Origin of the sequence: Leclercia adecarboxylata, assembly GCF_035787115.1 — a bacterium.
GTDB lineage: Bacteria > Pseudomonadota > Gammaproteobacteria > Enterobacterales > Enterobacteriaceae > Enterobacter > Enterobacter adecarboxylatus_E.
Window position 1 is genome coordinate 1,492,649 of record NZ_JALKTL010000001.1, and the last position, 57,671, is coordinate 1,550,319.

The 57,671-nt window shown below is 58.3% G+C and carries 49 protein-coding genes (2 of these 49 running past the window's edge); 12 read left to right on the top strand and 37 right to left on the bottom strand.

The annotated features are described in order from the left end of the window. Window positions 1-1,879 carry the 5' portion of a peptidoglycan glycosyltransferase PbpC gene (gene pbpC, locus MXM41_RS07050; protein ID WP_418936767.1) on the bottom strand. The gene continues 461 nt to the left of window position 1, outside the view, so only the first 1,879 of its 2,340 coding nucleotides appear in the window; the start codon lies at window positions 1,877-1,879; its stop codon lies off the left edge, out of view. Then, a complete protein-coding gene (locus MXM41_RS07055) occupies window positions 1,866-6,824 on the bottom strand; it encodes an alpha-2-macroglobulin (protein ID WP_325930729.1) in 4,959 nt (1,652 codons plus the stop codon). Before MXM41_RS07055 ends, pbpC begins: the two co-directional genes overlap by 14 nt. Window positions 6,825-7,109: 285 nt before the next feature. Here MXM41_RS07055 and MXM41_RS07060 point away from each other — a divergent pair, with 285 nt between their 5' ends. The 4 genes from MXM41_RS07060 (at window position 7,110) to MXM41_RS07075 (ending at window position 11,738) form a co-directional block, all read left to right on the top strand. Then, window positions 7,110-8,654: a PTS transporter subunit EIIC gene (locus MXM41_RS07060; RefSeq protein ID WP_325930730.1), complete on the top strand. Its 1,545-nt coding sequence runs from the start codon at window positions 7,110-7,112 to the stop codon at window positions 8,652-8,654. Between the two features lie 11 nt (window positions 8,655-8,665). Beyond that, on the top strand, window positions 8,666-10,033 hold the full coding sequence (locus MXM41_RS07065; RefSeq protein ID WP_325930732.1) for a 6-phospho-alpha-glucosidase: 1,368 nt from the start codon (window positions 8,666-8,668) through the stop codon (window positions 10,031-10,033). 89 nt (window positions 10,034-10,122) lie between these two features. Then, window positions 10,123-10,965, top strand: coding sequence for a 3-mercaptopyruvate sulfurtransferase (gene sseA / locus MXM41_RS07070; protein WP_325930733.1), 843 nt, complete (start codon window positions 10,123-10,125; stop codon window positions 10,963-10,965). Between the two features lie 2 nt (window positions 10,966-10,967). Beyond that, complete coding sequence (locus MXM41_RS07075) at window positions 10,968-11,738, top strand: MurR/RpiR family transcriptional regulator (protein WP_325930734.1); 771 nt, start codon at window positions 10,968-10,970, stop codon at window positions 11,736-11,738. A gap of 19 nt (window positions 11,739-11,757) precedes the next feature. Here MXM41_RS07075 and sseB read toward each other — a convergent pair whose 3' ends face one another. The 11 genes from sseB to trmJ form a co-directional block, all read right to left on the bottom strand. After that, on the bottom strand, window positions 11,758-12,534 hold the full coding sequence (gene sseB / locus MXM41_RS07080) for an enhanced serine sensitivity protein SseB (protein WP_325930736.1): 777 nt from the start codon (window positions 12,532-12,534) through the stop codon (window positions 11,758-11,760). 111 nt (window positions 12,535-12,645) lie between these two features. Beyond that, a complete protein-coding gene (gene pepB / locus MXM41_RS07085) occupies window positions 12,646-13,932 on the bottom strand; it encodes an aminopeptidase PepB (protein WP_325930737.1) in 1,287 nt (428 codons plus the stop codon). A gap of 59 nt (window positions 13,933-13,991) precedes the next feature. Beyond that, on the bottom strand, window positions 13,992-14,192 hold the full coding sequence (gene iscX / locus MXM41_RS07090) for a Fe-S cluster assembly protein IscX (protein WP_032613119.1): 201 nt from the start codon (window positions 14,190-14,192) through the stop codon (window positions 13,992-13,994). A gap of 1 nt (window position 14,193) precedes the next feature. Beyond that, on the bottom strand, window positions 14,194-14,529 hold the full coding sequence (fdx, locus tag MXM41_RS07095; protein WP_039029728.1) for an ISC system 2Fe-2S type ferredoxin: 336 nt from the start codon (window positions 14,527-14,529) through the stop codon (window positions 14,194-14,196). Window position 14,530: 1 nt separating this feature from the next. Continuing rightward, complete coding sequence (hscA, locus tag MXM41_RS07100; RefSeq protein WP_325930739.1) at window positions 14,531-16,381, bottom strand: Fe-S protein assembly chaperone HscA; 1,851 nt, start codon at window positions 16,379-16,381, stop codon at window positions 14,531-14,533. Between the two features lie 14 nt (window positions 16,382-16,395). Further along, window positions 16,396-16,911 carry a co-chaperone HscB gene (gene hscB, locus MXM41_RS07105; RefSeq protein ID WP_325930740.1) on the bottom strand — a complete coding sequence of 172 codons (516 nt, stop codon included), beginning with the start codon at window positions 16,909-16,911 and terminating at the stop codon, window positions 16,396-16,398. A gap of 77 nt (window positions 16,912-16,988) precedes the next feature. Then, window positions 16,989-17,312 carry an iron-sulfur cluster assembly protein IscA gene (iscA, locus tag MXM41_RS07110; RefSeq protein ID WP_039029731.1) on the bottom strand — a complete coding sequence of 108 codons (324 nt, stop codon included), beginning with the start codon at window positions 17,310-17,312 and terminating at the stop codon, window positions 16,989-16,991. Between the two features lie 15 nt (window positions 17,313-17,327). After that, on the bottom strand, window positions 17,328-17,714 hold the full coding sequence (gene iscU / locus MXM41_RS07115; protein ID WP_032613127.1) for a Fe-S cluster assembly scaffold IscU: 387 nt from the start codon (window positions 17,712-17,714) through the stop codon (window positions 17,328-17,330). 23 nt (window positions 17,715-17,737) lie between these two features. Next, entirely contained in the window at window positions 17,738-18,952 is a 1,215-nt protein-coding gene (locus MXM41_RS07120) for an IscS subfamily cysteine desulfurase (protein WP_325930742.1), read from the bottom strand. Between the two features lie 114 nt (window positions 18,953-19,066). Next, window positions 19,067-19,558 carry a Fe-S cluster assembly transcriptional regulator IscR gene (iscR, locus tag MXM41_RS07125; RefSeq protein ID WP_103180723.1) on the bottom strand — a complete coding sequence of 164 codons (492 nt, stop codon included), beginning with the start codon at window positions 19,556-19,558 and terminating at the stop codon, window positions 19,067-19,069. Window positions 19,559-19,799: 241 nt separating this feature from the next. Next, window positions 19,800-20,528 carry a tRNA (cytosine(32)/uridine(32)-2'-O)-methyltransferase TrmJ gene (gene trmJ, locus MXM41_RS07130; protein WP_325930744.1) on the bottom strand — a complete coding sequence of 243 codons (729 nt, stop codon included), beginning with the start codon at window positions 20,526-20,528 and terminating at the stop codon, window positions 19,800-19,802. 124 nt (window positions 20,529-20,652) lie between these two features. Here trmJ and suhB point away from each other — a divergent pair, with 124 nt between their 5' ends. Beyond that, window positions 20,653-21,459: an inositol-1-monophosphatase gene (gene suhB, locus MXM41_RS07135; protein WP_103824616.1), complete on the top strand. Its 807-nt coding sequence runs from the start codon at window positions 20,653-20,655 to the stop codon at window positions 21,457-21,459. A gap of 55 nt (window positions 21,460-21,514) precedes the next feature. Here suhB and MXM41_RS07140 read toward each other — a convergent pair whose 3' ends face one another. From MXM41_RS07140 to MXM41_RS07150, 3 genes are all read right to left on the bottom strand, one after another. After that, on the bottom strand, window positions 21,515-22,342 hold the full coding sequence (locus tag MXM41_RS07140; protein ID WP_325930746.1) for a hypothetical protein: 828 nt from the start codon (window positions 22,340-22,342) through the stop codon (window positions 21,515-21,517). Window positions 22,343-22,444: 102 nt separating this feature from the next. Continuing rightward, window positions 22,445-23,410 (bottom strand): nickel/cobalt transporter, encoded by a 966-nt coding sequence (locus MXM41_RS07145; protein WP_325930748.1) that lies wholly within the window; start codon window positions 23,408-23,410, stop codon window positions 22,445-22,447. After that, entirely contained in the window at window positions 23,401-24,039 is a 639-nt protein-coding gene (locus MXM41_RS07150) for a DUF1007 family protein (RefSeq protein ID WP_325930749.1), read from the bottom strand. Before MXM41_RS07150 ends, MXM41_RS07145 begins: the two co-directional genes overlap by 10 nt. Before the next feature lie 123 nt (window positions 24,040-24,162). Between MXM41_RS07150 and csiE the strand changes: the two genes are divergently transcribed. Continuing rightward, entirely contained in the window at window positions 24,163-25,440 is a 1,278-nt protein-coding gene (gene csiE / locus MXM41_RS07155) for a stationary phase inducible protein CsiE (RefSeq protein WP_325930750.1), read from the top strand. Here csiE and MXM41_RS07160 read toward each other — a convergent pair. From MXM41_RS07160 to MXM41_RS07175, 4 genes are all read right to left on the bottom strand, one after another. Further along, window positions 25,437-26,573, bottom strand: coding sequence for a 3-phenylpropionate MFS transporter (locus MXM41_RS07160; RefSeq protein ID WP_325930751.1), 1,137 nt, complete (start codon window positions 26,571-26,573; stop codon window positions 25,437-25,439). The two genes, csiE and MXM41_RS07160, sit on opposite strands and share 4 nt — an antisense overlap. 72 nt (window positions 26,574-26,645) lie before the next feature. Then, window positions 26,646-27,491: an aldose 1-epimerase gene (locus tag MXM41_RS07165; protein WP_325930878.1), complete on the bottom strand. Its 846-nt coding sequence runs from the start codon at window positions 27,489-27,491 to the stop codon at window positions 26,646-26,648. After that, entirely contained in the window at window positions 27,488-28,930 is a 1,443-nt protein-coding gene (locus MXM41_RS07170; protein ID WP_325930753.1) for a sugar porter family MFS transporter, read from the bottom strand. The genes MXM41_RS07165 and MXM41_RS07170 overlap by 4 nt, the downstream gene beginning before the upstream one ends. Window positions 28,931-29,000: 70 nt before the next feature. Continuing rightward, window positions 29,001-32,276 (bottom strand): DUF5107 domain-containing protein, encoded by a 3,276-nt coding sequence (locus MXM41_RS07175; RefSeq protein ID WP_325930755.1) that lies wholly within the window; start codon window positions 32,274-32,276, stop codon window positions 29,001-29,003. A 114-nt stretch (window positions 32,277-32,390) separates the two neighbouring features. On the opposite strand from MXM41_RS07175, the gene MXM41_RS07180 reads away from it, so the two are divergent. Further along, window positions 32,391-33,587, top strand: a complete 1,197-nt coding sequence (locus tag MXM41_RS07180; RefSeq protein ID WP_325930756.1) for an ROK family protein — start codon at window positions 32,391-32,393, stop codon at window positions 33,585-33,587. Window positions 33,588-33,714: 127 nt separating this feature from the next. Beyond that, entirely contained in the window at window positions 33,715-34,137 is a 423-nt protein-coding gene (locus MXM41_RS07185) for a DoxX family protein (protein WP_325930757.1), read from the top strand. Between the two features lie 47 nt (window positions 34,138-34,184). Here MXM41_RS07185 and glyA read toward each other — a convergent pair whose 3' ends face one another. Beyond that, window positions 34,185-35,438 carry a serine hydroxymethyltransferase gene (gene glyA / locus MXM41_RS07190; RefSeq protein WP_325930759.1) on the bottom strand — a complete coding sequence of 418 codons (1,254 nt, stop codon included), beginning with the start codon at window positions 35,436-35,438 and terminating at the stop codon, window positions 34,185-34,187. A gap of 304 nt (window positions 35,439-35,742) precedes the next feature. Between glyA and hmpA the strand changes: the two genes are divergently transcribed. Next, window positions 35,743-36,933 carry an NO-inducible flavohemoprotein gene (hmpA, locus tag MXM41_RS07195; protein ID WP_325930761.1) on the top strand — a complete coding sequence of 397 codons (1,191 nt, stop codon included), beginning with the start codon at window positions 35,743-35,745 and terminating at the stop codon, window positions 36,931-36,933. A gap of 87 nt (window positions 36,934-37,020) precedes the next feature. On the opposite strand, the gene glnB is transcribed toward hmpA, so the two are convergent. The 5 genes from glnB to purL form a co-directional block, all read right to left on the bottom strand. Then, a complete protein-coding gene (gene glnB / locus MXM41_RS07200) occupies window positions 37,021-37,359 on the bottom strand; it encodes a nitrogen regulatory protein P-II (protein WP_032613150.1) in 339 nt (112 codons plus the stop codon). A 79-nt stretch (window positions 37,360-37,438) separates the two neighbouring features. Continuing rightward, window positions 37,439-38,776, bottom strand: coding sequence for a two-component system response regulator GlrR (gene glrR / locus MXM41_RS07205; protein WP_325930764.1), 1,338 nt, complete (start codon window positions 38,774-38,776; stop codon window positions 37,439-37,441). Beyond that, entirely contained in the window at window positions 38,773-39,549 is a 777-nt protein-coding gene (gene qseG / locus MXM41_RS07210) for a two-component system QseEF-associated lipoprotein QseG (protein WP_325930766.1), read from the bottom strand. The genes glrR and qseG overlap by 4 nt, the downstream gene beginning before the upstream one ends. After that, window positions 39,546-40,979 carry a two component system sensor histidine kinase QseE/GlrK gene (qseE, locus tag MXM41_RS07215; protein ID WP_325930767.1) on the bottom strand — a complete coding sequence of 478 codons (1,434 nt, stop codon included), beginning with the start codon at window positions 40,977-40,979 and terminating at the stop codon, window positions 39,546-39,548. Before qseE ends, qseG begins: the two co-directional genes overlap by 4 nt. A gap of 579 nt (window positions 40,980-41,558) precedes the next feature. Continuing rightward, window positions 41,559-45,446 (bottom strand): phosphoribosylformylglycinamidine synthase, encoded by a 3,888-nt coding sequence (gene purL / locus MXM41_RS07220; RefSeq protein ID WP_325930769.1) that lies wholly within the window; start codon window positions 45,444-45,446, stop codon window positions 41,559-41,561. Between the two features lie 267 nt (window positions 45,447-45,713). On the opposite strand from purL, the gene mltF reads away from it, so the two are divergent. Next, the gene (mltF, locus tag MXM41_RS07225) at window positions 45,714-47,264 is read left to right on the top strand and encodes a membrane-bound lytic murein transglycosylase MltF (RefSeq protein WP_325930770.1); all 1,551 of its coding nucleotides are present in this window, start codon (window positions 45,714-45,716) and stop codon (window positions 47,262-47,264) included. Here the strand turns inward: mltF and tadA are convergent. From tadA to murQ, 4 genes are read right to left on the bottom strand one after another with little or no spacing between them, the layout of a single operon-like run. Further along, window positions 47,152-47,691 (bottom strand): tRNA adenosine(34) deaminase TadA, encoded by a 540-nt coding sequence (gene tadA, locus MXM41_RS07230; protein WP_325930772.1) that lies wholly within the window; start codon window positions 47,689-47,691, stop codon window positions 47,152-47,154. The genes mltF and tadA overlap by 113 nt on opposite strands. Window positions 47,692-47,721: 30 nt before the next feature. Beyond that, on the bottom strand, window positions 47,722-48,357 hold the full coding sequence (gene yfhb / locus MXM41_RS07235) for a phosphatidylglycerophosphatase C (protein WP_325930774.1): 636 nt from the start codon (window positions 48,355-48,357) through the stop codon (window positions 47,722-47,724). Between the two features lie 3 nt (window positions 48,358-48,360). Continuing rightward, window positions 48,361-49,713 carry a PTS transporter subunit EIIC gene (locus MXM41_RS07240; protein ID WP_325930775.1) on the bottom strand — a complete coding sequence of 451 codons (1,353 nt, stop codon included), beginning with the start codon at window positions 49,711-49,713 and terminating at the stop codon, window positions 48,361-48,363. Window positions 49,714-49,723: 10 nt separating this feature from the next. Continuing rightward, on the bottom strand, window positions 49,724-50,617 hold the full coding sequence (gene murQ / locus MXM41_RS07245) for an N-acetylmuramic acid 6-phosphate etherase (protein ID WP_325930777.1): 894 nt from the start codon (window positions 50,615-50,617) through the stop codon (window positions 49,724-49,726). 117 nt (window positions 50,618-50,734) lie between these two features. On the opposite strand from murQ, the gene MXM41_RS07250 reads away from it, so the two are divergent. Both MXM41_RS07250 and MXM41_RS07255 read left to right on the top strand, forming a co-directional pair. Beyond that, window positions 50,735-51,583, top strand: a complete 849-nt coding sequence (locus MXM41_RS07250; protein ID WP_325930779.1) for a MurR/RpiR family transcriptional regulator — start codon at window positions 50,735-50,737, stop codon at window positions 51,581-51,583. A 56-nt stretch (window positions 51,584-51,639) separates the two neighbouring features. Then, complete coding sequence (locus MXM41_RS07255) at window positions 51,640-51,900, top strand: YfhL family 4Fe-4S dicluster ferredoxin (protein WP_325930780.1); 261 nt, start codon at window positions 51,640-51,642, stop codon at window positions 51,898-51,900. On the opposite strand, the gene acpS is transcribed toward MXM41_RS07255, so the two are convergent. The 7 genes from acpS to lepA all read right to left on the bottom strand — a co-directional run. Beyond that, window positions 51,897-52,277, bottom strand: coding sequence for a holo-ACP synthase (gene acpS / locus MXM41_RS07260; protein ID WP_325930781.1), 381 nt, complete (start codon window positions 52,275-52,277; stop codon window positions 51,897-51,899). The genes MXM41_RS07255 and acpS overlap by 4 nt on opposite strands. Further along, on the bottom strand, window positions 52,277-53,008 hold the full coding sequence (gene pdxJ / locus MXM41_RS07265; protein WP_325930782.1) for a pyridoxine 5'-phosphate synthase: 732 nt from the start codon (window positions 53,006-53,008) through the stop codon (window positions 52,277-52,279). The genes acpS and pdxJ overlap by 1 nt, the downstream gene beginning before the upstream one ends. 62 nt (window positions 53,009-53,070) lie before the next feature. Then, on the bottom strand, window positions 53,071-53,778 hold the full coding sequence (gene recO, locus MXM41_RS07270) for a DNA repair protein RecO (RefSeq protein ID WP_325930879.1): 708 nt from the start codon (window positions 53,776-53,778) through the stop codon (window positions 53,071-53,073). A 132-nt stretch (window positions 53,779-53,910) separates the two neighbouring features. Further along, the gene (gene era / locus MXM41_RS07275; protein WP_325930783.1) at window positions 53,911-54,816 is read right to left on the bottom strand and encodes a GTPase Era; all 906 of its coding nucleotides are present in this window, start codon (window positions 54,814-54,816) and stop codon (window positions 53,911-53,913) included. After that, window positions 54,813-55,493, bottom strand: a complete 681-nt coding sequence (rnc, locus tag MXM41_RS07280; protein ID WP_039029762.1) for a ribonuclease III — start codon at window positions 55,491-55,493, stop codon at window positions 54,813-54,815. Before rnc ends, era begins: the two co-directional genes overlap by 4 nt. Before the next feature lie 223 nt (window positions 55,494-55,716). Continuing rightward, the gene (gene lepB, locus MXM41_RS07285) at window positions 55,717-56,691 is read right to left on the bottom strand and encodes a signal peptidase I (RefSeq protein ID WP_325930784.1); all 975 of its coding nucleotides are present in this window, start codon (window positions 56,689-56,691) and stop codon (window positions 55,717-55,719) included. Window positions 56,692-56,707: 16 nt separating this feature from the next. Then, window positions 56,708-57,671 carry the 3' portion of a translation elongation factor 4 gene (gene lepA, locus MXM41_RS07290; RefSeq protein WP_325930785.1) on the bottom strand. The gene runs 836 nt beyond the window's last position, so only the last 964 of its 1,800 coding nucleotides appear in the window; its start codon lies beyond the right edge, outside the window; its stop codon occupies window positions 56,708-56,710.

Below are 57,671 nucleotides of genomic sequence, written 5' to 3' on the forward strand. Positions count from 1 at the left end.
ACAGCGTCGGCGGCTGGCTTCCTTCAAGCAGCCACGTCGAGAGTCGACGGCGGCAGTTACTGTCTCCGTCAGGCAGCGACTGCCCACCCGGCCAACAGATGACGCCGCGACTCACCGAGGCGGGACGCGGATCGCGCGGCAGACGCGCCTCATCCAGCGCCGAGCGCGACTGCAGCAGATTGTTGACCTGATTTAACACCGGCACGGCGCTGGCAAAGCCAAACTGTCCGGCTACCGGGGTGCCGTCCGGCCTGCCGGTCCAGATCCCAATCACGTAGCGCGCGTTCAGCCCAATCGCCCAGGCATCGCGATAGCCATAGCTGGTACCGGTTTTTACCGCCAGTGGCACCACCTGCGCAAGGGCGCTGTCCGGCAGCGGCTGCGCCTCATTTGCCAGAATCCGCCGGATAATCCACGCGGCGCCGGGTGATAACAGGGGACGTTCGAGCAGTGGGTCGTCCGGTTTCAGGCGCAGTTTCCCGGCCCTACCCTGCCGGGCAAACGCGCTGTATGCCGCGGCGATATCTTCCAGCCGCGCCCCGGCGCCCCCCAGAATCAGGGACAGGTTCGGCTGAGCACCTGCGGGAAGAAGAAGCGGTAACCCGGCATTACGCAGCATCCCGGCAAACTTCTTCGGCCCGTAGGCCTCCAGCACCTGGACGGCGGGCAGATTCAACGATCGTACCAGCGCTTCGCTCATGCTGATCGGCCCGTGAAAACCGCTGTCGAAGTTGCCAGGCCGGTAATCGCCGGTGCGTCGCGGCACATCCTGCAGCAGCGATGCCGGGTGGATCAGCCCGTCATCCATCGCCAGGCCATAGACAAAGGGCTTCAGCACCGATCCCGGGGATCGGATCGCACCGATCATATCCACGTGGCTGAAACGGCTGTCGTCGTTAATGTCGACCGATCCCACCCAGCCGCGCACTTTCATGTCGGTATGATCCACGACGATCATCGCCAGCGAACTGCGGGGCGGCAGGCGGGATTTCCAGTTCAGCGCCAGCTCCTCCAGCTGGCGTTGCAGCGTAGCGTCCAGGGTAGTCACTATTTTGCTGTCGCGGCTTTTACCCAGCATCATGCGCGAGAACAGCGGCGCCAGCTGCGGCATCTGCCGGGGTGCCAGCCAGACGGGTTCTTCCTGCGACTCCCTGACCTGAGAGGCGGACCAGACGCCCTGGGAAGCCATTCGGTTGAGGACTTTGTTGCGTGCCGCCTCGGCGCGCTGCGGCCAGCGGTCCGGGCGCAAACGGCTCGGCGCCTGCGGCAATACGGCAAGCAGGGCGGCTTCGGAGTAGCTCAGTTGCGCAGGGGATTTTCCCAGATAGACCCAGCTTGCGGCTCCCACGCCCTGGAGGGTGCCTCCAAACGGGGCGCGATTGAGATAGAGCGTCAGTATTTCACGCTTTGAGAGGTGCCATTCCAGCTGGAACGCTCGCCAGAGCTGACGGACTTTACCTCCCAGGGTGCGTGGATGGGGATCCAGCAGGCGCGCCACCTGCATGGTCAGCGTACTGCCGCCCGAGATCACCTTACCGGCACTCAGATCCTGCCAGGCGGCGCGCAGCACCGAGAACGGATTGACGCCAGGGTGATCCCAGAACCAGCGATCTTCATACTGTATCAGCGCCTCGAGATAGCGCGGCGAAACCTCTTCAAGAGTGACCGGGTAGCGCCAGATCCCGTCGCGATCGGCAAATCGCCACAATGGGATGCCCTTCTCATCCACCACCACGCGGGCATGATTGACCTCGTGCAGCGGCAGCGGCCACAGACGATCGGCGGCAACGACGGCGCCCCATAGCAGAAGAATCGCCCCCACCAGCCGCAGCCAGCGGGAGCGTAACAGAGAGCGAACCCGCACGTTACGGAACGACAATCAGCGGGCCGCTGGCCGCACCCGTTGCCCGCCACTGCGGTACGTACATGGACTCCACCATCGGCACGGGCACCGCGTAGGTTCCCGGCGTGACGGCGCGCGCCAGATAGACCAGCGTCACCGGCTGGCCTTCATTCACCGGCACGGCAGCAACAAAGCGATCGTCGCGAAACTCCATATGCTGGATGTCCGCCTGCTGCATCTGGTTGAGCAGGTTTTGCACCTCGCTGCCGCTCTCCTGCAGGCTGGCGCTGCTGCTGGCGAGGTTCTGGTTTTCCAGCTCCAGTCCCGCAGGCAGCAGATCTACCACCAGTGCATCAGGCACGCTCTGGGTGGCGGTGACGTTCAGCCAGACCAGCACCAGCTCGCCGCTTTTCAGGGAGGAGAGTGACTTGCTGCTGCCATCGGTGGCCAGGAACTGCCGTTCAATTTTCAGCACGCTGGAGGCGGGCTGGGGGGCATACTGCGGATAGCCGCTGCTGTCCAGGCGCACCCACAGTGGCGCAGTGCCGGTGTTAGTCACCTGCAGCGCAGCCAGCCGATCGGCATTAAGGTTTTGCACCTGCGGTTTGTCACCCCGCATGCTGCCCTCTGCCAGCGAGGTGGCGGCCTGCCACTCTCCGGAGAGCGTTTGCAGAGAACGACCCGCCAGGAACAGGGCATTGCTCTCCTGGGTAGAGAGCCAGCGCTGGCTGAACGCCTGCTGAGACAGCACGTTCAGCAACGTGTTCTGAGTATCCGGCAGCAGTTTGTACTCTTCCAGCAGGCTGAGCATCATGGCGTTATCGCGAAGCGGGCTGCCGTAATCGGCCAGCCAGTTTTGCGTCTCGCTGCGCGGCGTTTTGACTGCCAGTTCCAGCGCCTGCTGGCTGCGCGGCGCATCGCCCATCAGCTTCAGGGCCAGTCCCAGCTGCATCAACGGCAGGCCAGATTTGGCCTGGGCATGGCGCTCCTGGATTTCACGCAGCGCGCCCAGCGGGGCTTTCTGCTGACGCGCCAGCACCAGCGCGGCATAGGCCTGCACCGCAAACTTGCTGGCAGCGGCGTCGTCACTGTAACGGACAGACATCATGCCCGGATCCTGCAGGTAACGCAGCAGGCGGTTGTTGGCATGAGTGATGGCATCAGACGGGACGCTGTACCCCTGCTCGCCCGCCCGCACCAGGAAATCGGTGACGTAGGCGGTGAGCCAGTACTCTTCCGGCCCGTTTTTATCCCACAGGGCAAAACCGCCGTCGTCACGCTGCATCTGCAACAGTCGTGAGATGCCGACCTCAATAGCTGCCCGGCGTTTCTCGTCGCTGTCGCCCTTAATGCCCAGCGCGCTCAGCTGCGCGGCACTGGTATAGAGCGACGGGAACAGGCCACTGGCGGTCTGCTCCAGACAGCCATACGGATAAGCCTGCAGCTCACGGATATAACGGGCAAGGTTAAGCGGCGGCTTGCCGCTTAGCAGAAGCTGCCCCTGTAACGTCAGCGGTGAGAAATCAGCCAGATGCCGGGCCGGGGCCTGCCAGCTTTCGCCCGGATTAAGCATGGTGCCGGTATTTACCGTCTGTGCCGGGAACGCCGGGCGCACGCCGATCTTCCAGCTCTTTTGCTGTGGCGCAAAGGTTTCGCCGGGCAGCGTCAGGCCGCTCACCTGGGCGGCAATTTCCCCCTCGCCGTAACCGTCCAGCGCCCGCACCGGAATAAACAGCGTCGAGCGTTCACCCGCGGCCAGCTGTACCGGCTGCGGCTGCGCCCCTTCCAGCGCCAGATTGCCGCCTGCGGTCAGGACGACGTTCAGGGTCTGTGGACGATCGGTGAGGTTGGTCAGATCCAGCGTCAGTCTTGCGGTATCGCCGCTGGCGAGGAAACGCGGCGTGTTAAGTTCAGTTATAACCGGTGCGGCAACAATGATTTTGCTCTCACTGCTGCCAAAATCGTCATCGGTCCAGGCCTGCGCCATCAGACGCAGCTCGCCGTTGAAGTCGCCAATGGGTAACGAGACGGTGCCCTCCCCGTTAGCATCCAGCTCTACCGGCTGCGCCTGCTGGGCGATAATGGTGACATGATTAACCGGTGGTTTGCCGCCGCGCTTGAGTTCATCGCCGTCGCCGCCAAAGCGCAACGACGCCAGACGCCCCTGGCCTTCAATCACCTGCCCGTAGATGTCGTAGATGTCCGCGCCATAGCGCTTCTGCCCAAAGAAAGCCTGCCACGGATCCGGGGTAACGTAATCGGTAATATTCAGTACGCCGCTGTCCACCGCCGAGACCAGCACATTGACCTTCTGTGGTGCAGCGCCCTTTTTAACACTGGCCTTCACTTTCACCGCCAGCGTCTGGTTCGGGCGCATTTTGGGCGGGTTCTCAAGGGCGATGCTCAGCCGACGGCTCTCATCCCCCATCGGCAGATGCAGCAAGCCTACCGCCCGTTTTGGCGTGGCCGATTTGGATTTATCGCCGGGGCGAACCACCAGCGTGGAGAGGTAGAGATCGTGGCGTTTCCAGGCCTTATCCACCGGGATGGTCATCTCCAGCCCCTCGGCGGGCACGTCGATCTCTTTCCACCACAGCGGCCCTTCGCTGGACTCAATCATCGCGTAGCCTTTACCCGCCGCCGGCGCGGCAATATGCAGCTTGATGGTATCTCCGGGCTGATACGCCGGTTTATCGAGCTTCATGGTGACGCGATCCGGGCGCGCCGCGCCGGAGCCATCGCTGTTGTCCTGCCAGCTGTAGCCAGCCCAGAAGCGCACGCTGCTCACCGCTTCATCCGGCGCTTTGACCTCAAGACGATAGGATCCCCACTCCACCGGGAAGCTCACTTTTCCTGTTTCGTCGGCGGCCAGATCCAGCGCCTGCTCGCCCTCGATCAGATCTTTTTGATCAAACTGCGACTGCCAGCCGTCGCTTTCGGACCAGTTCCATGAATAGTCGCGGCGCTCGCGGATCAGGCGAACCTGCAAACCGGAAACGGCTTTTTTCGCCCCGCTGGCATCGGCATAGACAATATCGAACCCGGCCTGACTGTTCTCCTCGACAATCGGCTGGTTGACGGTGGTATCGGTGCGGTAGTCATAGACCGCTTTGCTGGCAAACTGCGGACGGATGCCCGGCAGCGTTGCCGCAGGCCAGACGGCCTGTTCCGCCCGGCGGGTCACCGGACGCCCACCGGACTCCAGCAGGCTGGCCTGCAAAATAACCTGCAGCGGTGAGTGGGTCTCTTTCCACTGGCTTTCGCTGGTCACCTGCCCGCGCCCCTGTTCGTTCAGGGTCAGCTGCACTTCATCAAGGCTACGGCTCAGGTTCTCTTCGGCGATATCGCCAAACTGGAAGCCCGGTAGCGCGGCCACGGCGTCACGCAGCGGACGTAAAAAGAGCTGCCCCTGCAGGCTGTTACCGTTGGCGGGCGCGCCGTACAGGTAATACCCCGTCACGTTAAACGCGACCTCATCCTGCGGCGCAACCGGCGCTTTTTGCCCGGCGATATTCAGCGCCATACGCTCTGGCATAAAGTCTTCGACGTGGAAATCCCACAGCCGCTGCTGGTTATCCCCGGTGCTGGCGCGTACATGCCACATCCCGGTTTGCGCCCCACTATCAAGCGGGTAGGTAAAGCGATAGAGACCATTTTCAGGCTGACTGACCACCGTGCGAGCCACCTGGCCATCCGGGCGTAACACCTCCAGCTTTACGGGCTGAGCGGGCAGCGGTTTACCGTCGCTGTCACGCAGCAGACCGTTGAGAATCAGCGTTTCCCCCGGTCGGTAGAGATCGCGCGGACCAAACATAAAGAACTGTTTACTGAAGCCAGGCGCGCCGGAGATGGCAAACTCCGCCAGATCCAGCGCCGGGAGGGTTAAATCCAGCAGCGTGGTCTGTCCGTCTTTACGGGCCAGGAGTAGCGCGGTCTCTTTGTCGGTTTGCAACGTGGCGTGGCCGTCGGCGTCGCTGGTGGCCTGCGCCAGGGTCTGCCCTTTATCGTTAAGCAGTAATACCTCAATGGCCGACTGCGCCGCGCCGTTTTCCAGGCTCTGGGTAAAGATATCCAGCCGGTTATGGTAGCGGTGGGCGGAAAGGCCAATATCGCTGAGGGTAAAGAGCGTGGCGGCGTTACTGTAGTTGTAATGCCCGGCCTGATTCATCACCGCGAGGTAGACCCCTGCCTGCTGTAATGGTTTGATATCCGCCAGCGGCAGCAGCAGTTTTTCGCGCGTATTACGCGCCGGATTAAGGTCGAAGCGACCGGTATAGACCAGCTCCGCCATCTTCAGCAGATTGTCGGATTCCCAGTTAGTCAGTGAGCTGCGGTATTCCCACTGGCTGACGAAGGCGGCCAGTGATTCTGGTTTGATGCGGTAAAAATTCACATCAACGTTATTCACGTTCAGCGCCATCACCGGCAGCCCTTCCACCACCTTACCCGGCAGCAACGAGCCGCGGCTGGCGAAGCCCACGCTCGGCTCAATATCGCGGGTGGTAAGGGTTTTTTCGATGTCGCTGCCCAGGGTGGCTTTATTCAGCCCCAGCAGCGCGCCCTCGACGGTGACCACCAGGTTGCGATTCGGCTCCAGGTGACGCAGGCGCAGCTCCTTCAGATTAGACGCCAGCTCCCATGCCCCATCCACTTTGCCGCTTTTTTTGTCGACCACGTGCACTGTACGGGTGAAATCCTGGCCGGGATCGAGGGGGACAGAGAAGGTCAGCACCAGGGCGGCGGCACCGTCCAGCTGGATTTCAGACGCATCCAGCAGGGTCAGCGCCTTGCCCTGGCTTTGCGCTGCCAGTTTCTCCAGCGCGGCGTCGTCAGGCTTCGCCGGGACAGTCGGTTGTGTGGTGGAAGCAGCCGCCGCAGCGGGCGCCTGCGGTTTGGGCCTGTCGTCACTGTTGTCACAGCCGACAAGCGCCAGTGAAGTGAGCAGCGCTAAAGAAAGTGCGGCGAAACGAAACGGTTTCATCCTTTATCCCTGGCCTCGCGGGCCTGTTGGTCGTCGTCGGGTTAAGTATTATCCGCAAGTTTCATTAATACAAAAGCACTCAATCCAATTATGGATAGCGCCTCGCAAAGTGATTGTCTGCGCTGGACATTGCGCTGCTACAGCGATCACAGCGAATAAGGTTACATGTAACCTTTAACGTCATTTGTTTTTAAAACAAGAAGATATCTGGATAAACAAGCGCTTGCACTGCTAGCTTTATTATCAGACGCACCCTGAGTGCGCGGTTCAATAAGAGAGAACGTTATGAAACGAGCCGTGAACGCCCTACAAAATTTCGGAAAATCATTATACGGACCGGTACTCATCCTGCCGATTGTCGGTCTGTTTATTGCCTTTGGAAATGTGCTGGGTAACGGTGCCCTTGCCGGGTATCTGCCGTTCCTTGGTCATCCGCTGATTCAGAGTATCGGCCAGCTGATCGCCAAATCCGCCGTCTCGGTGCTGGTTAACCTGGCGCTGGTGTTCGCCGTGGGGATCCCCATAGGGCTTGCGACACGTGACAAAGGCTACGCGGCGCTGATTGGTCTGGTGACGTTTGTGGTGTTTATCAACGCCATGAACGTCACGATGCAGCTGCAGGGGGCGCTTGCGCCAGCGGACCAGATGAAAGCCGCTGGACAGAGCATGGTGCTGGGCGTGCAGGTGCTGGAGATGGGCGTGTTTGCCGGGATCCTCACCGGGGCGCTGTCAGGTTATCTGTATAACAAATACTCCGGGGTGCAGTTTAACGGCGCCATGGCGATCTACTCCGGTCACTGCTTCGTCGCCATCATTATGCTTCCGGTCTCAATGCTGCTGGGTGTGGTAATGAGCGAGCTGTGGCCGTTCGCACAGGACGGCATCACCGCCGCAGCCTTGGCCATTAAAGGATCCGGGCCGTTCGGGGTGGCGATTTACGGCTTCCTGGAGCGCATTCTGGTCCCCACTGGCCTGCATCACCTGGTCTATACCCCGTTCCTCTATACCGAGCTGGGCGGTACCCAGGAGGTATGCGGTGCTACTTACCAGGGCGCGCGTAATATCTACTTTGCCGAGATGGCCTGTCCGGAGGTGAAGCAGCTCAGCAGCACCGTCGTCTGGGATGCCCGCGGTATCAGTAAAATGTTTGGCCTGCCTGCCGCCGCGCTGGCGATGTACGTGACCGCAAAACCGGAGCGTAAAGCGGTGGCAAAAGCGATCCTTATCCCGGCGGCGCTGACCTCGTTCCTGGTGGGTGTTACCGAGCCCATTGAGTTCTCTTTCCTGTTCGTTGCGCCGCTGCTGTTCGTGGTGCACGCGGTGCTGACCGGGATCGGCATGATGCTCTTCTCTCTGCTTGGCGTTCATGCCATCGGCGCCAACGGCATTATCGATTTCATTCTCTATAACCTGCCGCTGGGTACGGAAAAATCCAACTGGCCGATGTACATCCTGGTCGGGCTGATCATGTTCAGCCTCTACTTCCTTGTCTTCCGCTTCCTGATCCTGCATTTCGACATGAAAACGCCAGGGCGCGAAGAGGAGGATCAGGAGACCCGTCTGTACAGCAAGCAGGAGTATCAGGCGAAAGGCAGCAACGACGGCTTAGGCGAGGCGATCATCGTCGGCCTCGGCGGGCGCGACAATATTGATGTGGTGGATAACTGCTACACCCGTCTGCGCGTCACGGTTAAGGATGTCGCCATCATCGACGAGCCGCGGCTTAAGGCGACGGGCGCGAAAGGCGTCATCAAGCAGGGCAATAACGTTCAGGTGGTCTACGGGCTGCATGTCAAAAAAATGCGAGAAGCGGTCGAGACGATTCTCTGAAGGAGACAACTATGTTTACACCCCCATTTATACTCTCTATCGCCGGTGGCGGCAGCACCTATACGCCAGGGATTGTAAAAAGCCTGATGGTGCGGCTGGAAGATTTCCCGCTGGCGGAAATTCGCCTCTATGACATTGATGCAGCCCGGCAGCACACTATTGCGCCGGTGGTTGAGAAGGTGATTCGCGATCACAGCCAGAGCATCAAATTCACCGTCACCAGCGATCCGGAAGTGGCGTTCAGCGGCGCCCATTTTGTCTTCGCCCAGATGCGCGTGGGCCAGTACAAAATGCGCGAGCAGGATGAGAAGATCCCGCTGCGTCACGGCGTTGTCGGCCAGGAGACCTGCGGCCCGGGCGGGCTGGCGTATGGCTTGCGTACCATCCTGCCGATGGTCGAGTTGATCGACATGGTTGACCGTTACGCTCACGAAAAAGCGTGGATCGTTAACTACTCCAACCCGGCGGCGATTGTCGCAGAAGGGGTGCGCCGCCTGCGTCCGGACGCCCGGGTGCTGAACATCTGCGATATGCCGGTGGCGGCGATGCGTAACATGGGCGCCATTCTTGGCGTGGATCGCCACACGCTGGAGGTGGACTACTTCGGCCTCAACCACTTCGGCTGGTTTACCCGCGTGCTGGTGGACGGCGAGGACAAACTGCCTGAGCTGCGTCGTCATATCGCCAGATTTGGCCTGCTGACGGAAGATGCGGCCAAAACCGATCCGCAGCACTCCGACCCGTCATGGGTTAAAACCTGGCGCAATATTAAGCCGATTATGGATAATTTCCCGGAATATCTGCCGAACCCGTATTTACAGTACTACCTGATGCCCAATCAGATCGTGGAGCATCAGAACCCGGACTATACCCGTGCCAATGAAGTGATGAACGGGCGCGAGAAAAAGCTGTTTGCCGCCGCCGAAGAGTACAAGCGTACCGGGATCCTGCCGGATGCCTTCCACGTGGGGGTGCACGGCGAGTTTATCGTGGATGTGGCCCGCTCGCTGGCGTTTAACCTGCGTCAGCGCCATCTGGTGATGGTGGAAAACCAGGGAGCCATCGTCAACCTGCCCTACGATGCGATGGTGGAAGTGCCAGCTTATATCACAAGCGAAGGCCCAGAACCGATCCGCATCGGCCGGGTGCCGCTGTTCCATCAGACTCTGCTGCAACAGCAGCTGGCCTCGGAACAGTTACTGGTGGAAGCCACCATCGAAGGCAGCTACGAAAAAGCGTTACAGGCGTTTACCCTCAACCGTACCGTGCCGACCATGGAGCACGCCAAAGCCATTCTTGATGAGATGATCGAGGCTAACCGTGAATACTGGCCTGCGCTGCATAAAGCGTGGCAGGACGGAGAAGCGGTGAAAAAATAAGGGCTTGCTCGCGAGTTGAACGTGGTTCGCTTGTCGGTGTCAGAAAAAACACCGACAATCCATTAATGGATTCATTTATGGAGGCAACCATGTCCACTTCATATTTTGTTGCAGCCGACTGGCTGATTGAGCACCGTGACGACCCTGAAGTGCAGATCCTGGATGCGCGGATGGCGCCGCCAGGCCAGGAGCATCGTGACGTTCCCGCGGAATACCGCGCCGGGCATCTGCCGGGGGCGGTATTTTTTGATATCGAAGCCCTCTCCGATCACACCTCCCCCCTGCCGCACATGATGCCGCGTCCGGAAGCCTTTGCTGTGGCCATGCGCGAGCTGGGCGTCAGCCGGGATAAACATCTGGTGGTGTACGATGAAGGCAACCTCTTCTCCGCCCCGCGCGCCTGGTGGATGCTGAAAACCTTTGGCGTGGAAAAGGTGTCGATCCTGGCAGGCGGCCTTGCAGGCTGGCAGCGGGCTGAGTTGCCGCTCCAGCAGGGCGATGTCTCCCTGCCAGACGGCGATTTTGACGCCACCTTTGCTGCCGGGGCGATCAAGCGCGTGACCGACGTGCTGCTGGCCAGCCACGAACAGACCGCGCAGATTGTTGATGCCCGCCCTGCCCCACGCTTTAACGCCGAGGCCGACGAGCCGCGCCCTGGTCTTAAGCGCGGCCATATTCCCAATTCGCGTAACGTGCCCTGGGGCGATCTGGTGTTTGAGGGCGAGCTGAAAACCACCGACGAACTGCGGGAGATTTTCGCCCGTCAGGGGGTTGATCTGCATCAGCCAGTTGTTGCCAGCTGCGGCTCGGGCGTTACCGCCTGCGTGGTGATCCTGGCCCTTGCGACCCTCGGCAAAACCGACGTGACGCTCTACGACGGGGCCTGGAGTGAATGGGGCGCCCGGGACGATCTGCCGGTTGAACCTGCGTAACAATGGATAACCGTCTGGCGACGTTGTTATCGCGCGGGGAGTCACTCACCCGCGCGGAGTATCGCGTGCTGGCCCACCTCACCGGGCATCCGCTGCTGGTGGGCCACATCACGGTGCGGGAGCTGGCGCAGGCGACCTTCGTCTCCACAGCTACTATCATGCGGTTGTGCCGCAAGCTGGGGTTCAGCGGTTTTAGCGAATTCGTCTGGCACTGCAAGCAGCTGCTGAGCGACACCCCGCACATTGCCGCCGAAACTCGCCAGCCCGCGGAGATGCCCGCGCTTTTTACGCAGTTTATCGCCAACTATCAGCAGACCTTTCAGTGGGCGACGGCGGATAAACGCCGCCATTTTGCCGAACTGCTACGGGAAAAAGAGAGCTTTTTTCTCTACGGCGCGGGCTTTTCCTATCTGTTCGCCGAGTACCTGACCAAAAAACTGCAGGTGCTGGGCAAAACGGCCTTTATCTCCGGCCCTGGCGACAGCCGCAATATTTTTCTCAGCAATGCCTCGCGCTATCAGGTGTTCATCGCGGTGTCGCGCAGCGGTGAGACCGAGCAGGTGCTGGATAAGGCGCGCATTGCGCAGAATGTCGGGATGACGGTGGTGGCCTTTACCCGCGCGTCGGCGAATACGCTGGCGGGGATGGCGGATCTGCATTTTGCGTTATACGACGAAGCGGTGCATTTCGCCGCCGAGGCCGCAGGAGTGACGTCATTTGAGTCGAATCTGGTGCTGCTGATGGATTTACTGCTGCTGGAAGCGACGGGGTGAGGCCTCACCCCGTGCGGGCTCAGATAATACGGTTGTTTTTGAAATCGCGCAGGAAGCCACCCCAGCGGCGCTCATAGAACGGCGTGATGTGCTCGGTGATAAAGTGGCTGATGCCCTTCTCCCCTTTCACCACCCGGCAGATATCAATCGGCTCGTCCCCCGGCAGGGTGTCGGTCGCCACGCTGCCTGCGGCCTGAATGATGCCGTCGATCTCGCCATCCGCCTCAATGCCAATCAGCAATACCGGCTGTTCGTCGGCCTGCTCTTTGATTGAGCAAAGAAACGCGCGCTTGACCGGCTTGAGGGTCTGGAAAAGCGTGGTCAGGGAGTCGATCATCTGCGCCGGTGGCTCGGCCACCTCCGACAACAGCAGCGACTCGCCGCCCTCCAGCACCTCCTGAGTGCTGAGCGGATTACCCTCTTCGCCGATCAGATGGCTGATTTCGCGCGGGGTGAACTCTTTTCCGGTCGGCAGTTTGGCGTTCAGAAACAGGGTTTCGCCCAGCGTCATCTCAAACAGGGTGCGCACAGGCATCACCACGAACGCCTGTTCATCTTCAACCGCTTCCTGTAAAGCCTCCAGCGAGGAGAAGAACGGGATCACCGAGGTGCCGTCGTCCTTTTCCCAGTGCAGCAGGTCCAGCGCGCTGTCTTCGACAACCTGCTCACCTTCCGCCGCAGTGCCCGGCACCCAGACGGTGGATTCCAGCAGCGTGCGGAAAAATGCCGGACGATGGGCGGGCTCGGTGGCCGCTTTCTCCAGCAGGGTTTCTAATTCGTTTTTGGTTTCTGACATAGGTATTCCAGATGTTGCATTTTCCCCTCACCCTGACCCTATCCCCATAGGGGATAGGGGAATCAGACACCCTCTCCCCTATGGGGAGAGGGCTGGGGTGAGGGGAAACAATTACTCTGCGGTTAACAGGTTCGCAATGGTACGCACGCCCAGACCGGTGGCGCCTGCGGACCACTGCTCTACCGCGGCCTTACGGTAGGTGGCGGAGCAGTCGATATGCAGCCAGCCTTCCTGATAGTTCTCAACAAAGTGCGACAGGAAACCGGCGGCGGTGCTCGCCCCTGCCGGATAGGCGGCGCTGGCGGTGTTGTTCAGCTCGGCAAAGTTGGACGGCAGCTGGCTGCGGTGGAACTCGGCCAGCGGCAGACGCCAGAACGGCTCGTTCTCGGCGGCGGCGCTCGCCAGCAGGCGGTTTGCCAGCTTATCATCGAAGCTGAACAGCGCATGGTAGTCGTTGCCCAGCGCGGTTTTCGCCGCCCCGGTCAGAGTTGCCATGTCGATAATCAGCTCGGGTTTCTGCGCAGAGGCGTCGATCAGGCCATCGGCCAGCACCAGACGGCCTTCGGCGTCGGTGTTCATCACTTCGACGTTTTTACCGTTGCGGTAGCGAATGATATCGCCCAGCTTGAAGGCGTTACCGCTGACCATGTTGTCGGCGCAGCACAGCCAGAGCTTCACGCGTTTGTTCAGACCACGGGTAATGGCAAAGGCCAGCGCGCCGGTAATGGTGGCTGCGCCGCCCATGTCCGACTTCATGGAGTCCATGAATGCGCTCTGCTTCAGGCTGTAACCGCCGGTATCAAAGGTAATACCCTTTCCGACCAGGCAGGCAAAAACCGGGGCCGCTTTATCACCGGTTGGGTTGTAATCCAGCGCCAGCAGTACCGGCGGGCGCTCAGAACCGCGGCCCACGGTGTGGATACCCATGTAGTTCTGCTCGCGCAGATCTTCGCCCTTAGTGATGCGGTAAGACATCTTATCGCCCGCAACGCCACTCAGCAGATCCACCGCGCGCTGGGCCAGCTGTTCCGGACCCAGCTCTTCCGCCGGAGCGTTGATGGTGTCGCGCACCCAGTCGATAATTTTCAGGCGGCTTTCCAGCTCGGTTTTACCGGCTTCGTCGAGGTTCGCCCACTCAATTTTACGGCTGCCTTTCGGGCCTTTGTAGCCTGCCCAGAAGGCCCAGCTGCGGTCGGTGTCCCAGCCTTCGCCGTCGAGTAATACATGTTTAATGCCCAGGCCGTCAATTTTACGCGCCGCGCGCTGGATCAGGCCTAAGTCGTCGCTGCCGTTCAGGTGCAGGGTAATGCCGTCATTGTTGATGCTGTAAGTGGCTTTTTCACCCCAGCGCGCATCGGCAGGCTGAGTAGAGAGCGTAATCTTCATCGCTTCGGTCATTTTATTTATCCTTATTAGCAACAAGCAAACGGGCCGCCTGAAGGCAGCCCGTTACGTTTTTATTCTGCTTCGTCCAGCCAGACTAACAGAATCGCCTCCAGAATTTTTTCATTGGACGCGTTGGGATCGTCGTCAAACTCTTCCAGATCGCAAATCCACTGATGCATATCGGTGAAGCGTACGGTCTTTGGATCGAGATCCGGGTTAGCGTCATACAGCGCTTCGCCGATTTCACGGCTGTCTGTCCACTTCAGTCCCATATTAATGCTCGCGTGCGTGGTTAAGCGTATAACGCGGAAGTTCGACCACCAGATCTTCATCGGTGACGCGCGCCTGACAGCTCAGGCGGCTTTCCGGCTCCAGACCCCATGCTTTATCCAGCATGTCGTCTTCATCTTCGGTGCTCTCCGCAAGGGAGTCAAACCCCTCGCGGACGATGCAGTGGCAGGTTGTGCAGGCACAGGATTTTTCACAGGCGTGTTCCACTTCAATACCGTTACGCAGGGCAACGTTCAGGATGGTTTCGCCGGTCTCAGCTTCCAGAACTGCGCCATCCGGACAGAGGTCCGCATGTGGCAGAAAAACAATCTTTGGCATATTAAACCTCGTCCACGGAGTGGCCTTTCAGCGCGGTACGGACAGACTGATCCATACGACGAGCGGCAAACTCCTGGGTTTGTTTATCAACGTTTTTAATGGCTTGTTCTATGGCGTCAGCGTCATTGCCAACCGCCACCGCGCTCAGCTGCGCGACGGCGTCGTCAATGGCCTGACGTTCAGCGGCGCTTAACAGCGCGGCATCAGCAGTGAGTGCGCTGTTCAGGCTTTCCAGCACGCGTGCGGCTTCGACTTTCTGTTCGGCCAGCATACGCGCCTTCACATCCTGCTCAGCAAAACTCATTGAGTCCTGAATCATTGTGGCGATTTCATTATCGGTCAGACCGTAGGACGGTTTCACCTGAATGGAGGATTCGACACCGGTCGATTTCTCCATCGCCGTCACGCTCAGCAGGCCGTCCGCATCCACCTGGAAGGTGACGCGGATATGCGCCCCGCCCGCAGGCAGCGCCGGAATGCCGCGCAGCGCGAAGCGCGCCAGCGAACGGCAGTCCTGGACCAGTTCGCGCTCGCCCTGCAGGACGTGGATGGACATCGCGGTCTGGCCATCTTTGAAGGTGGTGAACTCCTGCGCGCGCGCCACCGGAATGGTGGTGTTACGCGGGATCACCTTCTCCACCAGGCCACCCATGGTTTCTAAACCGAGGGACAGCGGGATGACGTCCAGCAGCAGCATTTCGCTGTCCGGCTTGTTGCCCACCAGAATATCGGCCTGGATAGCGGCACCAATGGCGACCACTTTATCCGGGTCGATAGAGGTCAGCGGCGTGCGGCCAAAGAACTCGCCCACCCGCTCACGCACCAGCGGCACGCGGGTTGAACCGCCGACCATGACGACGTCCAGCACCTCTTCAGCCTCGACGCCCGCATCTTTCAGCGCGCGACGACAGGCCAGCAGGGTGCGTTTTACCAGCGGAGCAATCAGCGCATTGAACTGCTCGCGGCTGATGTCGCCTTTCCAGCCCGCCACCTCAACGGTAACGGAGGCGGCATCGCTGAGGGCGATTTTAGCGGCAATGGCCGCATCCAGCAGCGCGCGCTGAACACGCATGTCGCTGCGATCGGCAATCCCCGCCTGTTCGCGGATATGCTCCGCCAGCAGATGGTCAAAGTCATCGCCGCCGAGGGCGGAGTCGCCGCCGGTCGCCAGCACTTCAAACACCCCACGGCTCAGACGCAGGATGGAGATATCAAAGGTTCCGCCGCCGAGATCGAAGACCGCGATCGTCCCTTCCTGACCGGAGTCCAGGCCATAAGCAATGGCGGCAGCGGTCGGTTCGTTGAGCAGGCGCAGCACGTGCAGGCCCGCCAGACGCGCGGCGTCTTTGGTCCCCTGACGCTGGGCGTCATCGAAATAGGCTGGAACCGTGATCACCACGCCATCCAGCTCGCCGGAAAGGGTCGCGGTCGCGCGGGCGGCCAGCGCCTTGAGGATATCTGCAGAAACGCGGATCGGGTTCAGTAACCCTGCGGCGGTGGCGATCATTGGCAGGCCATTTTCACTGGCCTGCAGCTGATACGGCAGATGCGGATATCGGCTCTGGATGTCCGCCAGCGAACGCCCCATCATCCGTTTTACCGAGCTAATGGTGTTGGCAGGATCCTGCGCGGCGTTGGCGCGGGCGTCATAGCCCACGATGTGGCCCTGAGGCTGATAGTGGACCACAGAAGGCAGCAGGTGTTGACCCTGCGCATCCGCCAGCGTTTCAGCCTGGCCGCTGCGCACGGTCGCCACCAGCGAGTTGGTGGTGCCTAAGTCGATGCCCACCGCCAGACGACGCTGGTGCGGTGCGGCACTTAAGCCCGGCTCACTAATTTGTAATAAGGCCATAATCGCTTCCGAAATTAAAAATCGAGCAGCTTTTCTTCGAGTTGTTCAGCACTGCTTCGCAGTTTATCGAGAAAACGCAGCTTGCGTACACTGTCCGCCGCCACGTCCCACGTCTCGTTATTCAATTGGTCAACCATCTGCTGATGGCGGGTATCAAACATCCCTTTGATGCGCTGCATAAAGCGCTCAAGACGCGCTTCGTCTTTGGCCTGGTCGATCTCATCCAGCTCTTCACGAAGCTCCAGCTGTTCCATCAGGAACGCGGTGTCGCGAACGGTGTGTTGCTCACTGGAGAGGTCAAACCCATGGAGCGACAGCAGGTACTCTGCCCGGCTCAGCGGGTTGCGCAGAGTTTGCCACGCCTGATTGATGGTCGCAGAGTGCTGCACCGCCGCCAGTTGTTCCGCCTGCGTGCCGCTGGCGAATTTATCCGGGTGATACTGACGTTGCAGATCCTGGAAACGGGCCGCCAGCGCCTGAGTATCAATTTCATACCCGGCTGGTAACCCAAAGAGGGTGAAGTAATCCATAACAATCTCAGGGTTAGCTGATTAAAGCAAACCCCACGCACAGCCTGGCTGCGGTGGGGTTAACAGGTGATGCGCAATTATACGTGGAAGCTTTCGCCGCAGCCGCACTCATCTTTCACGTTCGGGTTCGTAAACTTAAACCCTTCGTTGAGGCCTTCTTTTACAAAGTCCAGCTGAGTGCCGTTCAGAAACTGCAGGCTTTTACCATCGACCACCACCTTCACGCCTTTGTCTTCGAACACGGTGTCTTCCGCCGCGGGTTCGTCAACAAATTCCAGTACATACGCCATACCGGAACAGCCGGAGGTGCGTACACCCAGTCGCAGGCCAAAGCCTTTGCCACGGTTTGCCAGAAAGGAGCTTACTCGCGCGGCAGCGCTGTCGCTAAGGGTAATCGACATAACAACCTCAACTAATTATTTTGCGTCACGTTTGCTTTTGTAATCCGCGATTGCGGCTTTGATCGCATCTTCCGCCAGGATAGAGCAGTGAATTTTTACCGGCGGCAGTTCGAGCTCATCAGCAATATCGGTATTTTTAATCGCCTGCGCTTCGTCCAGAGACTTGCCCTTCACCCACTCGGTGACCAGGGAGCTGGAAGCGATTGCGGAACCGCAACCGTAGGTCTTGAAGCGCGCGTCTTCAATGATACCTTCATTGTTGACTTTAATCTGCAACTTCATCACGTCGCCACAGGCCGGTGCACCCACCATGCCGCTGCCCACGCTGTCGTCGCTGTTGTCGAAAGATCCTACGTTACGTGGATTCTCGTAATGATCGATAACTTTTTCGCTGTATGCCATGCTGAATTCTCCTTACAAACCGATTAGTGATGTGACCATTCAATGCTGTTCAGATCCACGCCTTCTTTGAACATTTCCCACAGTGGAGAAAGGTCACGCAGACGGCCAATGGAGTTGCGAACCAGTTGGATGGTGTAGTCAATCTCTTCATCGGTAGTAAAACGACCTAAAGAGAAACGGATAGAGCTGTGTGCCAGTTCGTCGGTCATGCCCAGCGCACGCAGTACGTAGGACGGCTCAAGGCTTGCAGAAGTACAGGCAGAACCGGAAGAGACGGCCAGGTCTTTCAGCGCCATGATCAGCGACTCGCCTTCAACATAGTTGAAGCTGACGTTGAGAATGTTCGGTGCGCCCTGCTCAAGATCGCCGTTCAGATAGACCTCTTCCATATCTTTCACGCCGTCCCACAGACGGTTGCGCAGCGTACGCAGGCGCGCCATCTCGGTGTCCATCTCTTCTTTAGCGATACGGTAAGCTTCACCCATGCCCACGATCTGGTGAACAGGCAGCGTACCGGAACGCATGCCGCGCTCGTGACCGCCGCCGTGCATCTGGGATTCGATGCGGATACGTGGCTTACGACGCACGTACAGCGCACCGATGCCTTTCGGACCATAGATTTTGTGGCCGGAGAAGGACATCAGATCCACTTTCAGCTGGCTCAGATCGATAGGCAGTTTGCCCACGCTCTGGGTGGCGTCAACGTGGTAGATAATGCCGCGCGCACGGCACAGATCGCCGATAGTTGCGATATCCTGCACTACGCCGATTTCGTTGTTCACGTGCATGATGGAGACCAGAATGGTGTCGTCACGCATCGCCGCTTCGAGCTCTTTCAGGTCGATGATGCCGTTGCGCTGTGGCGCGAGATAGGTCACTTCAAAACCTTCGCGCTCGAGCTGACGGCAGGTATCCAGCACGGCTTTGTGTTCAGTTTTGCTGGTGATGATGTGCTTGCCTTTTTTCTGATAGAAATTAGCTGCACCTTTAATCGCCAGGTTATCGGATTCGGTTGCGCCTGAGGTGAAAACAATTTCACGCGGATCGGCACCAACCAGCTCAGCAATCTGATTACGGGCGATATCTACCGCCTCTTCAGCATGCCAGCCAAAACGGTGTGAACGGGAAGCCGGGTTACCAAAGTTTCCGTCCAGGGTCAGACACTGCATCATTTTCTCGGCAACACGCGGATCCACCGGCGTGGTTGCGGAGTAATCGAGATAAATCGGTAATTTCATTGCTCTATAAACTCCGTACATCGCTTCAATGCAAGGAATCAGGCAACCGGCTGGATGTACGACCGAGTACACGGGGCGTTACGCCCCGGCCTGATTCTGAATAACCTATTTTTATTAGGCGCGCAGTTTAACGTCGATAGCGTCTTGCGCGCGGGTATTACGATGAGAATCGTGGCTGTGCTGACGGCCTGATACGTCCAGAACTTCCTGGTTATTCACCAGCTCACCGAGGGTGATATTGTTCAGGAAACCGGTCAGACGGTCACTCAGATCGCGCCACAGCGCGTGCGTCAGGCATTTATCACCGCCCTGACAGCCGCCTTTACCCTGGCAACGGGTCGCGTCGACGGATTCGTCAACTGCGCTAATCACTTCGCCAACGGCAATACTGCCCGCGTCTTTACCTAACAGATAACCACCGCCCGGACCGCGAACGCTGGAAACCAGACCATTTTTACGCAGTCGGGAGAAAAGCTGTTCCAGATAAGAGAGGGAGATTCCCTGACGTTCAGAAATATCAGCCAATGGAACCGGGCCCGCTTCGGAGTTGAGCGCAACGTCCAGCATCGCGGTCACGGCATAACGCCCTTTAGATGTCAGTCTCATGTCTTACTTAACCTCAAACTCGCCCCTGCCCGGGGTTTTTTATTGTAAAGTGGGGGTATTGCATAGCAGGGCCAAGTCTGACATTCCTGACTAAAATGGTCAACTATTTACTTGACTGATTTAGTCAGGTATTTAACCTTCTGTGCGCTCAACTGTTTTCGTCCGGCGGCGCTGCGCTTGCATGCGGCCTGATGACCTTACCCCAGCCCTCTCCCACAGGGAGAGGGGAAAACAAACGGCACTACTCTTTATTCTTCTGCTCAATCGACGCCAGAATTCCGCGCAGGATATTCAGCTCCTGGCTCTCCGGACGCGCGCGCGTAAAGAGGCGGCGCAGGCGGTTCATTACCTGTCCCGGATGACCCGGACGAATAAAGCCGGTGGCGAGCAGGGTCTGCTCCAGGTGCCCATAGAAACGCTCCAGATCGTCTACCAGAGGGTAGGGTGTCTCTTCCTGCACGGCCGGAACGTCTTTTTCCTGAGTAGCCAGCCAGGCCATGCGCACCTCATAGGCGATAACCTGCACGGCCATTGCCAGGTTCAGCGAGCTGTACTCCGGATTAGCGGCAATGGCGACGTGATAATGGCACTTCTGCAGCTCGTCATTGGTCAGCCCCACGCGCTCACGACCAAACACCAGCGCTACCGGCGCATGCTGGCCTTCGCTGATGCTTTTCAGCCCGCATTCACGGGGATCGAGCATCGGCCACGGCAGCGTGCGCGAACGCGCGCTGGTGCCAACCACCAGGCTGCAACCGGCTAAGGCTTCATCCAGGGTATCGACGATCTGCGCATTGCCAATTACGTCACTGGCGCCTGCCGCAAGGGCGATGGCCTGAGAGTCGGGTTTGACCAGCGGGTTAACCAGCCAGAGATTGGTTAAGCCCATGGTTTTCATAGCGCGGGCTACGGAGCCCATGTTGCCGGTATGCGATGTTTCGACCAGCACGATTCGGATATTTTGCAGCATAATTTTTCTGAGTCTGGAGAATATTCGGTGATGTTATCATAAACGGAAGACATATTCCGATCCCGCTGCTATACTCTGCGCCGTTTTCGTTTCCCCGTTCTTTAACATCCAGTGAGAGTAACCGATGCAACATCCAATGTTGACCATCGCCGTGCGCGCAGCGCGCAAGGCGGGTAATGTAATTGCCAAACACTACGAAACTCCAGACAGCGTAGAAACCAGCCAGAAAGGCAGCAATGACTTTGTGACTAACGTTGATAAAGCCGCAGAAGCCGTCATTATCGACACCATTCGCAAATCTTACCCGCAGCACACCATCATCACCGAAGAGAGCGGTGAGCATGCAGGCGAAGATCAGGATGTTCAATGGGTTATTGATCCACTGGATGGCACCACCAACTTCGTTAAACGTCTGCCCCACTTTGCTGTTTCCATCGCCGTACGCATCAAAGGCCGTACCGAAGTGGCGGTGGTTTACGATCCAATGCGTAACGAACTCTTCACCGCCACCCGTGGTCAGGGCGCACAGCTGAACGGCTACCGTCTGCGCGGCACCAACGCGCGCGATCTCGACGGTACCATCCTGGCGACCGGCTTCCCGTTCAAAGCCAAACAGCACGCGCCTGCGTACATGAAAATTCTGGGCAAACTGTTCACCGAGTGCGCTGACTTCCGCCGCACCGGTTCCGCTGCGCTGGACCTGGCCTACGTTGCCGCTGGTCGCGTTGACGGTTACTTTGAAATTGGCCTGAAGCCGTGGGACTTCGCCGCTGGCGAACTGATCGCCCGTGAAGCAGGCGCGCTGGTGTGTGATTTCACCGGTGGTCATAACTACATGCTGTCCGGCAATATCGTTGCGGGTAACCCACGCGTGGTCAAAGCCATGCTGGCGAACATGCGTGACGAACTGAGTGAAGCGCTGAAGCGTTAATCTCAGCGGGCGGGTGGGGATCCCTCACCCGCCTCTTTTATTCCTGCCCTGTTAATTAATGCAGTAGCGACCACAGAATGCGAATGAAGGCATTGGTGACCATCGCCAGCACTGCTACGCCGTTAAATAACGCAAAATACCGCCACCCTCTTTGACACCGCACTCCTCCCAGCTGCTGACGTAACAGACAGGCGACGCCGCCCGTCGCCAGCCTGGCTAACAGCATACCGACCGCAGTGGGCACAAACAGCAGCCATCCCGTCAGCGTCAAATCATATTCCCGCGCCCCCAGCAGCAGCCACACAACCTGAGACGGCAGATAAAAGCCCAGCGCGAAAATCAGCGGCAGCCGAATATTGCTTGCGGGACGGTCAGCGCTTTCCCGCCGGCACAGAGCGTCGCGAACCAGCAGAACGCCCAGAATCAGCGTGGCGAAATAGCAGACGTAATTGAACACCGCGACAAAACGCAGCAACACTTCGTGAGAGAGATTCTGCGTAAAACCGATGCGCCAGAAAATGATGACAAAAAAGCCGCACTGCAGGATCCAGCTGCGCACTATCCAGTCAAAAAATTGTTTGCTGGTGGGCTGGTTATGGAGCATCCAGGCGACGAGAGGTATTTTGCCGTGGCCGGGGTGCATAAAAGCCAGTACAAAGCCGGCCATGACCAGCTTGCCATAGATCGCAAGCGGGATCGTATCAGGGCCGGTTTGTCCCGTGCCGATAAGAAAATAGAGCGTGGAGTAGATACGGGGGAGATCTTCAGGCCACCAGCTGGCAAGTTCGGGCCAGAAAAAGATGATAACCAGGCCCATCAACAGCCCGGCGGCGGCGGCCAGCCAGAGATATCGCGTTAAATACGCGGAGGAAAGAGGGGTCATCGTGACTCCTTGTCATGACCTTTAAGCGAAGCTGAAAACTAAAACATCCCCCTGCCAGTCGCAAGCCGCCTCCGTCACTTTGAGATTTTAGCCCGGCGGGGGTTAAAATGGCCGTAACCCCCGCCCCACCGGCACGGCGCTGAGCCACATGACTGTCGCCGCCGTTACCAGAATCACCCCGCCCGCTAAGGCTAACGTCGTCCAGCCGACTTGCCGCCACAGTACCGGCGTTCTGTTGCCGCTGAGCCTGACCGCCAGCTGACGGAAACCATGCACCAGCAACGCCAGGGAGGAGATCGTCAGCCCCGTGCCCGCCGCCATGGCCAGCGCAGAGGCCACACCCCAGCTGAACACACCGATCACCTTACTGAACAGCAGCACCATAATGGCCCCGGAACAGGGCCGCATCCCCATCGACAGAACGATCATCAGCCGCGCCCGCCAGTCATCAGCACGCTTAAGCTGCGTCGGGGTCGGCAGATGCTGATGGCCGCAGCCGCAGTGCGCGTCGTGGACATGGTGTGGGGTAAAGGCCCTGAAGGTCGGCTTACGTAATAACGCGCGCAGTTTTTTCAGCGCTCGCCAGCAGAGCATCAGCCCCAGCACGCCCACCAGCACGTAGCTGCCCTTCTCCAGCCAGAAACTGCTCATATGCAGATCCCGCGCCGGGCGCTGCAGCAGCATTAATACCGCCGCCACCAGGGCGATCGCCACCCCACCCTGTAATAAAGAAGAAGCCAGGGTTAAGCCGATGCTTGATTTCAGTTTTGAGGGGTGGGTCGCAAGCCAGGTAGTAATGACGATTTTGCCGTGCCCCGGCCCCAGCGCGTGCAGCACGCCGTACAGGAAGCTGAAGATCAGCAGCGAACCGCCCGCCGCTGTCGGGTTGTCGGCCACCGCTTTCAGCAAACCGCTCATCTGCTGGTTGACATCCCGCTGCCAGAGAATGCTTTGCCGCATCACCTGCGGCCATGCCTGCCATAACCACACTGTTGCCGCCACCGCCATGACGAGAAACAGCGCCAGCGGCCAGAGTTCCCACCTACGTTGTACACGAATTACTGACATTGTAGCGTCACCGTCTGGGCAAACTGTTTGCCGAGATCCATATCTTCCGGCGGGGCATCGTCTTTATCCAGCGAACTGGCAAAGCTGAGCGTCTCATCGCTGGGCTCCGGGGTATCGACGGTGAGGGAGCAGCGTTTTTGCAGCGCATCGGGCAGCGACACATCACTGTCCTCGGCATAGCTCATATCCACGTAGTAGGAGGGATCGAAGGTAGAGAAAGTGTATTTTTGTCCGGCCAGCGGCTGGGGTTCCGCCAGCGGCAGGATAAAGGTCAGCACCGCCTGGTGATCAACGCGGCTCATACCGTACCGTGTTGGCCGGTTAAGGAATTTCACCTTTTCCCCGTTATGCCAGAACTCGGTAAAGTAGTGCTGGCCGAGCACGTTAGCCATCACCTCCGCCGCCAGTTTTTTCCAGATCTCATCTCCGGGCTTTGCGTTTCCGGCATCATAGAGCAGATCGGCTGAAGTTAATTCGTCCATCACCCAGCGCATTTTCAGGCCGGTTACCTGCTCGTCCTGTACCAGGATTTGCGTTTTCAGCGTGATAAAGCTGTGAGGGTGCGCGGCGGCGGTAAAAGATAAAACCGCCAAAAAAAGCGTAGTTGCGCTGCGTTTAACTATTTGCATCTCATCCTCACGTCAAAAATTCTGTGATGTTCACCCGCATTCCTGAAGGAAAGCCCGGCATCACATGCTATGGCGTACATCCTTTAGCTATTCTTATCAAACACCCTAACTGGAACCCGACAGATGATGACGACTCTCGAAATGCCATCTGCACTTTCCAGTTCGCAGCGCCGCTGTCAGGTTCTGTTGATGCTCTATGTGCCAGGCTTTCGCGCCACCCTGCAACGCATCGGTGAAATCAATGGTGTTGATGATGCCCTCTGCCAGCAGGATATCGCCGAGATGCGCATGGAGATCCAGCGCTATCACCAGCTCGACATTGCGACACAGCATGATGGCTGCTACCTGCTGGAAGGTAGCCACCTTAATCAACGCTTATGCCTGCTGCACTGGTTGCGCCGGGCGCTACGCCTCTGCCCTCACTTCATCGCGCAGCAGTTTACCCCATCTCTGAAGATCGCGCTAAAGCAGCTCGGCATCGCCCGCACGTTATATGACGATACCAACCTGCGAGCGCTGATTAATTTTTGCTCGCGCCGCCTGCAACGCCAGTTTGAAAGCCGCGACGCGCAGTTTTTACAGCTTTATCTCCAGTACTGCCTGCTCCAGCACCATCTGGGTCAGACGCCGCAGTTTAGTGTGGTTCAACGTAACTGGACCCAGTCGCGTAACGAATATCTGATGGCGCAGGAAATCGTGCGCCACTGGCAGCGCCGCGTGGTGCAGGTGCCCCACGCTGATGAACAACTGTTTCTGGCCCTGCTGTTTATGATGCTGCGTACGCCCGATCCGCTGCGCGATGCGCACCAGCAGGATGAGCGCCTGCGCCACGCCATTATCCGGATGATCGATCGCTTTCGTGCCCAGACGGGGATGCATTTCAGTGACGAGCAGGGGCTTACCGATCAGCTCTATATTCACCTTGCCCAGGCGCTGGACCGCTCGCTTTTTGGCATTGGCATCGACAACAGCCTGCCGGAGGAGATCCACCGCCTCTATCCGCGCCTGATGCGCACCACCCGGGAAGTGCTGTTTGAGCTGGAAGCCGAGTTCGGCCTGCGATTCTCCGAGGAGGAGGCAAGCCTGGTGGCCGTTATCTTTGGCGCCTGGTTGATGCAGGAGAGCGATCTGCACGAAAAACAGGTGGTGTTACTGACCGGAGAGGATAAGGCGTGCGAGGAGCTGATTGAACAGCAGCTGCGGGAGCTGACCCTGCTGCCGCTGAACATTCGCTATGTGACGTTACAGTCTTTTCAGAAGGACGGAGCCCCGCGCGAAGCGGCTCTGGTGGTCACACCCTACACCACTGCCCTGCCGCTGTTCTCGCCGCCGCTCATTCATGCCGTTGAGGAACTGAATGCGCAGCAGCAGGAACATATTCGCGCCATGCTGGAATCTTAGCGCGCTGCGATCCGCGGACGCAGCAGCACCGCGGGCAGCGCCACCAGCGCCATCACCCAGAAGACCCCGTGACCGAGATGCTGGTAGAGGAAGCCGGCAAACACCGTCATGATTGCAATGCTGCCCCCCATCGCCACGGCGGAGTAGACGGCCTGGAGGCGGATCACGTCGCTGCCTTCGCGCGCCGCGATATAGCGCATCGCCGCAAGGTGACACACCGTGAACGTGCCGCAGTGGAGGATCTGGGCGACAATCAGCCACGGCAGCTCCGTGGTCCAGCCCATCAGCCCCCAGCGCACAATGCCGCAGACGGCCGACAACAGCAGCAGATCCCGGGCGCTAAAGCGGCGGAACAGCCTGTTGCTGAGGGCAAAGATAATCACTTCTGCCACTACCCCCAGCGACCAGAGGTAGCCGACGGCAGACGCCGAATACCCTGCCCCCTGCCAGTAGATGGCGCTGAAGCCATAGTAAGCGGCATGGGCCCCCTGCAACAGACACACGCAGGCCAGAAAACGCCAGCTCTGGGCGACCAGCGAGCGCCAGGCCGGCCAGCCCGCGCTCTCCTGATGACGGCTCTCCCCCTGCGGCATCACCGAGGGCCGCAACAGCATGCCGAGCAGCATCGACAGGATCCCCACGCTCAACAGCGCCAGAATCGCCCGGTAGTCATACAGGCTGACCAGCTTACCCACCAGCGCCGAGCCGATCACAAAGGCAATTGAGCCCCACAGCCGCACCCGGCCATAGTCCATGGTGATCTGCTTTTGCCAGGTGTTAGCGAGGGCGTCGGTCAGCGGGACCAGCGGCGAAAAGAAGAGGTTAAAGCCCACCATCACCACCATCAGCCAGGCAAACTGCTGGCTCACCCAGAAGCCCGCCATAAATACCAGGGTGAGCAGCGCCAGTACGCGCACAGCTTTGATTAACAGTGAAGGATCGCTGACGCGCGGCGCAATAAGCAGGCTACCGAGAAAACGGGCCACCAGGCCCGAGCCCAGCAGGAGGCCAATCATCTCTGGCGTGAGGCCGATTCCCTTGAGCCAGACGCTCCAGAAAGGCAGAAAAATACCGTAGCTGAAAAAATAGGTGAAGTAGCTGAGCGCCAGCCAGCGCGTGGAATGCAAAACCATGAATCCCTCCCGTTTTGGAGGCGATAGTCTGGCGGTAAAAACAGGCTGGCGCAAGCGGGTATTAACAGCTGATTAACAGCTCTGGACGGCGCTTTCGACGGCGATCGCCATGGCAAAATGGCTGCGCTCGCCCTGACCTAACGCCACCAGCCCTGGCTGCCCGGCCATATTATGGGCGTTGACCGGATGGCTCTGGGGCTCGAGGCATAAGAAGGGTTTATCCGACATTCTGAACAGCATCAGCCACGGAGTTTGCGCTGTAATTGTGATACTCATCACATCACGTTCTATTCTCGCCGCTCCGTTCCAGCCGGAATAGCCGACGTTCAGCCAGCGATCCCCGCCATGCCGTGGCGTGCTGAAGTCGATATCCGCCGGGATATCACTCTGCCACGCCAGGGGTAAATGGTGCTCACCTTCCGGCCAGTAGCCGCTGGCTGAAAAGTGCAGACGGCTGCGTGCGTCAAAACAGAACCATGGGTGAAAGCCCAGGCCATACAGCATCGGCGCCTGACCGAGATGGGTGAGCATCAGTTCCGCATGCAGTACATGCTCGCGCAGTTGATACCGCAGTTCAGCCTGATAATCAAAGCCGCAGCGATGCCGGCTGCGCAAGGTAAGGATACACGTCGTGTCCGAATGCGAAGCCACCTGCCAGCGCGACTGCCAGCCATCACCGTGCAGGAAGAAGCGTTCATCCACCGGGCTTTGCGGCAGGGCTATCTCCCGCCCCTGAAACGCAAAGCGATTGCCCGCCACCCGGTTAGCCAGCGGCAGCATCGGAAACAGCGCGCTGTCGCCGCCATCCCATAACACCGGCTGCCCGCAGACCAGGGAAAAGAGCTCCTGTAACCCGCCCCCCTGCGGGTTAACGCGCATCCGCAGATGCGCGTTTTGAAGCAACAGTGAGTCCATCAGTGGGCGCGCCCGGCATTCGCCGCAGGTGCCACTTTACCGTGCTGCTTCTCCAGTTGCTCCTCCAGCGCCTCCAGGGTTACGCCTTTGGTTTCCGGCACCTTACGTAAAATGTAGAGATAGCCCGCCGCACAGATCACGCCGTAAAGCAGGAAGCTGCCCGCCGCACCCAGCCCGGCATTGAGCAGCGGGAAGGTGTAGGTCAGGAGGAAGCAGGCGATCCACAGCGCCAGGGTGCCGACAGACATCGCCAGGCCACGCACGCGGTTGGGGAAGATCTCCGACAGCAACACCCAGGTAACCGGCGCCAGCGTCACGGCATAGATGGCAATAGCCGCCAGCACCAGCAGCAGAACCGGCCAGCCCATGATGTTCATCGCATAGGCGCTGGCAATCAGCAGGTAGATAATGGTTAAGCCCGACGCGCCCAGCAGCATCAGCTTGCGGCGGCCAATTTTATCCACCAGCGGCAGCGCCGCCAGGGTGAAGACCAGATTAATGATACCGGTCGCCACAATCGATTTCAGGGTGTCGTTGATGTCAAACCCGGCGGAGGCGAAGATCTCCTGGGCATAGTTGAAGATCACGTTGATCCCGCACCACTGCTGGAACATCGCCAGCACCATGCCGATGATGACGAGCGGTTTAACCTGCGGTTGCAGGAGCGTGGAGTACGCCACCTTCTGGGTGTCTTTTTCCAGGGTATGAGCGATCTCTTTTAAGGTCTGGCTGGCATACGCCGCTGTGCCGATACGCTCCAGCATGGCGCGGGCACGCTCTGGCTTACCGGCTTTCATCAGCCAGCGCGGAGACTCCGGTACAAAGAACATCAGCACCAGGAAGGCCAGGGCCGGAACCAGCTCCGCGCCAAACATCCAGCGCCAGCCGGTCTGTCCATTCCAGGTCTGTACGATGGTCTCCTGCGTGGCGCCAGCCGCCACCGGCTCGGCGATCATCAGGTTGATCAGCTGCGCCGCCAGCACACCTACCACGATGGTCAGCTGGTTGATGGCCACAAAGCGGCCACGCTTTTCAGCCGGGCTGACTTCGGCGATATAGAGCGGGCTGAGCGCGGAGGCAAGACCGATCCCCACCCCGCCGACAATGCGATATACCACGAACATATCAAAACTGCTGGCCACCGCCGTGCCCCACGCCGAGGCGCTGAACAGCACCGCCGAGAGGATAAGCGGACGCTTACGGCCAAATTTATCGGCACACCAGCCAGAGATCAGGGCCCCGAAGATACAGCCCACCAGCGCGGAACTCATCGCCCAGCCGGACTGCGCCGGGTCGGTAATCGAGAACCACGCCTCATAAAAGGGCTTAGCCCCGCCAATCACCACCCAGTCGTAGCCGAACAGGAGTCCGCCACAGGCGGCGACCAGACAGATGGTCCAGACGTAGCCCATTTTCAGTTGTGTCTGCGCGCTATTATTCATGTTGATTCCTCTGTAAGGGAAACGCAGGGTACATAGGGTTAACAGGTGGGTTTCCCCACCTGCGAGGTCGTTAATTGAACATGCCTGCGGCCTGCGCATGCTGAATCAGATGCGCTTTGTCATGGGCCGGATGCAGCGCCAGCAAGGCACTCAGCTGGCGTTTGCAGGCCGCGATGTCGCCCAGTCCTGCATAGCCCAGCGCCTCAATGAACAGGCAATGCTGCTGGTGTTGATGGCCGGCCGGGATATCCAGCACCACCAGATCCGGGAGCGAAACCGCAAAGAAATCCGCTTCTGGTACATCGTCGCGATGGGCCTGCACCCAGGCAAGGAAACCCTGGAAGTGGCGATCCGCACCCGCGCGGTCACCCAGCTGGCGCAGCGCCATCCCCTGCCAGAACAGATAATCAGCCGGCTGATCGTTGTAGTAGCGACCGGCATCGAGCGTTGATCCACCCTGTGCCGCACGGGCAAAGCAGCGCTGCGCGTCGGCAGGCGCATCACTGCGGGCGTGACAATATCCCAGCAGATACCAGATATCGTTGTCGGTTTGCCCCGGCAGACGCCCCTCCCCGAGGTTATGCGGGTAGTGCAGCGCCGCCTGCAACAGCGCCATCGCCTCGCGAAACTCCCCGCGGCTCATATGCTGCAGAGCGCGATGCTGTTGGTTCAGCAGATACTGGCCGGTCACTTTGCCTTCACCGCCCTCCCACGGATGGAACTGACGCTCCGCGAGCACCTGCGCCGCCGCGCTGTAGCGCCCGGAACAGTTCCATAAGCTCAACAGCTCGGCCGTCAGGTCATCGCGTTTAAGCGCCACGTTTTCCCGGTCGGTGAGCATGGCAAGGCGTTTCGCCACCGGCTGTCCGCTGAGCTTATTGAGGTAATCAAGCTCGAACAGGAAACGCGGATTATCCGGCTCCAGCGCTACGGCGCGTTGCAGATACTGCTCCGCCTGCTTGAGGTTGCGCTGTTTATTCCAGGCGTGGATCCCGAGCAGACGATGCGCGGGGGCAAACTGCGGCTCCTGCTTCAGGGTAGTCTGCCAGCACATCACCGCATCGTCATAGCGGCGTTTGCTGTACCAGAAGCAGCCCAGCAGATAGCGGGCAAAGGGATCGTCCTGCAGGGTTTGCAGCATCTGCACTTCATCAAGAGCGTTCGGGAAACGTACCCGGTTGGCCTCACAGCGCCGCGCCGCAGCGATATAGCACGCGCGGGTGGCTGGCTCGTCGCTTAACGCTGCCCGCCACAGCTGAGGCAACGTCTCCTGGCTGTCGAGCAGATCCAGCATCTCGCGGGTGGCGTCGCGCATGCCCATCGAGGTCAGCCAGCCCGCCAGCAGGCAGGCATTGGCCCCGCGTCGACCGGTTACCTGCAGCAGCTTATCTCGCGCAGTCTCCTCCCGGCTGATTGCCCAGCGTGCATAGTGCAGAGCGTAGCTGAGCGGGTGGGTTTGCAGGCAGCGCTCAATGTAGTCCAGCGCAGTACCTTCGCCCTCAACCTCTGCCAGTGCGAGGGCCTTGAGCCCCATCGCCAGATTGTTGCTGGCATTGATCCCGAGGCTGATATCGACTTTTTCCAGCGCATCGGCAACATTTCCGCGCTTCATCGCCAGCCGCGCCAGAGACCAGAACGCCGCGTCGCGGCAGTTTCCACTCCACGAGGCTTTGTAGTAGTGATCCCAGGCCTCGTCATCCAGACCCTGCCGCTCCAGCGCCGTCGCCAGCAGCTGGCTGGCTTCCCCGTCGCGCGGGTTCTTGTTCAGTCGGTGCGCGCGAACCAGCGCGGCTTCGGCGCAGCGCTGGGCCTGCGCCCAGTCGGCACGGTTGAGGGCCAGCGTCCCCAGCGCCACGTTATTGCGATAGTCGTTGGCATCCAGCGCCAGCGCCCGGCGGTAGTAATCCTCCGCGTAGCGGCTGGCGTGATTGTACTGCTCCAGATGCTGCCCGATAAAATAGAGCTCGTCGCTGTTATCGATCTCCTCCGGCATCGCTGGCGCGGTGGCCGGATCCGGCAGCGGGGTTTCCTGCGGGATATGCTCCAGATAGTGCAGCAGCGTACGGCCCGAGGCATCTTTTACCCTGAGCGTCAGGCGCTGCGGCCAGCTATCCGGCAGCGCCTGCTGCCAGCTTTCGCCCGGCATCAGGGTCAGCTGCGTTTCCCAGACCGGTTTATCGTCAGCGGTCAGTTCAAGACGCACGGCCTGAAGCGGTGCGATGGCGTAAACACCAAGGTGAAGCTGCTGCTCGCGGCGCTCAAGCTGCAGCGCCAGCCGTGTGCTGGCGTTCTGCACCTGCCCCAGCTCGCTGTATGGCAGGAAATTCTGCACGAAGATCTTCTCTTCGTATGGCGCAAGCCAGGTGAAATCCGGCTGATTATCGGTAAAGATCCCGGTCATCAGCTCAATATAGGGGCCGTTTTCATCGGTCAGATTGCGATCCCAGGCGCGGCCAAAATCGTCATGGCCCCAGCTCCACTGTTTTTTACCCGGAGAAACGTGGTGATCGGCCACGTGCAGCAGACCGCCCCGCTCGCCGTGGTGGTATGCCCCGACAAAATCGTAGTCTGATTTTTCCGCCATGTACGAGGTGGGAACGGGCACGTTTTTGTAGCGGGAGATATCCACCCCCGCCGAGTAATCGACCTTATAGTAGGTGCCGGTGGCGATGGGGAAGGCCGAGACCGCGCGCTTGCCGTGGTCAAACACCGCCGTGACGTCCGGCGGGAAGACGCTCTGGTGATCGTCCCCGCCCTTCACCGCCGGGTTCGCCCACCACAGGAAGTGGCGCGGCGTGGCGTTGCCGTTGAAGACTTTGCCGGTGATCTCAATCAACGCCCGGTCAGGGTAGAGCGTAAACCCGGTCATCACCTGCAGGCCGCGCATCGGCTCGGCCTCTCCCATCCAGACGGTTTGCACCCCGTTATCCTGCTGGCTGAAAGTGACGTCGACAGGCATAAAGGTGGTCGGGCGGTGGTGCTGCGGCCAGTTAAACTCGATTCCGCCGGATATCCATGGCCCCAGCAGGCCTACCAGCGCCGGTTTCACCACTTCGTTGTAGTAAACGAAATCACGCTGCTGGACTTTGTCATATGCCCGATGAATACGTCCGCCCAGCTCCGGCAGCAGCATAATGCGGATGAAGTCATTTTCCATCCACACCGCATGGTAATCGCGAATTTCACGAACGCCGGTCAGGGTATCCGTCACGCCATAAGGGTAGACCGCGCCAGAGGAGCCCTGGTAGACGCGTTTTTCCAGGAACATCGGGTTGGTATCTTCTGCGCCGGTGGTCCACGTCGGTAATGCAACCGTCTCCCGCCAGACCTTCACTGCTCCAGACATATTCACTCTCCAGTAAACAAATAACAGTAAAAAGCGATAAGATGGCAGTGTAGAGAGGAATTCGGCGCGCTGATTGCGTAATGCTCACGCAATACAATTAACGGAGTTTAGTGAATGCAGGTATCCGGTCTGAACAACACCAGGGTGCGACAGCACAACCGCCGCACCATAATGTCGCTGGTCTGGCGCTACAAGCGCCTGAGCAAATCGCAGCTGGCCCAGCACACCGGGCTCTCTATCCCGGCAGTGAGTAAAATTCTGGATGAGCTTGTGGCGGACAAAAAACTGGGGCATTCTCGTGAAAATCTCAGCACCCGGGGGATGAACAGCGGGCATTATCAAATCCCGGATGATGGGCCACTAATACTTTGCATGAATGTCAGCCCCACCAGCATTGAGAGCCAGCTGATCGACGCCCGCATGTCGCCGTTGGGCGAGTTTTGCTGGACCGACGTCAACGCCCAAACGCCCGAGGCACTGTTGCAGGCTATTGAAACTCTGTGGCAGCAACAGCGCAAACGGTGGCCGGGGCAGCGCATCAATCTGGCGCTGGGGATCCACGGCCAGGTCGATACCGCCACCGGCGTTTCACAGATCATGCCTCAGGCTCCGTGGAAAAAACCGATTGAGATTAAGTACCTGCTGGAAGAGAAGCTGGGCATCACGGTGAGGGTGGATAATGATTGCGTGATGCTGGCGCTGGCGGAGAAGTGGCAAAACCCGGCCAACCGCGACGATTTTTGCGTGATTAACGTGGATTACGGGATTGGCTCGTCGTTCGTCATTAACGGGCAGATCTATCGCGGAACGCTCAACGGCAGCGGGCAAATCGGCCACACCATTTTCGATCGTGACGGTGTGGCCTGTGCCTGCGGGCGATACGGTTGTCTGGAAACGGTCGCTTCTTTATCCGCCCTGAAAAAACAGGCGCGTTTATGGCTGAAATCCCAGCCCGGCACCCTGAGCCTTGACCCGGACTCGCTCACCAGCCTGCAGCTGATCGACGCCTGGCGCCAGGGTAATGTCCCCATTCAGCGCTGGGCAGACGAGGCCGCAAACGCTATCGGACTGACGCTCTACAACCTGCTCAATATTCTCAATATCAATCAAATCTGGTTTTATGGCCGCAGCTGCGCCTTTGGCGAACGCTGGCTGCAGACCATCAATCGTCAGATTGGTTTTACCCCCTTCGATCACGGCGACGCGGTACGTAACCGCCAGACGGAAATCGCCTTTGGCGGCCTGACCCGGCAGCAGCAAATTATCGGCATCGGCTATCTGTTCGTTGAAGATGCGCTGGCGGAAGGCTAACAGGAAACCTGCTGAAATTTCGAAAATTTAAATCATTCTGATGGCTGATTTATAGAGTTAAACGCCATGGCGGGCCGGCATTTTGTGTATTAGCTTTAAGATAAATCCCACCCAAAACGAGCCTGCCATGAACACACTACGGTATTTCGATTTCGGTCAGTCCCGGGCGCTGATCCTGTTGATTGCCCGCCTCGCCCTTATCGCCCTGTTTATTATTTTTGGCGTACCAAAAATGTTCGGTTTTGACGGTACGGTGCAGTACATGGTGAAGCTGGGCGCGCCCATGCCGATGCTGGCCGCCATTGTGGCGGTAATCATGGAAGTCCCTGCCGCCATTCTGATTGTGCTCGGCTTCTTTACCCGTCCGCTGGCGGTGCTGTTTGTCTTTTATACGCTGGGGACGGCGGTGATTGGCCACCACTACTGGGATATGAGTGGCGATGCGGTGATGCCGAATATGATTAACTTCTTCAAGAACATCAGCATTGCTGGCGGGTTTCTTCTGCTGGCGGTTGCCGGGCCAGGCGCCATTTCTATCGACAGGCGTTAGCCATAAAAAAGGCCGCATACGCGGCCTTTTTGTTCTGCCAGGCAGACTTATGCGTAAACCGGGAAGCGAGCGCAGATCTCCAGCACTTTGGCTTTCACGCGTTCGATAACGGCTTCGTCGTTGATGTTGTCCAGCACGTCACACATCCAGCCAGCCAGCTCTTTCACTTCCGCTTCTTTGAAGCCGCGGCGAGTGACAGCCGGAGAACCGATACGGATACCGGAGGTCACGAACGGGCTCTTCGGATCGTTTGGTACGCTGTTTTTGTTCACGGTGATGTTGGCGCGGCCCAGGGCAGCGTCAGCTTCTTTACCGGTCAGGTTTTTATCTACCAGATCCAGCAGGAACAGGTGGTTTTCAGTGCCGCCAGAAACCACTTTATAACCGCGGTTCAGGAACACTTCCACCATCGCTTTGGCGTTTTTCGCTACCTGCTGCTGGTAAACCTTAAACTCTGGCTCCATCGCTTCTTTCAGCGCTACGGCTTTTGCCGCGATTACGTGCATCAGCGGGCCGCCCTGTGCGCTTGGGAACACGGCAGAGTTCAGCTTTTTATACAGATCTTCGTCACCACCTTTCGCCAGGATCAGACCGCCGCGTGGACCGGCCAGGGTTTTGTGGGTGGTAGTGGTCACTACGTGCGCGTGCGGAACCGGGTTCGGGTAGACGCCTGCGGCGATTAGGCCAGCAACGTGCGCCATGTCCACGAACAGGTAAGCACCGATGCTGTCTGCGATTTCACGCATTTTTGCCCAGTCAACGATGCCGGAGTAGGCCGAGAAACCGCCGATGATCATCTTCGGCTTGTGCTCTTTGGCCTGCTTCGCCATGTCTTCGTAGTCAATTTTACCGGACTCATCGATACCGTAAGGGATGATGTTGTAGAGTTTGCCGGAGAAGTTAACCGGGGAGCCGTGAGTCAGGTGGCCGCCCTGCGCCAGGTTCATACCCAGAACGGTATCGCCCGGCTGCAGCAGTGCGGTGTAAACGGCAAAGTTAGCCTGAGAGCCTGAGTGCGGCTGCACGTTCGCGTAGTCAGCGCCAAACAGCTCTTTAGCACGATCGATCGCCAGCTGTTCAACGATATCTACATATTCGCAACCGCCGTAGTAGCGCTTGCCCGGGTAACCTTCAGCGTATTTGTTGGTCAGCTGAGAGCCCTGCGCCTGCATTACGCGCGGGCTGGTGTAGTTTTCGGAGGCGATCAGTTCGATGTGCTCTTCCTGACGTACTTTTTCCTGCTCCATAGCCTGCCACAGTTCGGCATCATAATCGGCAATGTTCATTTCACGCTTTAACATCCGCATCTCCTGACTCAGCTAACAAGTAAATTTTGGCCTGAAAAGGCAGTCCTGATGGACGACGGGCAACAGTATAACTGATTAGCAGAGTGATAACAGGTCTTGACAAACGATTTTACGCAAACGTTTACCTGCCCGCCACGCAAGGGTTTGAGGAATAACGTCCTCGCCGCGCAAAACGGATTTCTTTTCAGGTTTGTGATGCAGTTAATTCATGTTGCAAAGAACCATTTACAACGCAGGGTTATTTTTTATAAGATGCATTCAAAATACATCATTAAAGTAACAATGAAAGGAAGTTGCTATGTTAGACGCCCAAACCATCGCTACCGTGAAGGCCACTATCCCCCTGCTGGTTGAAACCGGTCCTAAACTCACCGCCCATTTCTACGATCGCATGTTCGCCCATAATCCGGAGCTCAAAGAGATTTTTAACATGAGCAACCAGCGTAACGGCGATCAGCGTGAAGCCTTGTTTAACGCTATTGCCGCCTACGCCAGCAACATCGAGAACCTGCCGGCCCTGCTGCCGGCAGTGGAAAAAATCGCCCAGAAACATACCAGCTTCCAGATCAAACCGGAGCAGTACAACATTGTTGGTGGTCACCTGCTGGCAACGCTGGACGAGATGTTCAGCCCGGGCCAAGAGGTGCTGGACGCGTGGGGCAAAGCCTACGGCGTGCTGGCAAACGTCTTTATCAACCGCGAAGCGCAAATCTACAGCGAAAACGCCAGCAAGAACGGCGGCTGGGAAGGCACCCGCGCCTTCCGTATCGTGGAGAAAACCCCGCGCAGCGCGCTTATCACCAGCTTTGAATTCGAGCCGGTGGACGGCCAGCCAGTTGCCGATTACCAGCCAGGCCAGTATCTGGGCGTGTGGCTGAAGCCTGAAGGCTTCCCGCATCAGGAGATCCGCCAGTACTCCCTTACCCGCAAGCCGGACGGCAAACGCTACCGCATTGCGGTGAAACGTGAGGAAGGGGGGCAGGTTTCGACCTGGCTGCATAACGAAGCCCGCGTGGGTGATGTGGTGCATCTGGCCGCGCCGGCGGGCGATTTCTTCATGGCCGTTGACAGCAACACCCCGGTCACGCTGATCTCTGCCGGTGTGGGCCAGACGCCGATGCTGGCGATGCTGGATACCCTGGCGAAAGCGCAGCACGGCGCACAGGTTAACTGGTTCCACGCCGCAGAGAATGGCGAAGTGCATGCGTTTTCTGATGAGGTGAAAACCCTTGCTGCCGGTCTGCCGCACTTTACTGCCCATACCTGGTATCGCCTGCCGTCCGACGATGACCGTACCGCCGCACGCTTCGACAGCGAAGGCCTGATGGCGTTAAGCCAGCATGAAGGTCTGTTCAGCGCGCCGGAGATGCAGTTCTACGTGTGTGGCCCGGTGGCGTTTATGCAGTATGCCGCGGCGCAGCTTCTTGAGCTGGGCGTGAAGAAAGAGAACATTCACTACGAGTGCTTCGGCCCGCATAAGGTGCTGTAATGCAAAAAGCCCCTCTCTGGAGGGGCTTTTTTTTGCCCGGCGGCGCGACGCTTGTACGGGACTACGGGTGCAAAACGATAAGCGTGATTAAATCGCCGCGTCGTCTTCTTCGCCGGTACGGATACGGATCACGCGCGCGACGTCAAAGACGAAGATCTTGCCGTCACCGATTTTGCCGGTCTGGGCGGTGCGGATAATGGTATCGACGCAGGTTTCCACGATGTCGTCCGACACCACGATTTCAATCTTCACCTTCGGCAGGAAATCAACCATGTATTCCGCGCCACGGTAGAGTTCAGTGTGGCCCTTCTGACGACCAAAGCCTTTCACCTCTGTCACCGTCATACCGGTGATGCCTACTTCTGCCAGCGCTTCGCGTACATCATCCAGTTTGAAAGGTTTAATAATCGCATCAATCTTTTTCATGGTGGTCCTTAAACTTATGCCTGTCAGCTGCCTCGTAATCGGTTGCTCACAGTATCATATTCACGCGGAATTTAGGGTATCACTCTTTAAAATCGTTGGCTTCCAGCTCATGGCGCGACAGCAGCTTATAAAACTCGGTGCGATTACGCCCGGCCATGCGCGCGGCATGGGTCACATTGCCTTTGGTGATCTGCAGTAACTTACGCAGATAGTTGAGCTCAAACTGGTTACGGGCTTCAACGAAGGTTGGCAGGGCGGTATTTTCCCCCTCCAGCGCCTGCTCCACCAGCGCATCGCTGATCACCGGCGAAGAGGTCAGCGCCACGCACTGCTCAATCACGTTTACCAGCTGACGCACGTTGCCGGGCCAGCTGGCGGTCATCAGCCGCTTCATGGCGTCGGTGGAGAACGCGCGCACGAAAGGCTTATGCCGCTCGGCGGACTGGCGCAGCAGCTGGGTGGCCAGCAGCGGAATATCTTCTGCCCGCTCCGCCAGCGCCGGGATCTTGAGGTTGACGACGTTGAGGCGATAGAAGAGATCTTCACGGAATTCATTGCGCGCCATCGCCTTGGGCAAATCCCGGTGAGTCGCGGAGATAATGCGCACGTCGATATCAATATCACGGTTACTGCCGAGCGGCCTGACTTTGCGCTCCTGCAGCACGCGCAGCAGCTTAACCTGCAATGGCGCAGGCATATCACCAATTTCATCGAGGAACAGCGTGCCGCCTTCCGCCGCCTGGAACAGCCCTTCCCGACTGCTGACCGCGCCGGTAAAAGCGCCGCGGGCATGGCCAAACAGCTCCGACTCCAGCAGCTGTTCGGGCAGCGCCCCGCAGTTGATGGCGATAAAAGCTTTTGTGCCGCGCGGGCTGGCGTTGTGAATGGCCTGGGCGAGGATCTCTTTCCCGGTGCCGCTCTGGCCGTTAATCAGCACGCTGACGTCGGACTGCGCCACCATGCGAGCCTGTTCCAGCAGACGCAGCATGATTGGGCTACGGGTGACAATCGCCTCTCGCCAGGTTTGGTCGCCGGAAGGCGCGGCGTGCTCCAGCGCATCATCGATAGCTTTGTACAGCGCGTCTTTATCCACCGGCTTGGTGAGAAAGCTAAAGACCCCCTGCTGGGTGGCCGCGACCGCATCGGGGATCGAGCCGTGGGCGGTGAGAATGATCACCGGCATACCGGGCTGGAGCTTCTGGATCTCCGTAAACAGCTGCATGCCGTCCATTTCATCCATCCGCAGATCGCTGATAACCAGATCGATCTTCTCGCGACCCAGCACTTTCAGTCCTTCCTGGCCGCTTTCGGCAGTCACGACGCTGTAGCCCTCGCTGACCAGACGCATGCCCAGCAGCTTCAGCAAACCAGGATCGTCATCCACCAGCAAAAGATGCGCAGGTTTTCGGCTCGTCATGGCGTTACGTCCTCTTGTTTCGGGGCATCGCTGTTCGGCTCTGTCGTCTCACCTTCGGTACCGGTGGGCGACGTCGCAGGCTTCGGTGCGTCCGGCAGATAATTACTGACCGGCTTACGGGTGGAGAGCTGCCGTTCAATATCGGTCAGGTTTTCCAGCTTCCGGGTGGTGGTATCCAGCTGCGCGCGCAGATACTGCTGCTGCTGGCGCAGGGTGTCCAGCTCACCGTCGGTTGACTGTTGCAGCTTACCGTAGCGGAAACGCTCCTCCGCCAGCTGCAGCTGCAGCACCTGTCCGTGTCGCCACAGCTGATACAGCGGGCGCACCTGGGCCGGGATCTGCGGGCTCAGCGCATCCAGCCGGGTGGTCAACTGGCGCCGCTCCACGGGATTAATTTTGGCATTGGCCAGCAGGATCCCGCGTTTAAAACTCTCCTGCCAGGTATCATCGGTCCGGCCCCGCGCCTCTGCACGCGCGGCGGCGGGTGAGAGGCGATCCGCGCAGTCCATGCCGCGCAGCCAGTAAAGCGGGTTGCTGTCGGTCTCCTGACCGTGCAGCTGCCAGATATTATTGCAGTCGGTAGATAAGAAGTCCGCCAGCTGATGCTCAGGCAATTTTTCACCCTGCTTGTCGCTGATGGCGCTGGTCGGCGTACTGTTGACGCAGCCGGCGAGCAGCAGGCAGGGAAGGCTCAGAAAGAGAGAGTGACCGGAAAATACCGCGTTAATGGCGCGGGAAAAGACGTGTGACATACTCACCAGGCTTAGATTCATTTTAGTGGTTTTTCCGACTCAAGCGGCAGTTCGATGCGAAAGCACACATCGGTATGGTCGTCAGTGACAAGATTAAGCTCTCCATGCATACGACGAATACAGTCGCGGGCGATACTCAGCCCCAGGCCGCTTCCCTTAACCGCCCCTTTTCGTTGATGACTCCCCTGAAAAAACGGTTCAAAGATCATCGCTTTTTCATCGTCAGGGATCGGGGTTCCGGTGTTGGCGACATCGATACAGACTCGCGAGCCGCGCGTAAAACTGCGAACATAAATGGTACCGGATTCAATACCATAGTGCACCGCATTGGAATAAAGATTATCCAGTACGCTCATCAGCAGCATAGGTTCGGCGAAACAGGCGGGCGTCGCCAGCGACAGTTCAGTATGCATCATTTTAGCCCGCGCAGGCAGGCTGTGGGCAGAGAGCACCATATCCACCAGCGGCGCGAGCTCCACGCGCTCCAGCTCCGGAATGCCGTCGGCCAGTTTACGGTTGTAGTCGAGCAGCTGTTCAATCAGCTTTTGCAGGTTACGGCTGCTGGCATCAAGGATCTCGACAATTTCCCTTTGCTCCGGTGTCAGCGGCCCGGCCACCTCGTCGGCCAGCAGTTCGGTTCCCTCACGCATGCTGGCAAGGGGTGTTTTCAGTTCGTGAGAAATGTGGCGTAAAAACTGGTGGCGCTGGGATTCGAGCCAGGACAGCCGCTCCGAAAGCCAGATGATACGTTGCCCGACCGAGCGCAATTCGCGCGGGCCGGTGAAGACCACGGTATTGCCCAGCGAGCGCCCTTCCCCCAGGCGATTGATCATTCGCTCAATACCCTTAACCGGGCCGATGATCATCCGGGTGAAAAGCAGAACCAGCAGCAGGCTGACCAGAAATAGTACCAGCGCCTGCCAGCCGAAGAACTGACCGCGCTCGGCAATCTCCTGCTGAAGCTGCTGCCCGCGGGAGAAGATCACTGACCGGGTCGCCTGAACCATCTCCGTATTGGCACTGGCAAAAGCCTCCAGCCGTAGTGCGGCCAGCGCGTCAGGACCGCTGTTAAGGCACTGTAACTGAGACAGAGCATTGATATCCTGTCGCAGAGCCTGGTAGAGCTTATCGTCGGGCAGAACACCGGCATGGGCGTCGAGCATTTCGCTGTAGCGCTTGCGCTGATTCTGATACACCCGCGCCAGGGTTCTGTCATCCAGGACGCAGTATTGCCGGTAGCTGCGCTCCATCTCCAGCGCGGCATTGGTCATCGCCTCGCTGCGGCGGGCATCAATCAGGGTGGTTCTGTTGGTGAGCGCGGCCTGCGCGCTCAGCGCGTTCAGACTCTGCCATGCCTGCCATGCCAGCACCAGCAAAGGCAGCAGGATCAGCAGAAAGGCCATCATGACTAACTGTCGTAGTGAGCGGGGGAAAACAGGCCAGCGTTTCAACGCATTACTCTCTGTCGCGAGGGGATAACAGGATGCTAGCCGGACAAGCCTTCAGATACAACAAAGCCGGGTTAAAAACCCGGCTTTGTTGAGGAATGAGGCGGTGCCTAACTCGACGTTTCGCCCTGGGTCTGATAAAGCAGCGCTATGATCAGCAGTTGGACGGCAGGCACCTTTTTGTGCGTCATTCGAAGTTTATGTAGCACGTCCCGAAGGGGCTGACATAAGAGGGTGAATGAGCCACTGGTTATTATTATGCAACAGATGTGCCATAATGCAAATAAAAATATTAAAGTGTTAATTTATATATCGTTTTAGAGAGACTGGCGACAATTGCGTGGGGAATGACGTTCAGGCTATCTGTCGCTTATTAGCAACACCCTGACAGCGTTATTAATGGATCTATAAAAATCAACAAGTTAAATGTCGCCAATTGACGACATCAATATGTGAGGGTTGTCGCACATTTGCGACACTGAGAATTTTCCCGGGACAGTGCGGCCTGATGCCCTTATCCCAGCCCTCTTCCCCAAGGAGAGGGTGCAAACAAAAACGGCAACCGAAGTTGCCGTTCTGCTATTAACCCAACTGCTTACGCGCGTTGCGGAAGATACGCATCCACGGGCTGTCCTCGCCCCAGTTTTCCGGGTGCCAGGAGTTGCTGACGGTGCGGAATACACGCTCAGGGTGCGGCATCATCACCGTAACACGACCGCTTTCGCTGGTCACCGCGGTGATCCCGTTGGCAGAGCCGTTCGGGTTCGCCGGATAGTTCTGCGTAACCTTGCCGAAGTTATCGACAAAGCGCAGCGCCACCAGGCCTTTGCTCTCCAGCTCTGCCAGATGCGCGGCGTTACGCAGTTCAACCTGCCCTTCACCGTGGGAGACGGCGATTGGCATCTGCGATCCGACCATGCCCTGCAGCAGCAGAGACGGGCTCTGAGTCACTTCCACCAGGCTGAAGCGCGCTTCGAAGCGGTCGGACTGGTTACGCACAAAGCGCGGCCAGGCTTCGCTGCCCGGGATCAGCTCACGCAGGTTTGACATCATCTGGCAGCCGTTGCAAACGCCCAGCGCCAGGGTCTGCGGACGATGGAAGAAGGTTTCGAACTCATCGCGGACACGTTCGTTGAAGAGAATGGATTTCGCCCAGCCCTCACCCGCACCCAGCACGTCACCGTAGGAGAAGCCGCCACACGCCACCAGCGCCTGGAAATCGGCCAGACCGGTACGGCCTGCCAGCAGATCGCTCATATGGACGTCGATAGCATCGAAGCCCGCACGGTGGAAGGCAGCCGCCATCTCAACGTGGGAGTTCACCCCCTGCTCGCGCAGAACGGCCACTTTCGGACGGGCACCCTTCGCGATGTACGGCGCGGCGATGTCTTCGTTAAGGTCGAACGACAGCTTGACGTTCAGGCCCGGATCCTGGTCGTTGGCTTTCGCCTCGTGCTCCTGATCGGCGCACGCCGGGTTATCACGCAGACGCTGCATCTGCCAGGTGGTTTCTGCCCACCACATACGCAGCGTGGAGCGGCTTTCGGCAAACACCGTCTGACCATTCGCCTCGATAACAAAACGATCGCCGCTCACGGCTTTACCCAGATAGTGCACGCAGTCGCCCAGACCGTGCTGCGCCAGCAGCGATTCTACTGCCTCGCGATCGGCTGCACGCACCTGAATGACGGCGCCCAGCTCTTCGTTGAACAGCGCGGCCAGACGATCGTCGCCCAGAGAGGCGATATTTGCTTCTACGCCGCAGTGGCCGGTGAAGGCCATTTCCGCTAGGGTGACCAGCAGGCCGCCATCGGAACGGTCGTGGTAGGCCAGCAGCTTACGCTGTGCCACCAGCGCCTGAATGGCGTCGTAGAAGCCCTTCAGCTGCGCCACGTCGCGCACGTCTGCCGCCTTGTCGCCCAGCTGGCGATAAACCTGCGCCAGCGCGGTTGCGCCCAGCGCATTGTGGCCTTTACCCAGGTCAATCAGCAGCAGGGCGTTGTCTTCGGTGGCGAGCTGCGGAGTGATGGTGTGACGCACATCTTCCACGCGGGCAAAGGCGGTGATCACCAGCGACAGCGGAGAGGTCATCTCGCGCTGCTCGTTGCCTTCCTGCCAGCGGGTTTTCATCGACATGGAGTCTTTACCCACCGGAATGGTCAGGCCGAGCGCAGGACAGAGCTCTTCACCCACCGCTTTTACCGCTTCGTACAGCCCGGCGTCTTCGCCCGGGTGACCGGCTGCGGCCATCCAGTTGGCGGAGAGCTTAATACGTTTAATGTCGCCAATCTGGGTCGCGGCAATGTTGGTCAGCGCTTCACCCACCGCCAGACGGGCAGAAGCGGCGAAGTCCAGCAGGGCCACCGGGGAACGTTCGCCCAGCGCCATCGCTTCACCGTAGTAACTGTCGAGGCTGGCGGTGGTGACCGCACAGTTCGCTACCGGTACCTGCCACGGACCCACCATCTGATCGCGGGCGACCATGCCGGTTACGGTGCGGTCACCGATGGTCACAAGGAAGGTTTTCTCCGCCACCGCCGGCAGATGCAGAACGCGGTTAACCGCCTCGGCAACGGTCACGCCCTGCAGATCAAGAGCTTTGCCGCTGGCTTTGCGAGACTCAACGTCGCGGGTCATCTTCGGCGTTTTACCCAGCAGGACGTCCAGCGGCAGGTCAATCGGCTGGTTGTCGAAATGGGTATCGCTCAGGGAGAGGTGCATCTCTTCGGTCGCTTCACCAATCACCGCGTAAGGCGCACGCTCGCGGCGGCACAGCTCGTCAAACAGCGGCAGCTGCTCTGGCGCCACGGCCAGTACATAGCGCTCCTGGGATTCGTTACACCAGATTTCCAGCGGGCTCATGCCCGGCTCATCGCTCAGGATGTCGCGCAGGTTGAAACGACCGCCGCGGTTGCCGTCGCTTACCAGCTCTGGCATGGCGTTGGAGAGACCGCCCGCGCCGACGTCGTGAATAAAGAGGATCGGGTTAGCATCGCCCAGCTGCCAGCAGCGGTCGATGACCTCCTGGCAACGGCGTTCCATCTCCGGGTTATCACGCTGCACGGAAGCGAAATCAAGATCGGCGTCAGACTGGCCGGACGCCATAGAAGAGGCTGCCCCGCCGCCCAGACCGATGTTCATCGCCGGGCCGCCCAGTACGATCAGCTTCGCACCGACGACGATCTCGCCTTTCTGCACGTGATCGGCGCGAATGTTGCCGATCCCGCCCGCCAGCATGATCGGCTTATGGTAGCCGCGCAGCTCTTCGCCGTTGTGGCTGTCCACTTTCTCTTCATAGGTACGGAAGTAACCGTTCAGGGCCGGACGACCAAATTCATTGTTAAAGGCCGCGCCGCCGAGCGGGCCGTCGGTCATGATGTCCAGCGCGGTAACGATACGTTCCGGCTTGCCGAAATCTTCTTCCCACGGCTGTTCAAAGCCCGGGATACGCAGGTTAGAGACGGAGAAGCCCACCAGGCCCGCTTTTGGTTTTGCCCCACGGCCGGTTGCGCCTTCGTCACGGATTTCACCGCCGGAGCCGGTCGCGGCGCCCGGCCACGGCGAGATCGCCGTCGGGTGGTTATGGGTTTCGACCTTCATCAGGATATGCGCAGGCTCCTGGTGGAAGTCATAGCGCCCTGCTTCGCGATCGGCGAAGAAGCGGCCCACCTCAGAACCTTCCATTACCGCAGCGTTGTCTTTATAGGCCGACAGCACGTGGTCTGGAGTTTGTTCGAAGGTGTTTTTGATCATTTTGAACAGCGACTTTGGCTGCTGCTCGCCGTCGATAATCCAGTCGGCGTTGAAGATTTTATGGCGGCAGTGCTCAGAGTTAGCCTGCGCGAACATATAGAGTTCGATATCGTTCGGGTTGCGGTTCAGCTTAACGAACGCGTCCTGCAGGTAGTCAATCTCGTCTTCTGCCAGCGCCAGGCCTAAACGCAGGTTGGCGTCAATCAGCGCCTGACGGCCTTCGCCCAGCAGATCCACGCTCTGCACTGGCGCAGGCTGATGATGAGAGAAGAGCTGCTCTGCGTCGTCAAGAGAGGCAAACACGCTCTCCATCATACGATCGTGCAGTTCTGCTGCCACCACTGACCACTGCTCGTTGGTCAGGCTGGCGGCTTCAACGTAATACGCCACGCCCCGTTCCAGACGATTAATCTGGCTCAGACCACAGTTATGGGCGATGTCGGTTGCTTTAGAAGACCAGGGGGAGATGGTGCCAGGGCGAGGCGTGACCAGCAGAAGTTTACCGTTCGGGGTATGGCTGCTCAGGCTTGGCCCGTACTTCAGCAGGCGTTCCAGTCGGACCAGGTCGTCTGCCGTTAAGGCCGCGCTCAGGTCAGCAAAATGGACATACTCAGCGTAAATATTGCTTACCGGAAGGTCGGCCGCCTGAAAACGTGCCAGCAGTTTGTTGATACGGAAGGCAGACAGTGCAGGCGAACCACGCAGAATTTCCATCATAAGTCTCTCGTCTTCGAAGCGCCGGAGGCGCTTACAGTGTGCGCAAGGGGGAAAACGGGCGCCATTATAGTGGATCCTGCGCGCCGACGAAACCGTTTGCGTCGTAATAAAATCGTCGCCGCCGTTTAGCAACAAATGTTGCCATACCCGCTAATAAGTTGCTAAGTGGCGTAACTTTACGCAAAATGCCGCGAAATCTTTGGTAATACTTGTTTTTACTATGGCCAATAAACAGCAGAATAACACGCAGCGCATAGAATCAACTTATTGAAAAAATTAAAGATTAATTATCTGTTCATCGGCATTGTCACCCTGCTGCTGGCAGCGGCCCTGTGGCCTTCTATCCCCTGGTTCGGGAAAGCCGAAAACCGCATCGCCGCCATTCAGGCGCGGGGGGAGCTGCGCGTCAGTACCCTGGCCTCCCCACTCACCTACAGCGCGATCAACGATAAAGCGATTGGGCTGGATTACGAACTGGCGCAGCATTTTGCTGACTACCTGGGCGTAAAACTGAAGATCAGAGTACGCCAGAACACCAGTCAGCTGTTTGACGACCTGGATAATGGCGATGCCGATTTGCTGGCCGCCGGGCTGGTCTATAACAACGAGCGCAGCAAAAACTATCAGCAAGGCCCGACCTACTACTCTGTCTCGCAGCAGCTGGTCTACCGCGTGGGGAGCCTGCGCCCACGCACGCTTGCCGGTCTTAGCGCCGATAAGCTCACCGTTGCGCCCGGGCATGTGGTCATTGATGATCTGCGGGCACTGAAAGAGAAAAAGTACCCTGACCTCAACTGGCGGGTCGATGAGAAGCTGGGCACCACGGCGCTGCTGGAACAGGTCACAGACGGGAAACTGCCCTACACCATCGCCGACTCGGTCGCCATCAGCCTGTTCCAGCGCGTCCACCCTGAACTGGCCGTGGCGCTGGACGTGACTGACGAGCAACCTGTCACCTGGTTCAGCCCCCTTGATGCCGACCAGACGCTCTCTGCCGCCATGCTCGATTTCTTCAACGGGATGAATGAAGACGGCACCCTGGCGCGTCTGGAGGAGAAGTATCTTGGCCACGGGGATGATTTCGACTATGTCGATACCCGCAGCTTCCTGCGGGCGGTTGATAATGTCCTGCCGGAACTGAAACCATTATTTGAGAAATACGCTCAGGAGATTGACTGGCGCCTGCTGGCCGCTATCTCCTATCAGGAATCCCACTGGGATGCGCAGGCCACTTCACCCACCGGGGTGCGCGGCCTGATGATGCTGACCAAAAATACCGCCCAGAGCCTGGGCCTGACCGACCGTACCGATGCCGAACAAAGCATCAGCGGGGGGGCGCGTTATCTGCAGGATATGATGGGCAAAGTGCCGGAGAGCGTCCCGGAAGAGGAGCGCATCTGGTTTGCGCTGGCGGCCTATAACATGGGATATGCCCATATGATCGACGCCCGCGCCCTGACGGCGAAAACCAAAGGCAACCCCGACAGCTGGTCAGACGTAAAACAGCGTCTGCCGCTGCTGAGCCAGAAACCTTATTACAGCAAGTTAACCTATGGCTATGCGCGCGGCCACGAGGCGTACGCCTACGTGGAAAATATCCGCAAATACCAGATAAGCCTGGTGGGATACCTACTGGAGAAAGAAAAAGAGGCGCAGGTGCAGCAGCAGCTGGCACAGAGTTATCCGGTGGTGGCTCCGGAGGAGCTTACTCACCCGATAACTTCGATTCTGCCTTTTGCTGCTTTTTCTGCTGACGCCGCATTCGAAAGAAGTCACTTAGCATCGCCGAACACGCTGGTGCCAACACCTCTCCAATAACCCTGACCTGATGGTTCATGCCGGGATGCCTGAGCACGTCCAGCAGCGAACCTGCTGCGCCGGTTTTTTCATCCCGCGCGCCATACACCACCGTACCGATCCGGCTGTGAATCATCGCCCCGGAGCACATGACGCAGGGTTCGAGGGTAACGTACAGGGTGGCATCCAGCAGGCGGTAGTTTTGCAACACCAGCCCGCCCTGACGTAAAGCCATAATTTCGGCATGGGCGGTGGGATCGTGACGACCAATCGGGCGATTCCAGCCTTCGCCAATCACCTGGTTATTGTGTACCAGCACGGCACCGACCGGGACTTCGCCTTCATCCCAGGCGCGTTGGGCAAGCCGGAGCGCATGGCGCATCCAGTATTCATGATTAAGTTCAGGGTCGGACAACGCAGCATACTCCAGTCTGAAAAGCGGGCGCATTATACACATCCGCTATGCATAATCACATCATCATTCAAGTTGCTGAAGTTCGCCCAAGGGGGTGACGCGCCAGCGATGCTGGCAAAAGTAGAGCAGCGGGTTGTCCTGTTTACTGTCGCTGTAGCCGCTGTAGAGCCGCAGCGGGGTGCCAATTTTTTTCTCCAGCTGCACCACCTTCTCGTGCCCGAGGCAGCGCATGGTCAGCACCCAGCCACCGTACGCGCGGCCAATCTGGGTGGCGATCAGGTTAACGCGCGGCAGCCAGGGGGTATCAAAGTAGACCTGTTCAACCAGCGGCTGCGGCGAGCCGGTGATCAGCCAGATATCAGCATCGTTGGCGTCAAGGTAGTTCGTCAGTCGATCCTGCACTACCGGAAAGGCGGTGACATGCTCGCGAAACCAGCTGACAAACTCTTTCTCCAGCTGTTTAAGCCGGGCTTCGCTATGGCCGAAGGTACAGCCCCACAGCAGCAGGCTCATCGGCCAGCGGGCGGCGCGCCCTTTTACCAGCAACACGCAGCCAACAACAGGCAGCAGGGGCAATACGAGCAGGGCATTCAGGGGCTGTCGGCGCAGTAGATAGCGCATAAAGGTGCCGAACATATCCTGCTGATGTAGCGTTCCGTCCAGGTCAAAAAAGACAACACGACGCTCGTTATTTGCCAAACCTTACTCCTCTGGATCGTTGAACCCTAACAGCCAGGTAAACAGGAACCCGGCGATCACCGCTACTAAATAGCCTAACAGATAGAGCATGACTTTTCCGGTCACGATGGTTAATGCCAGCGGTAATCCGGAAATACCAAAGGTAATAACGGTGGCCACTTTCCAGTAACTGATGAGCGCCCCACCGACCGCGCCGCCCAGACAAGCGCCAATAAACGGCTTGCCCAGCGGCAGGGTAACGCCGAAGATCAGCGGCTCGCCGATGCCCAGTAGCCCGACCGGCAACGCCCCTTTGATCACCTTTTTCAGGCGATCATTGCGGGTTTTCATCAGCACTGCGATCGCCGCACCGATCTGCCCGACGCCTGCCATGGCCAGAATCGGCAGCAGCGCGTTATACCCGTGCGCCTGCACCAGCTCAACGTGGATTGGCACCAGCCCCTGATGTAAACCGGTCAACACCAGCGGCAGGAAGGTGCCCGACAGCACCGCGCCCACCAGGAACCCACCGCGATCGATAGCCCAGGATGCGCCATGAGCGATAGATTCTGAGATCCATCCCCCCAGCGGCTGCAAAGCGATAATAGCAATACTGCCGGTGATAAGCGTGGTCAGCAGCGGGTTGAGGATCAGCTCCAGCGAGCCCGGCAGGGCATTACGCAGCTTTTTCTCAATCCAGCACATCAGCACCACCACCAGCAGCACGGCGATCACCCCACCGCGCCCCGGCTGTAGCGCCTCACCAAACAGGGTGATTTGCGCCAACTGCGGGCTGGAGAGGATCCCCGCCATTACACCGCCCATTGCCAGCGAGCCGCCAAACACTTTGGCGGTGTTAACACCCACCAGAATGTTCATGATGGCAAAGACTGCGCTGCCGAAAATAGCGAGGATCCCAAGCAGGTTTGGATAGTGCGTCGCAAAATCCCCGACAATGTCCGGGCGTTTAAGAATGTTGATAATCCCGGTGATCAGTCCCGAGGCAATAAAAGCCGGAATAAGCGGAATAAAGACGTTTGCCAGCAGCCGCAGCGCGTCGCTCATCGGGGCTTTATATTTGGCTTTGGCCTGCGCTTTGGTGCGCTCGGCGTCATCAATTACCGCGCCGCCCATCAGCGTGCGCATGGCATCCACCACCTGCGCGGCTTTGCCGGGCCCGACGATCAGCTGATGCTGCTCCCCCTGCTTCACGTAACCGCTGACGCCCGGAAGTTTTTTCAGCCTGACCAGATCGAGCTTGTCGTCATCCTGAACTTCCACCCTCACCCGCGTCATACAGTTTTCCAGACGCAGAATATTTTCTTCTCCGCCGATCCCCGCAAGGATACCGCTGGCGAGCGCTGCTGTTTTTTCCATGTACGCCTCGTTAGTTTTCTAATGCCGCACGTAAGAATCCCTGATGCGCGTCGAGCCTGGCGCGCGCCGTTACGGCATCCAGGCCGCTTAAGATCATCAGAATGGCCGGTTTGACGTCATACCCGGTCTGTTGCAGCACCTTTTCCGCCTCTTCACGGGAGCTCCCCGTGGCTTCAACCACCATGCGACACGCGCGGTCGATGAGCTTCACGTTTGTCGCTTTCATATCCACCATCAGGTTCTGATAGACCTTGCCAAACTTCACCATCGCCCCGGTGGAGATCATATTCAGCACCAGCTTTTGCGCCGTGCCGGATTTCAGGCGGGTGGAGCCGGTTAACGCTTCCGGGCCGACCACCGGCGAGATAGCGATTGCCGCCACCTGAGCGATGGGTGAACCTGGGTTACAGGAGATGGCCACGGTGGTGCAGCCGGTCTGGTTCGCATACTCCAGCCCGCCAATGACGTACGGCGTGCGCCCGGATGCCGCCAGCCCGACCACCAGATCCTGCGCGGTCAGGTTCAGAGCTTTGAGATCGTCTTCACCCAACTGCTTGCTGTCCTCAGCGCCTTCAACCGCTTTCAGCAGTGCCCCCGGGCCACCGGCAATGAGACCGATCACCAGGCCATGCGGTACGCCAAAGGTCGGCGGGCACTCGGAGGCGTCCAGCACCCCAAGACGACCGCTGGTGCCCGCCCCCATGTAAATGATGCGTCCACCCGCTTTCAGCGCGTCGGCCGCGGCATCCACGGCTTTCGCCACCTCAGGCAATGTCTCTTTCACTGCCTGCGCGACCAGCGTATCCTGTTGGTTAAAGCGATGAACAAGGTCAAGCGTGGAGAGTGCATCCAGGTCCAGGGTTTGTGGGTTGCGGGATTCTGATACCAGTGAGCCAAGATTCATTTTTTGTCCCTCAAGAATTTTTAATTCATAATAGTCGCATTATAATGGAATATAAAATTCATTCAGGCGAGCAGAATTCGCAATTGCTGCAGTCATCACATTTCGCCAGGAGTCCTTATGAACTGTCTAATTCGTATCCGCCAGCGATACGCGGGTTTTGCCCAAAGCGATAAAAAATTGGCGGATTTTTTACTCTCTCAGCCCGATCGTGCCCGCCATTTAAGCTCTCAGCAGCTTGCTGGCGAGGCGGGCGTAAGCCAGTCAAGCGTGGTGAAATTCGCGCAGAAGATTGGTTTTAAAGGTTTTCCCGCGCTCAAGCTGGCGCTCAGTGAGGCGCTCGCCAGTAACCCGAATCCGCAATCTATGCCGGTACATAACCAGATCCGCGGCGACGATCCGATGCGTCTGGTGGGCGAAAAACTGATCAAAGAGAACGTTGCAGCGATGCACGCCACCCTCGACGTCAACAGCGAAGAGAAGCTGCTGGAGAGCGTGGCCATGCTGCGTGCGGCAAGACGGGTGATCCTCACCGGCATTGGCGCCTCCGGGCTGGTGGCGCGTAACTTTGGCTGGAAGCTGAATAAAATCGGCGTGATTGCGATTGTCGAACAGGATATGCATGCCCTGCTGGCCACCGTGCAGGCGATGGAGCCTGACGACCTTCTGCTGGCCCTCTCCTATTCAGGCGAACGCCGCGAAATCAATCTGGCCGCTGATGAAGCGTTGCGCGTGGGGGGCAAAATTCTGGCGATCACCGGCTTCACTCCCAATGCGTTACAACAGCGGGCCACGCGCTGTCTGTATACCATTGCCGAGGAGCAGGCCACCCGCAGCGCAGCGATCTCATCCACCAGCGCCCAAATGATGCTAACCGATCTGCTATTTATGGCGCTGGTACAGCAGGATCTGGAGCATGCTCCGGAACGCATTCGCCACAGTGAGGCGCTGGTAAAAAAACTGGTTTGAGCAGGGAATGAGCGTATAATGCCCGCCCTGTTTGTGTTGTTTCTGAGAATTTCCTGATGGCGCTGTTAATCACCAAAAAATGCATCAATTGCGATATGTGCGAACCCGAATGCCCTAACCAGGCCATTTCAATGGGAGATAGCATTTACGAGATTAACAGCGACCGTTGCACCGAGTGCATTGGTCATTATGAGACGCCAACCTGCCAGAAGGTGTGCCCAATCCCTAATACTATCCTGAAAGATCCGGCACATCCTGAATCGGAAGAGCAGCTGTGGGACAAGTTCGTGCTGATGCACCACGCCGATAAGATTTAGCTTTCGATAATTACCGTAGCGCAGGCGTAATGGCGCTCATCCGCCAGCGTTACGTGCATATGCGCTACACCCAGCTTTTCCGCCAGCTTTAACGCCTCGCCCCACAGCCTGAGGCGTGGTTTACCCAGCTCATCGTTAAACACTTCGAACTGATTAAACGCCAGACCGTTACGGATCCCGGTGCCAAAAGCTTTTGCCGCCGCCTCCTTCACCGCGAAACGCTTGGCAAGAAAACGCACCGGTTGCTGGTGCGTTTCCCAGATGGTCCACTCGTTATCGCTGAGCACCCGACGGGCAAGGCGATCGCCGCTGCGGGCAATCACCGCCTCGATACGGGCGATCTCGACGATATCCGTGCCTAAGCCGAGGATGGCCATTACTTGCGGGCTTCCAGCATCAGACGCTTCATCTCTGCCACCGCCTCTTTCAGGCCGCTCATCACCGCGCGGCCGATTATCGCATGGCCAATGTTCAGCTCGTGCATCTCCGGGATCGCCGCGATGGCTTTGACGTTATGGTAGGTCAGACCGTGACCGGCGTTAACCTTCAGGCCCAGACCCGCCGCGTAGGTCGCCGCTTTCGTAATGCGATCGAGCTCTTTCGCCTGGGTGGTTTCGTCTTCAGCATCGGCGTAGCAGCCGGTATGGATCTCAATGTACGGCGCGCCGACGTCGGCTGCGGCTTTGATCTGCGCTTCATCAGCATCAATAAACAGCGATACCAGGATCCCGGCGTCGGCCAGGCGTTTGCAGGCGTCACGCATCTTATCCAGCTGACCGGCCACATCCAGCCCGCCCTCGGTGGTGACTTCCTGGCGCTTTTCCGGTACCAGACAGCAGAAATGCGGTTTCGTCTCAACGGCGATCGCCAGCATCTCTTCGGTGACGGCCATCTCCAGATTCATGCGGGTGTCCAGCGTCTGACGCAGGATACGCACGTCGCGGTCGGTAATATGGCGGCGATCTTCACGCAGATGCACGGTGATGCCGTCGGCGCCCGCCTGCTCGGCGATAAAGGCCGCCTGGACCGGGTCAGGATATGCGGTGCCGCGCGCATTGCGCAGCGTGGCAATATGATCAATGTTGACGCCTAACAGTAATTCAGCCATGACAATCCTCGTTTTCATTTGTTTCGTTTCCCCTCTCACACCAGGAGAGAGGACTCAATACGTTAACGCTTCGGCATAAACTGCCGGAATAATTCGCGGCTCTTCAGGGGCTTGCCACCAAGATACGGCTTGAGTGCAATACGGGTAAAGCGTTTTGCCGCCCGCAGGGTACTGACATCAGGAAATTCGCGTTCAGCCAGCGCCCGCAGATCCCGGCCGGTAAAGGTATTGTTGTCGATGACCACGCTGGCGATAAAACCCTTCTCTTCACGATAGCGGTAGGTCATGGTGTCTTCTACCGGCTCACCGCTGCCCGCACAGTGCAGAAAATCGACGCCGTACCCCAGATGCCCGAGCAATGCCAGCTCAAAGCGGCGCAGCGTCGGTTCCGGCGAACCGGTGGTGCCCGCCAGCGCCTGGAGACAGTGCAGATAGTCGAAAAACAGTTCAGAGAAGCGGGTCTCATGTTCAAGTACGCGCGTAATGAGCTCGTTAACATACAGACCGCTATAGAGCGTAATACCAGAGAGGGGGAGCGCCAGAGAGACGGCTTCAGCACTGCGCAGGGTTTTCACTTCCCCACGTCCGCCAAAGCGCACCAGCAGCGGTGTGAAAGGCTGCAGAGCACCTTTCAGATTAGAACGTTTAGAACGTGCGCCTTTGGCAACAAGGCGCACGCGGCCTGACTCTTCCGTGAAGACGTCCAGCATCAGGCTGGTTTCGCTCCAGGGACGACTATGCAGTACAAAGGCGCGCTGCCAGCCTTCCATCATACTCGTCGTCTTTCAAGCTGCAGGTGCGTTGGCCGCACCCATTCACCCCAGTCACTTACCGGAGTAAGCTCCCGGGGATTCACGGCCTTGCCGCCTTCCTGCACCTCGAAAGCCATAGAGTATGAAATACTAAGCGTCGTCGCCGTAACCGAGGCTGCGCAGCGCGCGCTCGTCATCGGCCCAGCCAGATTTCACTTTCACCCACAGTTCAAGGTGAACCGGCGCTTCGAACATCTCCTGCATATCTTTACGGGCTTCGATACCGATGGTTTTGATTTTGGCGCCTTTATTACCAATCACCATCTTCTTCTGCCCTTCGCGCTCAACGAGGATCAGCCCGTTGATGTCATACCCGCCGCGCTCGTTCGTCTGGAAACGTTCGATCTCAACGGTAACGGAGTACGGCAGTTCAGCACCGAGGAAACGCATCAGCTTTTCGCGAATGATTTCAGACGCCATAAAGCGCTGAGAACGGTCAGTGATGTACTCTTCCGGGAAGTGATGAGTCGCTTCCGGCAGGTGCTTACGCACGATGCCCGCGATAGTATCTACGTTCAGACCGGTTTCGGCAGAGAGCGGAACGATATCCAGGAAGTTCATCTGGCTACCCAGCCACTGCAGGTGCGGCAGCAGATCGGCTTTTTCCTGCACGTTGTCCACTTTGTTGACCGCGAGGATCACCGGCGTTTTACCGTCGCGCAGCTTGTTCAGCACCATCTCGTCGTCTGGCGTCCAGCGGGTGCCTTCGACAACAAAAATGACCAGCTCAACGTCACCGATAGAGCTGCTCGCCGCCTTGTTCATCAGACGGTTGATGGCGCGCTTCTCTTCCATATGCAGACCCGGGGTATCGACATAAATCGCCTGATACGCCCCTTCGGTATGGATGCCGACAATACGGTGACGCGTGGTCTGCGCCTTGCGGGAGGTGATGGAAATCTTTTGTCCCAGCAGATTATTCAGCAGGGTTGATTTGCCTACGTTCGGACGTCCGACGATGGCAATAAATCCGCAATAACTTTTTTCTTCGCTCATTCCAGCTCCAGCATTTTCAGCGCCTGTTCGGCGGCAGCCTGTTCCGCCTTACGACGGCTTGAACCTGTGCCAACCACCGGTTCACTCAGGCCACTGACCTGGCAATGGATGGTAAACTCCTGATCGTGTGCTTCGCCACGAACCTGCACCACCAGATAAGATGGCAGCGGCAGATGGCGACCCTGCAAATACTCCTGCAAACGGGTTTTTGGATCTTTCTGTTTATCACCCGGGCTGATTTCATCCAGACGCGTTTGATACCAGTTAAGGATCAGCTGCTCCACCGTCTGGATATCACTGTCGAGGAAAACGCCACCGATTAACGCTTCGACGGTATCCGCGAGAATAGATTCACGACGGAAGCCGCCGCTTTTCAGTTCGCCAGGCCCGAGTCGCAGGCATTCACCCAGTTCAAATTCACGGGCAATTTCGGCAAGCGTATTGCCACGTACCAGCGTTGCGCGCATGCGGCTCATATCGCCTTCATCCACACGTGGGAAACGGTGATAAAGCGCATTCGCAATAACAAAACTTAAAATGGAGTCGCCCAGGAATTCGAGTCGCTCATTATGTTTGCTGCTGGCACTGCGATGGGTTAATGCCTGTTGCAACAACTCCTGATGATGAAAAGTGTAGCCCAGCTTCCGTTGAAGCCGATTAATTACGATGGGGTTCATGCGATACCAATAAATGAATGCGTCAAAAATGCAGCACACGAAACCGACCTGAGAAAACCAACGCGGTTTCGTGTGCCGTGGCTCTGAAGTCAGCGCCAACCTTAAACTTCGGGGGAATATTCTATACGCAACGACAGGGGTTGTCGTTAGTCAGAAGAGAATTATCGTTTAAATAATTCACGTAGCCTCTAATTAAAGAGACTACGTGCTCATTTATCAGGAATTAATGGATACCGCCAATACGATTCAGACGTACGCCGGTTGGCCATTCGCCTTCCTGTTTCTCAAAGCTCATCCAGATGGTGGTCGCTTTACCCACCAGGTTCGCTTCCGGCACAAAGCCCCAGTAACGGCTGTCCGCGCTGTTGTCGCGGTTATCGCCCATCATGAAGTAGTGTCCCGGCGGTACGATCCAGGTCGCCAGCTGCTGGCCCTGCTGCTGGTAGTACATCCCCAGCTGATCCTGCGCGATAGAGACGGTCAGAATGCGGTGCGTTACATCACCCAGCGTCTCTTTGCGCTCGTTCAGACGAATACCGTTCTCTTTGGTCTCGCCTTTCGGCAGCTGGAAGAAGCCGCTGGTTGCTTCGCCGCCGTTGCGGCGGGCAAACGTCTGCACGAAGTCGCTCGGTTCAACACCGGAATAGGTTACCGGTAATGCGCTTCCACAGGCCGTTCCGGAACTGCATCCAGGCTGGATCGTCACCTCTTTGGAGACCGGATTATAAGTTACCTTATCACCCGGCACGCCGACGGTGCGTTTGATGTAATCCAGACGCGGATCGTCCGGATATTTAAACACCACGATATCGCCGCGTTTAGGATGCCCGGTTTCAATCAGCGTCTTCTGGTAGATTGGATCTTTAATGCCATAAGCAAACTTCTCTACCAGAATAAAATCACCGATCAGCAGCGTTGGCATCATCGAACCGGATGGGATCTGGAAAGGTTCATAGATAAACGAACGCACCACCAGCACAATGGCCAGCACCGGAAAGACTGAAGCCCCTGTCTCCAGCCAGCCCGGTTTAGGGCCGACTTTCTTCAGGGTTTTCGCATCCAGCTGGTCACCCGTGGCCGCCTGTGCGGAGGCCTGACGTTCGCGACGCTTAGGGGCAAAGATAAACTTATCCAGACACCACAACAGCCCGGTCACCAGGGTGGCAATCACCAGGATCAGGGCAAACATGTTCGCCATGCCAACTCCTTAAGGATTATTTTCCGTCTTTACCCACGTGCAGAATGGCGAGGAACGCTTCCTGCGGCAGCTCAACGTTTCCGACCTGCTTCATACGTTTTTTACCTTCTTTCTGCTTCTGGAGCAGCTTTTTCTTACGGCTGACGTCACCGCCATAGCATTTTGCCAGAACGTTTTTACGCAGCTGTTTTACCGTAGAGCGGGCGATAATGTGGTTGCCAATGGCCGCCTGAATCGCAATGTCGAACTGCTGGCGTGGGATGAGGTCTTTCATCTTCTCGACCAGTTCACGACCGCGATACGGAGCATTATCGTTATGGGTGATCAGCGCCAGTGCATCGACACGCTCGCCGTTGATGAGTACGTCCACACGCACCATGTTAGAGGCCTGGAAGCGTTTGAAGTTGTAATCCAGCGACGCATAGCCACGAGAAGTCGACTTCAGGCGGTCGAAGAAGTCGAGCACCACTTCTGCCATTGGGATTTCATAGGTCAATGCCACCTGGTTACCGTGGTAAACCATATTGGTCTGCACGCCACGTTTTTCGATACACAGCGTGATGACGTTACCGAGGAACTCCTGCGGCAGCAGCATATGACACTCCGCGATAGGCTCGCGCAGTTCAGCAATGTTGTTCAGCGGCGGCAGCTTGGATGGGCTGTCGACGTAAATAACTTCTTTGGAGGTGGTCTCAACTTCATAGACTACCGTCGGTGCCGTGGTGATCAGATCCAGATCGTATTCACGCTCCAGACGCTCCTGAATGATCTCCATGTGCAGCAGGCCGAGGAAGCCGCAGCGGAAGCCGAAGCCCAGCGCCGTGGAGCTTTCTGGCTCATAGAACAGGGAAGCATCGTTCAGGCTCAGTTTACCGAGCGCGTCGCGGAAGTTCTCATAGTCATCAGAGCTTACCGGGAACAGACCCGCATAAACCTGCGGTTTTACCTTTTTGAAGCCTGGCAGCGCTTTATCTGCCGGG

Excerpts from the sequence above, each read along its gene's own strand:
- MXM41_RS07055 (WP_325930729.1), bottom strand. The coding sequence starts at position 6,824 with ATGAAACCGTTTCGTTTCGCCGCACTTTCTTTAGCGCTGCTCACTTCA.
- MXM41_RS07060 (WP_325930730.1), top strand. The coding sequence starts at position 7,110 with ATGAAACGAGCCGTGAACGCCCTACAAAATTTCGGAAAATCATTATAC.
- MXM41_RS07065 (WP_325930732.1), top strand. The coding sequence starts at position 8,666 with ATGTTTACACCCCCATTTATACTCTCTATCGCCGGTGGCGGCAGCACC.
- sseA (WP_325930733.1), top strand. The coding sequence starts at position 10,123 with ATGTCCACTTCATATTTTGTTGCAGCCGACTGGCTGATTGAGCACCGT.
- MXM41_RS07075 (WP_325930734.1), top strand. The coding sequence starts at position 10,968 with ATGGATAACCGTCTGGCGACGTTGTTATCGCGCGGGGAGTCACTCACC.
- sseB (WP_325930736.1), bottom strand. The coding sequence starts at position 12,534 with ATGTCAGAAACCAAAAACGAATTAGAAACCCTGCTGGAGAAAGCGGCC.
- pepB (WP_325930737.1), bottom strand. The coding sequence starts at position 13,932 with ATGACCGAAGCGATGAAGATTACGCTCTCTACTCAGCCTGCCGATGCG.
- iscX (WP_032613119.1), bottom strand. The coding sequence starts at position 14,192 with ATGGGACTGAAGTGGACAGACAGCCGTGAAATCGGCGAAGCGCTGTAT.
- fdx (WP_039029728.1), bottom strand. The coding sequence starts at position 14,529 with ATGCCAAAGATTGTTTTTCTGCCACATGCGGACCTCTGTCCGGATGGC.
- hscA (WP_325930739.1), bottom strand. The coding sequence starts at position 16,381 with ATGGCCTTATTACAAATTAGTGAGCCGGGCTTAAGTGCCGCACCGCAC.
- hscB (WP_325930740.1), bottom strand. The coding sequence starts at position 16,911 with ATGGATTACTTCACCCTCTTTGGGTTACCAGCCGGGTATGAAATTGAT.
- iscA (WP_039029731.1), bottom strand. The coding sequence starts at position 17,312 with ATGTCGATTACCCTTAGCGACAGCGCTGCCGCGCGAGTAAGCTCCTTT.
- iscU (WP_032613127.1), bottom strand. The coding sequence starts at position 17,714 with ATGGCATACAGCGAAAAAGTTATCGATCATTACGAGAATCCACGTAAC.
- MXM41_RS07120 (WP_325930742.1), bottom strand. The coding sequence starts at position 18,952 with ATGAAATTACCGATTTATCTCGATTACTCCGCAACCACGCCGGTGGAT.
- iscR (WP_103180723.1), bottom strand. The coding sequence starts at position 19,558 with ATGAGACTGACATCTAAAGGGCGTTATGCCGTGACCGCGATGCTGGAC.
- trmJ (WP_325930744.1), bottom strand. The coding sequence starts at position 20,528 with ATGCTGCAAAATATCCGAATCGTGCTGGTCGAAACATCGCATACCGGC.
- suhB (WP_103824616.1), top strand. The coding sequence starts at position 20,653 with ATGCAACATCCAATGTTGACCATCGCCGTGCGCGCAGCGCGCAAGGCG.
- MXM41_RS07140 (WP_325930746.1), bottom strand. The coding sequence starts at position 22,342 with ATGACCCCTCTTTCCTCCGCGTATTTAACGCGATATCTCTGGCTGGCC.
- MXM41_RS07145 (WP_325930748.1), bottom strand. The coding sequence starts at position 23,410 with ATGTCAGTAATTCGTGTACAACGTAGGTGGGAACTCTGGCCGCTGGCG.
- MXM41_RS07150 (WP_325930749.1), bottom strand. The coding sequence starts at position 24,039 with ATGCAAATAGTTAAACGCAGCGCAACTACGCTTTTTTTGGCGGTTTTA.
- csiE (WP_325930750.1), top strand. The coding sequence starts at position 24,163 with ATGATGACGACTCTCGAAATGCCATCTGCACTTTCCAGTTCGCAGCGC.
- MXM41_RS07160 (WP_325930751.1), bottom strand. The coding sequence starts at position 26,573 with ATGGTTTTGCATTCCACGCGCTGGCTGGCGCTCAGCTACTTCACCTAT.
- MXM41_RS07170 (WP_325930753.1), bottom strand. The coding sequence starts at position 28,930 with ATGAATAATAGCGCGCAGACACAACTGAAAATGGGCTACGTCTGGACC.
- MXM41_RS07175 (WP_325930755.1), bottom strand. The coding sequence starts at position 32,276 with ATGTCTGGAGCAGTGAAGGTCTGGCGGGAGACGGTTGCATTACCGACG.
- MXM41_RS07180 (WP_325930756.1), top strand. The coding sequence starts at position 32,391 with ATGCAGGTATCCGGTCTGAACAACACCAGGGTGCGACAGCACAACCGC.
- MXM41_RS07185 (WP_325930757.1), top strand. The coding sequence starts at position 33,715 with ATGAACACACTACGGTATTTCGATTTCGGTCAGTCCCGGGCGCTGATC.
- glyA (WP_325930759.1), bottom strand. The coding sequence starts at position 35,438 with ATGTTAAAGCGTGAAATGAACATTGCCGATTATGATGCCGAACTGTGG.
- hmpA (WP_325930761.1), top strand. The coding sequence starts at position 35,743 with ATGTTAGACGCCCAAACCATCGCTACCGTGAAGGCCACTATCCCCCTG.
- glnB (WP_032613150.1), bottom strand. The coding sequence starts at position 37,359 with ATGAAAAAGATTGATGCGATTATTAAACCTTTCAAACTGGATGATGTA.
- glrR (WP_325930764.1), bottom strand. The coding sequence starts at position 38,776 with ATGACGAGCCGAAAACCTGCGCATCTTTTGCTGGTGGATGACGATCCT.
- qseG (WP_325930766.1), bottom strand. The coding sequence starts at position 39,549 with ATGAATCTAAGCCTGGTGAGTATGTCACACGTCTTTTCCCGCGCCATT.
- purL (WP_325930769.1), bottom strand. The coding sequence starts at position 45,446 with ATGATGGAAATTCTGCGTGGTTCGCCTGCACTGTCTGCCTTCCGTATC.
- tadA (WP_325930772.1), bottom strand. The coding sequence starts at position 47,691 with ATGCGCCCGCTTTTCAGACTGGAGTATGCTGCGTTGTCCGACCCTGAA.
- MXM41_RS07240 (WP_325930775.1), bottom strand. The coding sequence starts at position 49,713 with ATGGAAAAAACAGCAGCGCTCGCCAGCGGTATCCTTGCGGGGATCGGC.
- murQ (WP_325930777.1), bottom strand. The coding sequence starts at position 50,617 with ATGAATCTTGGCTCACTGGTATCAGAATCCCGCAACCCACAAACCCTG.
- MXM41_RS07250 (WP_325930779.1), top strand. The coding sequence starts at position 50,735 with ATGAACTGTCTAATTCGTATCCGCCAGCGATACGCGGGTTTTGCCCAA.
- MXM41_RS07255 (WP_325930780.1), top strand. The coding sequence starts at position 51,640 with ATGGCGCTGTTAATCACCAAAAAATGCATCAATTGCGATATGTGCGAA.
- acpS (WP_325930781.1), bottom strand. The coding sequence starts at position 52,277 with ATGGCCATCCTCGGCTTAGGCACGGATATCGTCGAGATCGCCCGTATC.
- pdxJ (WP_325930782.1), bottom strand. The coding sequence starts at position 53,008 with ATGGCTGAATTACTGTTAGGCGTCAACATTGATCATATTGCCACGCTG.
- recO (WP_325930879.1), bottom strand. The coding sequence starts at position 53,778 with ATGGAAGGCTGGCAGCGCGCCTTTGTACTGCATAGTCGTCCCTGGAGC.
- era (WP_325930783.1), bottom strand. The coding sequence starts at position 54,816 with ATGAGCGAAGAAAAAAGTTATTGCGGATTTATTGCCATCGTCGGACGT.
- rnc (WP_039029762.1), bottom strand. The coding sequence starts at position 55,493 with ATGAACCCCATCGTAATTAATCGGCTTCAACGGAAGCTGGGCTACACT.
- lepB (WP_325930784.1), bottom strand. The coding sequence starts at position 56,691 with ATGGCGAACATGTTTGCCCTGATCCTGGTGATTGCCACCCTGGTGACC.